41 protein-coding genes and 2 tRNA genes (2 of these 43 only partly in view) are annotated in these 57,671 nt (G+C 44.7%); 19 read left to right on the forward strand and 24 right to left on the reverse strand.

Features of this window, described 5'->3' with window-relative positions; all coding sequences use genetic code 11:
- From nlpI to rlmE, 15 genes are all read right to left on the reverse strand, one after another.
- Positions 1-533: the 5' portion of a lipoprotein NlpI gene (gene nlpI / locus ACMAZD_RS14085; RefSeq protein ID WP_435247686.1), read on the reverse strand. It extends 391 nt beyond the left edge of the window; 533 of the gene's 924 nt are visible here — the first part of the coding sequence; the start codon lies at positions 531-533; the stop codon falls past the left edge of the window.
- 125 nt (positions 534-658) lie between these two features.
- Entirely contained in the window at positions 659-2,779 is a 2,121-nt protein-coding gene (gene pnp / locus ACMAZD_RS14090) for a polyribonucleotide nucleotidyltransferase (RefSeq protein ID WP_435247687.1), read from the reverse strand.
- 378 nt (positions 2,780-3,157) lie between these two features.
- Complete coding sequence (rpsO, locus tag ACMAZD_RS14095) at positions 3,158-3,427, reverse strand: 30S ribosomal protein S15 (protein ID WP_004734493.1); 270 nt, start codon at positions 3,425-3,427, stop codon at positions 3,158-3,160.
- 381 nt (positions 3,428-3,808) lie between these two features.
- Positions 3,809-4,762 (reverse strand): tRNA pseudouridine(55) synthase TruB, encoded by a 954-nt coding sequence (truB, locus tag ACMAZD_RS14100; protein ID WP_017108759.1) that lies wholly within the window; start codon positions 4,760-4,762, stop codon positions 3,809-3,811.
- Entirely contained in the window at positions 4,762-5,175 is a 414-nt protein-coding gene (gene rbfA / locus ACMAZD_RS14105; protein ID WP_017106942.1) for a 30S ribosome-binding factor RbfA, read from the reverse strand. Before rbfA ends, truB begins: the two co-directional genes overlap by 1 nt.
- Before the next feature lie 134 nt (positions 5,176-5,309).
- Entirely contained in the window at positions 5,310-8,000 is a 2,691-nt protein-coding gene (infB, locus tag ACMAZD_RS14110) for a translation initiation factor IF-2 (protein ID WP_435247688.1), read from the reverse strand.
- A gap of 22 nt (positions 8,001-8,022) precedes the next feature.
- Complete coding sequence (nusA, locus tag ACMAZD_RS14115; protein WP_065103003.1) at positions 8,023-9,510, reverse strand: transcription termination factor NusA; 1,488 nt, start codon at positions 9,508-9,510, stop codon at positions 8,023-8,025.
- A 35-nt stretch (positions 9,511-9,545) separates the two neighbouring features.
- A complete protein-coding gene (gene rimP / locus ACMAZD_RS14120; RefSeq protein WP_004734501.1) occupies positions 9,546-10,001 on the reverse strand; it encodes a ribosome maturation factor RimP in 456 nt (151 codons plus the stop codon).
- A 235-nt stretch (positions 10,002-10,236) separates the two neighbouring features.
- A tRNA-Met gene (locus ACMAZD_RS14125) sits at positions 10,237-10,313 on the reverse strand.
- A 53-nt stretch (positions 10,314-10,366) separates the two neighbouring features.
- Positions 10,367-10,451 (reverse strand) — tRNA-Leu (locus tag ACMAZD_RS14130).
- Positions 10,452-10,467: 16 nt separating this feature from the next.
- Positions 10,468-10,800, reverse strand: a complete 333-nt coding sequence (gene secG / locus ACMAZD_RS14135; RefSeq protein ID WP_435247689.1) for a preprotein translocase subunit SecG — start codon at positions 10,798-10,800, stop codon at positions 10,468-10,470.
- Positions 10,801-11,078: 278 nt separating this feature from the next.
- Positions 11,079-12,419, reverse strand: a complete 1,341-nt coding sequence (glmM, locus tag ACMAZD_RS14140; RefSeq protein WP_435247690.1) for a phosphoglucosamine mutase — start codon at positions 12,417-12,419, stop codon at positions 11,079-11,081.
- A 22-nt stretch (positions 12,420-12,441) separates the two neighbouring features.
- On the reverse strand, positions 12,442-13,272 hold the full coding sequence (gene folP / locus ACMAZD_RS14145; protein WP_435247691.1) for a dihydropteroate synthase: 831 nt from the start codon (positions 13,270-13,272) through the stop codon (positions 12,442-12,444).
- A gap of 89 nt (positions 13,273-13,361) precedes the next feature.
- Positions 13,362-15,332 carry an ATP-dependent zinc metalloprotease FtsH gene (gene ftsH / locus ACMAZD_RS14150; protein WP_435247692.1) on the reverse strand — a complete coding sequence of 657 codons (1,971 nt, stop codon included), beginning with the start codon at positions 15,330-15,332 and terminating at the stop codon, positions 13,362-13,364.
- Between the two features lie 107 nt (positions 15,333-15,439).
- Positions 15,440-16,069: a 23S rRNA (uridine(2552)-2'-O)-methyltransferase RlmE gene (rlmE, locus tag ACMAZD_RS14155; RefSeq protein ID WP_017106934.1), complete on the reverse strand. Its 630-nt coding sequence runs from the start codon at positions 16,067-16,069 to the stop codon at positions 15,440-15,442.
- 114 nt (positions 16,070-16,183) lie between these two features.
- Between rlmE and yhbY the strand changes: the two genes are divergently transcribed.
- Positions 16,184-16,480: a ribosome assembly RNA-binding protein YhbY gene (gene yhbY, locus ACMAZD_RS14160; RefSeq protein ID WP_004738252.1), complete on the forward strand. Its 297-nt coding sequence runs from the start codon at positions 16,184-16,186 to the stop codon at positions 16,478-16,480.
- 125 nt (positions 16,481-16,605) lie between these two features.
- Here the strand turns inward: yhbY and greA are convergent, their stop codons facing one another.
- Positions 16,606-17,079, reverse strand: a complete 474-nt coding sequence (gene greA, locus ACMAZD_RS14165) for a transcription elongation factor GreA (RefSeq protein ID WP_017079993.1) — start codon at positions 17,077-17,079, stop codon at positions 16,606-16,608.
- A 515-nt stretch (positions 17,080-17,594) separates the two neighbouring features.
- Here greA and ACMAZD_RS14170 point away from each other — a divergent pair.
- A complete protein-coding gene (locus tag ACMAZD_RS14170) occupies positions 17,595-18,608 on the forward strand; it encodes a porin (RefSeq protein WP_435247693.1) in 1,014 nt (337 codons plus the stop codon).
- Positions 18,609-18,728: 120 nt separating this feature from the next.
- Entirely contained in the window at positions 18,729-20,162 is a 1,434-nt protein-coding gene (dacB, locus tag ACMAZD_RS14175; RefSeq protein WP_435247694.1) for a serine-type D-Ala-D-Ala carboxypeptidase, read from the forward strand.
- Between the two features lie 108 nt (positions 20,163-20,270).
- Here dacB and ACMAZD_RS14180 read toward each other — a convergent pair whose 3' ends face one another.
- Both ACMAZD_RS14180 and tyrS read right to left on the reverse strand, forming a co-directional pair.
- Positions 20,271-21,116: a magnesium transporter gene (locus ACMAZD_RS14180; protein ID WP_435247695.1), complete on the reverse strand. Its 846-nt coding sequence runs from the start codon at positions 21,114-21,116 to the stop codon at positions 20,271-20,273.
- A gap of 426 nt (positions 21,117-21,542) precedes the next feature.
- Positions 21,543-22,730 (reverse strand): tyrosine--tRNA ligase, encoded by a 1,188-nt coding sequence (gene tyrS / locus ACMAZD_RS14185; RefSeq protein WP_435247696.1) that lies wholly within the window; start codon positions 22,728-22,730, stop codon positions 21,543-21,545.
- A gap of 129 nt (positions 22,731-22,859) precedes the next feature.
- Here tyrS and ACMAZD_RS14190 point away from each other — a divergent pair, with 129 nt between their 5' ends.
- The gene (locus ACMAZD_RS14190) at positions 22,860-24,149 is read left to right on the forward strand and encodes a peptidoglycan DD-metalloendopeptidase family protein (protein WP_435247697.1); all 1,290 of its coding nucleotides are present in this window, start codon (positions 22,860-22,862) and stop codon (positions 24,147-24,149) included.
- Positions 24,150-24,282: 133 nt separating this feature from the next.
- A complete protein-coding gene (locus ACMAZD_RS14195; RefSeq protein ID WP_435247567.1) occupies positions 24,283-25,590 on the forward strand; it encodes an IS4 family transposase in 1,308 nt (435 codons plus the stop codon).
- Positions 25,591-25,643: 53 nt separating this feature from the next.
- On the opposite strand, the gene ACMAZD_RS14200 is transcribed toward ACMAZD_RS14195, so the two are convergent.
- The 3 genes from ACMAZD_RS14200 to erpA all read right to left on the reverse strand — a co-directional run bounded on the left by ACMAZD_RS14200 (position 25,644) and on the right by erpA (position 30,574).
- Positions 25,644-28,757, reverse strand: coding sequence for an efflux RND transporter permease subunit (locus ACMAZD_RS14200; protein WP_435247698.1), 3,114 nt, complete (start codon positions 28,755-28,757; stop codon positions 25,644-25,646).
- Between the two features lie 10 nt (positions 28,758-28,767).
- On the reverse strand, positions 28,768-29,892 hold the full coding sequence (locus ACMAZD_RS14205) for an efflux RND transporter periplasmic adaptor subunit (RefSeq protein WP_435247699.1): 1,125 nt from the start codon (positions 29,890-29,892) through the stop codon (positions 28,768-28,770).
- A 340-nt stretch (positions 29,893-30,232) separates the two neighbouring features.
- Complete coding sequence (gene erpA, locus ACMAZD_RS14210) at positions 30,233-30,574, reverse strand: iron-sulfur cluster insertion protein ErpA (RefSeq protein ID WP_004734539.1); 342 nt, start codon at positions 30,572-30,574, stop codon at positions 30,233-30,235.
- Between the two features lie 296 nt (positions 30,575-30,870).
- On the opposite strand from erpA, the gene hemL reads away from it, so the two are divergent.
- The 14 genes from hemL (at position 30,871) to ACMAZD_RS14280 (ending at position 53,680) form a co-directional block, all read left to right on the forward strand.
- On the forward strand, positions 30,871-32,166 hold the full coding sequence (hemL, locus tag ACMAZD_RS14215; protein WP_435247700.1) for a glutamate-1-semialdehyde 2,1-aminomutase: 1,296 nt from the start codon (positions 30,871-30,873) through the stop codon (positions 32,164-32,166).
- A gap of 343 nt (positions 32,167-32,509) precedes the next feature.
- Positions 32,510-33,595, forward strand: coding sequence for an AI-2E family transporter (locus ACMAZD_RS14220; RefSeq protein WP_435247701.1), 1,086 nt, complete (start codon positions 32,510-32,512; stop codon positions 33,593-33,595).
- 110 nt (positions 33,596-33,705) lie between these two features.
- A complete protein-coding gene (rsmC, locus tag ACMAZD_RS14225) occupies positions 33,706-34,728 on the forward strand; it encodes a 16S rRNA (guanine(1207)-N(2))-methyltransferase RsmC (protein WP_435247702.1) in 1,023 nt (340 codons plus the stop codon).
- Positions 34,729-34,944: 216 nt separating this feature from the next.
- On the forward strand, positions 34,945-38,334 hold the full coding sequence (locus tag ACMAZD_RS14230) for a response regulator (RefSeq protein ID WP_435247703.1): 3,390 nt from the start codon (positions 34,945-34,947) through the stop codon (positions 38,332-38,334).
- A gap of 706 nt (positions 38,335-39,040) precedes the next feature.
- Entirely contained in the window at positions 39,041-40,723 is a 1,683-nt protein-coding gene (locus ACMAZD_RS14235; protein WP_435247704.1) for an ABC transporter substrate-binding protein, read from the forward strand.
- A 169-nt stretch (positions 40,724-40,892) separates the two neighbouring features.
- Entirely contained in the window at positions 40,893-41,879 is a 987-nt protein-coding gene (locus tag ACMAZD_RS14240; protein ID WP_009847562.1) for an ABC transporter permease, read from the forward strand.
- Between the two features lie 2 nt (positions 41,880-41,881).
- Entirely contained in the window at positions 41,882-42,907 is a 1,026-nt protein-coding gene (locus ACMAZD_RS14245; protein WP_435247705.1) for an ABC transporter permease, read from the forward strand.
- 2 nt (positions 42,908-42,909) lie between these two features.
- The gene (locus ACMAZD_RS14250) at positions 42,910-43,893 is read left to right on the forward strand and encodes an ABC transporter ATP-binding protein (protein ID WP_435247706.1); all 984 of its coding nucleotides are present in this window, start codon (positions 42,910-42,912) and stop codon (positions 43,891-43,893) included.
- Positions 43,894-43,980: 87 nt separating this feature from the next.
- The gene (locus ACMAZD_RS14255) at positions 43,981-44,976 is read left to right on the forward strand and encodes an ABC transporter ATP-binding protein (protein WP_435247707.1); all 996 of its coding nucleotides are present in this window, start codon (positions 43,981-43,983) and stop codon (positions 44,974-44,976) included.
- A 97-nt stretch (positions 44,977-45,073) separates the two neighbouring features.
- A complete protein-coding gene (locus ACMAZD_RS14260) occupies positions 45,074-46,795 on the forward strand; it encodes a glycoside hydrolase family 9 protein (protein ID WP_435247708.1) in 1,722 nt (573 codons plus the stop codon).
- Positions 46,796-46,797: 2 nt separating this feature from the next.
- A complete protein-coding gene (locus ACMAZD_RS14265; protein WP_435247709.1) occupies positions 46,798-47,682 on the forward strand; it encodes a BadF/BadG/BcrA/BcrD ATPase family protein in 885 nt (294 codons plus the stop codon).
- A gap of 12 nt (positions 47,683-47,694) precedes the next feature.
- The gene (locus tag ACMAZD_RS14270) at positions 47,695-49,641 is read left to right on the forward strand and encodes a beta-N-acetylhexosaminidase (RefSeq protein ID WP_435247710.1); all 1,947 of its coding nucleotides are present in this window, start codon (positions 47,695-47,697) and stop codon (positions 49,639-49,641) included.
- Positions 49,642-49,787: 146 nt separating this feature from the next.
- Complete coding sequence (locus ACMAZD_RS14275) at positions 49,788-52,193, forward strand: GH36-type glycosyl hydrolase domain-containing protein (RefSeq protein ID WP_435247711.1); 2,406 nt, start codon at positions 49,788-49,790, stop codon at positions 52,191-52,193.
- 74 nt (positions 52,194-52,267) lie between these two features.
- Positions 52,268-53,680, forward strand: a complete 1,413-nt coding sequence (locus tag ACMAZD_RS14280) for a phosphoglucomutase/phosphomannomutase family protein (protein ID WP_435247712.1) — start codon at positions 52,268-52,270, stop codon at positions 53,678-53,680.
- Between the two features lie 136 nt (positions 53,681-53,816).
- On the opposite strand, the gene ACMAZD_RS14285 is transcribed toward ACMAZD_RS14280, so the two are convergent.
- The 3 genes from ACMAZD_RS14285 to ACMAZD_RS14295 all read right to left on the reverse strand — a co-directional run.
- Positions 53,817-54,845, reverse strand: a complete 1,029-nt coding sequence (locus ACMAZD_RS14285; protein WP_435247713.1) for an ABC transporter ATP-binding protein — start codon at positions 54,843-54,845, stop codon at positions 53,817-53,819.
- On the reverse strand, positions 54,845-56,470 hold the full coding sequence (locus ACMAZD_RS14290) for an ABC transporter permease (RefSeq protein WP_435247714.1): 1,626 nt from the start codon (positions 56,468-56,470) through the stop codon (positions 54,845-54,847). The genes ACMAZD_RS14285 and ACMAZD_RS14290 overlap by 1 nt, the downstream gene beginning before the upstream one ends.
- Positions 56,471-56,717: 247 nt before the next feature.
- Positions 56,718-57,671, reverse strand: partial view of a Fe(3+) ABC transporter substrate-binding protein gene (locus ACMAZD_RS14295; RefSeq protein WP_435247715.1) — the 3' portion only. It continues 60 nt past the right edge of the window; only the last 954 of its 1,014 coding nucleotides appear in the window; its start codon lies beyond the right edge, outside the window; the stop codon is at positions 56,718-56,720.

The following is a 57,671-nucleotide window of genomic DNA, read 5'->3' on the forward strand; positions in this document are numbered from 1 at the left end:
TGCTGAATGATGTAAAGCCACAGAGCACGGAACGGATCGCTAGGATCATCAGCGTAGTGCTTCATCATTTCTTCATTGGCTAAGTCATAGCGCTCACCATAGTAGAGTGCGATAGAGCGATTTCGTTCTGCATAAGAGTTTGCAGGATCAAGCTCTAATGTCGAATCAAAAGATTCATAAGCGGCATCAAACTCCCCTACTTGCGTAAAATAAACACCCAAAAGGTTGAAGATATCAGGTTGAGCGGGGTTCAATGAAAGAGACTGATTAAAATCAAGACGTGCTAAATCACGCAAGCCAACGCTGTCGTAGTAGTTACCACGCTCGAACAACATTTTAGCTCTAACTTCATCGTTCAAGTCTGGGCGCTGTAATAACTGACTAAGGCGCGCTATTTGCACTTCTTGCTGAACACTTGGTTGAAGCGGCACAGCCATTGGTGGATAAACCCAACGTGAGGTGTTATCTGATGTTGTCGCACAACCAGTTAGTACAAGCAGTAAACACATACTCGCGGTTTGAAACCATTTCACAAATAATTACTCCTGTTATGACCGCAATAAAAAAAGGGGAGCGATATGCTCCCCTTTATAACATGCTTTTTTACCAATGGGTTAGAAATCACTAAAAAGCGATAGTCCCATTAATAGGCTAAGAATTACTCAGCAGCTGGTGCTTCGCCTTCAGCTGGCGTTTCAACTGCTTCTTTCATGCTTAGACGTACACGGCCTTGACGGTCAATTTCAAGGACCTTAACTGGCACTTCTTGACCTTCAGTTAGGTAGTCAGACACTTTCTCAACGCGCTTGTCAGCGATTTGAGAGATGTGTACTAGACCGTCTTTACCTGGAAGGATAGTAACGAATGCACCGAAGTCAGCTAGACGAGCAACTTTACCTTGGTAAATGCGGCCAACCTCAACTTCGGCAGTGATCTCTTCGATACGACGGATAGCTTCTTTAGCAGCTGCGCCTTCAGTAGCAGCAATCTTAATTGTGCCATCGTCTTCGATTTCGATTGTAGTACCTGTTTCTTCACAAAGAGCACGGATAACTGCGCCGCCTTTACCGATAACATCTTTGATCTTATCAGAGCTGATTTTCATTGTGTGGATACGTGGAGCGAATTCAGAGATGTCTTCACGAGCACCAGAGATAGCTTCATCCATTACAGAAAGGATGTGCTTACGTGCACCTTGCGCTTGGTTAAGTGCAATTTGCATGATCTCTTTAGTGATGCCTTCGATCTTGATGTCCATTTGAAGTGCAGTGATACCAGCGTTAGTACCTGCTACTTTAAAGTCCATGTCACCTAGGTGATCTTCGTCGCCAAGGATGTCAGAAAGAACAACGAAATCGTCGCCTTCTTTAACAAGACCCATTGCGATACCCGCAACAGAAGCTTTGATTGGAACACCAGCATCCATAAGGGCTAGAGATGTACCACATACAGAAGCCATTGAAGAAGAACCGTTAGATTCTGTGATTTCCGATACAACACGAACTGTGTATGGGAATTCGTCAACAGAAGGCATTACTGCTTGGATACCACGTTTAGCAAGCTTACCGTGACCAATTTCACGACGCTTAGGAGAACCAACGAAACCAGTCTCACCTACACAGTATGGAGGGAAGTTGTAGTGTAGAAGGAAGTTGTCTTTCTTCTCACCCATTAGGCTGTCGATGATTTGTGCATCACGTTGTGTACCAAGCGTTGCAGTAACAAGTGCTTGAGTTTCACCACGAGTGAATAGAGAAGAACCGTGTGTACGTGGAAGAACACCAGTACGTACGTCTAGCGCACGAACCATGTCTTTTTCACGGCCATCGATACGTGGGTTGCCAGCAATGATGCGGCTACGTACTACGTTTTTCTCTAGAGAACCAAGCATGCCGCGGATTTCGCGCTCATCTAGGTTTTCGTCTTGAGCTAGAAGAGCAGCAACCGCTTCAGTTTTGATTGCGCCAACTTGCTCGTAACGAGCCATTTTCTCAGTGATCTGGTACGCGTCAGATAGACGAGTTTTAGCCAGTTCAGCAACACGAGCTTTAAGCTCAGTGTTAACGACTGGTGCTTCCCAGTTCCAAGATGGAGTTGCAACTTCAGCTGCAAATTCGTTGATCGCTTTGATTACAACTTGTTGTTGGTCGTGACCGTAAACAACAGCAGAAAGCATTTCTTCTTCAGATAGATTATCTGCTTCAGATTCAACCATTAGTACTGCGCCTTCTGTACCAGACACAACAAGGTCTAGTTTAGAGTTTTCAAGCTCAGTATTTGATGGGTTAAGAACAAGTTCGCCATCGATGTGACCAACACGAGCAGCACCGATAGGACCATTGAATGGAGCACCAGAGATAGCAAGCGCAGCAGACGTTGCGATCATAGTGATCATGTCTGGGTTTACGTCAGGGTTGATAGAAACAACCGTAGCGATAACTTGAACTTCGTTTTTAAACGCACTTGGGAAAAGTGGACGAATTGGACGGTCAATCAGACGAGCTGTTAGCGTTTCACCTTCAGAAGGACGACCTTCACGCTTGAAGAAACCACCAGGGATTTTACCCGCAGCGTATGTACGCTCTTGGTAGTTAACTGTTAGAGGGAAGAAATCTTGTCCTGCAACAGCTTCTTTCTTAGCAACAACAGAAACGAATACTGATGTATCGTCCATAGTCGCCATTACAGCAGCAGTAGCTTGACGTGCCATTACGCCCGTTTCTAGAGTAACGGTGTGGTTACCGTACTGGAACGATTTTACAACTGGTTTTTCAAACATTGTATATCCTTAGCTCTAAAGTCATGACTTTAGATTAGTGAAGAATGACTCAAGATATTACCAATCGCGACTAGTGAAAAGAGACTTGGGAATGATGCTTCTTTGTATGAGTTCATACACCGAATTAAGACCAAATCCGCCTTTGAATAGTCGCGACCTATTGGCCGACATCTGTGACTGTAATGTCTTGAGAGGTTGATTGCCCAGCGTTGAAAACGCATAGGCGGGCGTAGTATAAACTATTTTTATTAGGAGAGATATTTCCTATCAGAAAAAGCCAGATGATATTCTGTGCATCCGGCCAAACATTTTCTTACAGGCACAAAAAAAGGAGCATAAATGCTCCTTTTCTTCAAACTGTCTTTGCAGACATCGCTATTAGCGACGTAGGCCTAGACGCTTGATTAGGTCTTGGTAACGAGTAAGGTTTTTGCCTTTCAAGTAATCAAGAAGCTTACGACGGCTAGAAACCATACGTAATAGACCACGACGGCTGTGGTGATCGTGTTTGTGCGCTTTGAAGTGACCTTGTAGGTGGTTGATAGAAGCAGTAAGTAGTGCTACTTGTACTTCTGGTGAACCTGTGTCGCCTTCAGATTGTGCGTATTCTGCAACGATTGCTGCTTTAGTTTCTGCATTCAGAGACATAAATCTCTCCTGATAAGAGTAAGTTTATATTTGTAGCAGCCAATCTCTGATTCAGCCGCTACGCGAGCCAAGGATTATAGGGAAGTTTACGAGTTGGTGCAATAACAATCGAACTGATGAAAAACGAAAAAAGCGAACCATTAAAATTAGGGGTTCGCTTTCTATATTATTTACTCCGCTTTCACGACTCAGCGCTAATATCAGACTCGATTTAATACCAATCATAGTAAGTAAATGTTCATAAATAGCGTAGGAAAAAGGCTTGAGAACAAGGCAGAAATTTTCGATAAGTAGTTATTCTACAATCAAAATTTATAACGAAGTTATCGAGCGTTTTAACAAGCTAAGATGACCAGTTATTTACTACGATTGGTATAGGCGTTACGCTTGTGGCTCTTCATCTCTGAAAACAACCAAACGTTTCGGTGCAACTCGGCCATCTTCAGCAATTTGAGCAACGCCAACAAACAGCTTCTCTTCACCGCTTGTCATGCGAACGGTACCTTCAGCAGGAGCGCCTGCAACTTGAACGGGCATACCGTGCTGAACAAGATCAGTCAGTTCCGCATTCAAGTTAACTTCCGGTAAATCTTCTACAGCCGTGTCCATTGGCATTAGCAATGGATCAAGCAACTCTTTAGGTGCAATCTCTTGCGCTTGTGCTTGCTCTAGAATTTCGTTCAGCTGCTCCAAGGTAACCATGCGTTCATACGGGTACTTTGCAACACCAGTACGACGAAGCATTGTCACATGAGCACCACAACCTAGCATTTCACCAAGATCGTCGGTGATCGTACGGATGTAAGTCCCTTTAGAACAGTGCACTTCCATCTCAACTTCATCGCCTTCAAAGCGAAGTAGCTCAATAGAATACACCGTGATCTTGCGAGACTCACGAGGAACCTCGATACCTGCACGTGCGTATTCATACAAAGGCTTACCTTGATACTTCAATGCTGAGAACATTGATGGAATCTGGTCGGTTTCACCTTTAAAGCTTGCAATGCAGCGTTCAAGTTGCTCTTGAGTCACGTTGATATCACGCGTTTCAACCACTTCACCATCAGAGTCAGAGGTGTTGGTACGCTCACCAAGCTTCGCGATAACAACGTAGCGCTTGTCAGAATCTAATAGAAACTGAGAAAACTTCGTTGCTTCACCAAGACAAATTGGCAGCATGCCAGTCGCAAGAGGATCCAGAGCACCGGTATGCCCTGCTTTCTCTGCAAAGTAAATGCGTTTTACTTTTTGCAGTGCATCGTTAGATGAAATGCCTGTCGGCTTATCTAACAGAATTACCCCGTTTATAGGGCGACCTTTACGACGGCGAGCCATTACTCTTCGTCCTTAGACTGAGTGTCCTCAGTGCGGCCTGCTTCTTCTTGCTTACGCTTGTCGTCGTTCAATACTTCGCTTACTAGGTTAGACATACGCATGCCTTCAACCAAAGTGTTGTCATAAGTAAAGCGAACTTCAGGCGTTAGACGGTGACGAATACGCTTACCAAGGGCCATACGAACTGGCACTTCATGCTCTTTAAGAGCAGCAAGACATGATTCAGGTGTTTGCTCACCGATACATAGGAAAGTCACGAACACTTTTGCGTATGCAAGGTCACGAGACACTTCTACATCTGAAATAGTTACCATACCAATGCGTGAGTCACGGACTTCACGTTGTAGGATAAGTGCGAGCTCTTTTTGAAGCTGCTGAGACACACGCTGTGTGCGGCTAAATTCTTTTGACATTTTCTTTTCTCACTTAGAAAGATGGGGGGCTTGGTAATTACCAGCCCCCCATGGTGTATTCAACAACCGATTACTTATTACCTTTACTAGTAATGCTAGTAACCTTAGTCAATATGTCGAGTCGTACAGACTGATTAGTCTAGAGTACGTTGTACTTCAACAATTTCGAATACTTCGATCTGGTCACCAACGCGAACGTCGTTGTAGTTCTTAACGCCGATACCACACTCGTAACCATTTTTAACTTCTTGAACGTCATCTTTAAAGCGACGAAGTGACTCTAGTTCACCTTCGTAGATAACAACGTTTTCGCGAAGTACGCGGATTGGGTTGCTACGCTTAATAGTACCTTCAGTAACGATACAACCAGCGATTGCACCAAGTTTAGGCGACTTAAATACGTCACGAACTTGAGCAAGACCAATGATCTCTTGACGGAATTCAGGAGCAAGCATACCACCCATTGCCTGTTTAACTTCGTCGATCAGTTGGTAAATGATTGAGTAGTAACGTAGATCTAGGTTTTCATTCTGAACAGTACCGCGCGCAGTTGCGTCAGCACGTACGTTGAAACCAAGGATGATAGCGTTAGAAGCTGCTGCAAGCGTTGCATCAGTTTCCGTAATACCACCAACACCAGAACCTACGATGTTCACTTTAACTTCGTCAGTTGACAATTTCAGTAGAGAGTCAGCAATCGCTTCTACAGAACCTTGAACGTCAGCTTTAAGTACAACGTTAAGTTCAGCAACTTCACCAGCCGTCATGTTCGCGAACATGTTTTCTAGTTTCGCTTTTTGTTGGCGAGCTAGTTTAACATCACGGAATTTACCTTGACGATAGTTTGCAACTTCACGCGCTTTACGCTCATCACGTACAACAGTCGCTTCATCACCTGAAGCAGGAACGCCAGAAAGACCTAGAATCTCTACAGGGATAGATGGACCTGCAGTTTCGATGTCTTTACCGTTTTCATCACGCATTGCACGAACACGGCCGTACTCTTGACCACAAAGAACGATGTCGCCTTTGTTTAGAGTACCAGACTGTACTAGTACTGTTGCAACTGGACCGCGACCTTTATCAAGACGAGATTCAACAACAACACCAGATGCCATGCCTTCTTTAACCGCTGTAAGCTCAAGAACTTCAGACTGAAGAAGGATAGCTTCTAGAAGACCATCAATGTTTGTACCCTGCTTTGCAGAGATGTGAACGAAGATGTTCTCACCGCCCCATTCTTCAGGGATAACGTCGTATTGAGCTAGCTCATTCTTAACGTTGTCTGGGTTTGCACCCTCTTTGTCGATCTTGTTCACAGCAACAATCAGAGGAACGCCTGCCGCTTTCGCGTGCTGGATTGCTTCGATTGTTTGTGGCATTACGCCATCGTCTGCTGCAACAACAAGTACAACGATATCTGTCGCTTGAGCACCACGAGCACGCATAGCAGTAAACGCCGCGTGTCCAGGAGTATCAAGGAACGTGATCATGCCGTTGTCAGTATCTACGTGGTAAGCACCAATGTGCTGCGTGATACCGCCCGCTTCGCCAGAAGCAACGTGTGCTTTACGAATGTAATCAAGTGTAGAAGTTTTACCGTGGTCAACGTGACCCATGATAGTAACAACAGGAGCACGACCTTCTGCGATAGCATCGCTATCACGGTCAGCTAGCACTGCTTCTTCTAATTCGTTTTCTTTGCGAAGGATAACCTTGTGGCCCATTTCTTCAGCAACAAGTTGTGCTGTTTCTTGGTCGATCACTTGGTTGATAGTCGCCATAGCGCCCATCTTCATCATCACTTTGATTACTTCAGTTGCTTTTACTGACATTTTGCTAGCCAGTTCAGACACAACGATAGTTTCGCCGATAGCAACATCAGATTTCGCAACAGTTGCTGACTTATCGAAGCCTTGTTGCATTGAAGTTGGTTTAGCTAGCTTACCTTTACCGCCACGACCACGTTGGTTACGACCACCACGGTTGTTGCCAGGTTGAGCTGCTGGAGCAGGTTTCTTCTTGCGACGACGAGGAGCTTTCTCATCTTTTTTATCAGCCGCATCTTCTGCTTCACGAGCATAAGTAGAAGTAGTCACATGGTAATCCGCAGATTTCTCTTGCTCTTTCTTCTTCTTCTCTTCTTCAGACCAACGTTCTTGGTTTTCTTCTGCTAACTTACGAGCTTCTTCAACAAGCTTAGCTGCTTCAGCTTCTGCTTTACGAGTTGCTTCTTGCTCTTGACGAGCTTTTAGTTCATCCGCTTCTTTTTTCGCTTGTGCGTTAGCGTCTGCATTTTTTGAATTCATGTCTTTTTTAGCCTTATCAGCTTGTGCGCGTTGAGCCTTCTCTTCAGCTTCACGTTTTGCATCCGCTTCACGTGTTACTTTTGCTTCGGCTTCGCGCTGTGCTTTCTCTGCAGCATCACGTTTCGCTTGCTCTTCAGCATCGCGTTGTGCTTTCTCTTCCGCTTCACGATTAGCTGCATCCTCAGCCTCACGTTTCGCTTCATCTTCAATAGCGCTGCGCTTCACGTAAGTACGTTTTTTACGTACCTCTACTTGAACATCCTTACTCTTACCGCCTCCAGCGGCAACACTTAGCGTGCTGCGGGTCTTGCGTTGAAGAGTTAAACGAGTCGGTTCTGTTTCACCAGAAGTATCGCCGTGCTCCTTTTTAAGGTGCGTTAGCAATGTTTGCTTCTCTGAATCAGTCACTTGATCCGACCCTGCTTTCTTCATGCCTGCATCAGCAAGTTGTTCAATTAAGCGGTCAACTGGCGTACCAATCTCTTCACTCAGTGCTTTAACTGTTAATTGTGTCATACCGCTCTCTCTCCTTGCTGAATTATTCTTCGTCGCCGAACCAACAGATGTTACGCGCAGCCATAATCAGCTCACCCGCACGCTCTGCAGTTAGGTCTTCGATGCCTTCTAGTTCATCAACGCCTTGGTCAGCTAGGTCTTCCAATGTAGCAACGCCTTTTGCAGCTAGCTTGTAAGCCATTTCACGCTCAAGACCTTCAAGTGCAAGTAAGTCTTCAGCAGGCTCAACACCATCGAAAGTTTCTTCTTTCGCTAGCGCTAGAGTAGTCAGTGCGTCTTTTGCGCGGTTACGTAGTTCTTCGACGATACCTTCGTCTAAACCGTCCACTTCAAGAAGCTCGTTTACAGGAACGTACGCGACTTCTTCAAGCGTAGAGAAGCCTTCTTCAACAAGCATTTGAGCAAAGTCTTCTTCGATGTCTAGGTGCTTCATGAAGTTTTCAATTGAAGCCACGGCTTCTTCTTGGTGCTTCTTCTGAAGATCTTCAACAGTCATTACGTTCAGTTCCCAACCAGTCAGTTGAGATGCTAGACGCACGTTTTGACCGCTACGACCGATAGCTTGCGCTAGGTTGTCAGCTTCAACTGCGATGTCCATTGAATGTGTATCTTCATCAACAATGATAGAAGCTACATCAGCAGGAGCCATTGCGTTGATTACGAATTGTGCCGGGTTATCGTCCCAAAGCACGATATCGATACGCTCACCGCCAAGGTCGTTAGAAACAGCTTGTACACGCGCACCACGCATACCAACACACGCACCAACAGGGTCAATACGTTTGTCGTTTGTTTTAACAGCGATTTTAGCACGAGAACCAGCATCACGTGCAGCACCTTTAAGTTCAATTAGCTCTTCGCCAATCTCAGGCACTTCAACGCGGAATAGTTCAGCTAGCATTTCAGGCTTAGAGCGAGTAATGAACAACTGGAAGCCGCGAGCTTCTGGCTTAACTGCGTATAGAAGACCACGAACACGGTCACCAGGACGGAAGTTTTCACGAGGAAGCTGGTCATCACGAAGGATTACCGCTTCAGCGTTGCTACCTAGGTCTAGGATAATAGTGTCACGGTTTACTTTCTTAACAACACCAGTAACTAGCTCACCTTCGTTATCGATGAACTGCTCAACGATTTGAGCACGCTCAGCTTCACGTACTTTCTGTACGATAACTTGTTTAGCCGTTTGAGTCGTAATACGGTCAAACGTTACTGATTCGATGTCATCTTCAATGAAACCGCCAAGTTCGATCTCTGGATCATCGTACTTCGCAGCTTCAATAGAGATTTCTTTTGTTGGGAATTCAACTTCCTCAACAGCTTCCCAACGGCGGAAAGTTTCGAAATTACCCGTTTTACGGTCAATTTCAACACGAACTTCAATTTCTAGTTCGCTTTTCTTTTTTGTTGCCGTTGCAAGCGCGATTTCAAGCGCTTCAAAAATACGCTCACGAGGAACTGCTTTCTCATTAGAAACAGCTTCTACTACCGCCAAAATTTCTTTGTTCATTAATCTAGCCTCTTAAGCTCATCTCTCTAGGAGAACTAAAATTTAGGGATCAGGTTAGCTTTCGCAATATTGCTCAGGACGAATTCTTCTTCTTGTCCTTCAACCAATACTTTTACTGTCTCGCCTTCAATAGATTGGATATCACCTTTCCATTTACGACGGTTGCCGACAGCCATTTTCAAAACGATGCTTACCTCGTGACCAATAAATTGTTGGTAATGCTCTGCTTTGAACAGTGGTCTCTCTAAACCTGGTGAAGAAACTTCAAGGTTATAAGCCACTGAAATTGGATCTTCAACGTCCATTACGGCACTTACTTGGTGACTAACTTCAGAGCAATCGTCTACATTGATACCATTTGGTGAATCGATGTAAATACGTAGCGTTGAGTGCTCACCAGCACGAATAAATTCTAATCCAACTAACTCATAACCTGATGCTGCTACTGGAGCGTCAAGCATTTCAGTAAGTTGTCTTTCTAAACCAGTCATTTAACCACTCCAGAAACAAAAAAAGGGCTCAAAGCCCAATTTAAATTCCAAGCAAACATTATCTAAATTGCATTTACAAATGCTTAGATAACAAAAAACCCCGTATAAGCCGGGGTTTTTGTTGCTGGACCCTTATATGTTAAGTGCCATCAAATTTGATATTACACTTAACTCACAGTGAGGTTCACACTGTGCAAACTTGCTACCAATACATGCTATATAATAGCATTAAAATTGGTTGCGGGAGCCGGATTTGAACCGACGACCTTCGGGTTATGAGCCCGACGAGCTACCAAACTGCTCCATCCCGCGTCCGACTTGTGAGCATTATACGCCCAACCAGATGTTTTACAAGTTTGTAAACATGGTGCCGAGAGAGGGACTCGAACCCTCACACCCTAAGGCACTAGCACCTCATGCTAGCGTGTCTACCAATTTCACCATCTCGGCATCAAATCTTTGCAGATTATTGTGGAATCTCGTCGCCTTGCGACGGAACTTCACTCACTGCATCTTTAGCTTGCTGAATGACCTGACCTTCGGTCGGGTTAATCCATTGTGACTCAGTTTTATGTGTAGACATATTACCAAGCACTAAGCTAAGGATAAAAAATGTAGTTGCAAAAATTGCAGTCATTCGGGTAAGGAAATTCCCTGAGCCACCAGCACCAAACACAGTGTTTGAAGCGCCAGCACCGAATGAGGCTCCCATATCTGCGCCTTTACCTTGTTGAATCAACACTAGGCCAATTACACCAAGCGCTGCCAACAGGTAAATCACAAGTAGAACTGTAAACATTTTTCCACCTATGTTCCTAATTGTTGAGCCAGCGCCGTTCAAAAAACTATTTTTAAGAACAAGGCTAGCGACCTCCTAACTGAAGGCCGAGCAATACTAGCGAATGCGACGATGACTGACAAGGGGAATTTGCTAAAAAATAAGCCTTTAACAAGCGAGTGGTTAAAAAAAGGGCAAAAGCGACACAAAACTCGTTTGTGTCGCTTTTCACAAAGGCATAAGTTAAACAGACTTAATCACGGGCATCATGATGCACGCCATTGCGACAAACTATTTGATTAGCAATTCGCTTTTACAGCATCAGCAATCTTAAGTGCAGATTTCTGAACAAGATCAGCATCTTCACCTTCAACCATCACTCGTAATAGTGGCTCTGTGCCAGACTTACGTAGTAATACTCGGCCTTTTTCACCAAGCTCAGCTTCCACTTCAACAACAGCCGCTTTAACCGCTTCTGCTTCTAATGGGTTTGAGTCACCGCTGAAACGAACATTTTCTAAAACCTGAGGGTATAACGTCATACCTTGAGAAAGTTCATTCAGTGTCATTTCACTATCAACGACTGAGGCCAACACTTGCAGCGCAGCAACGATGGCATCACCCGTCGTTACTTTATCTAATAGAATCACATGCCCAGAGTTTTCTGCACCGATCTTCCAGCCTTTAGCAAGAAGCTGCTCCATTACATAACGGTCACCTACAGCAGCACGTACAAATGGAATACCTAATTGCTTAAGTCCATTTTCCATACCAAGGTTCGTCATCAATGTACCAACAACACCGCCTTTTAGTTCACCACGACGTAGCGCATCACGAGCAATGATGTAAGCGATTTGGTCGCCATCAACCTTGTTGCCTAGCTCATCAACCATAATAATACGGTCACCGTCGCCATCAAAGCCAAGACCTAATGCGGCTTTCTCTTCAACCACTTTAGTTTGTAGAGCACGCACATCCGTTGCACCGACTTCGTGGTTGATGTTAATGCCATTAGGCTCAACGCCCATTGCAACAACTTCAGCACCCAACTCTTTAAATACAGCAGGTGCGATGTGGTAAGTAGCACCGTGTGCGCAATCAACCACAATTTTCATTCCCGCTAATGTCATTTTGTGCGGGAATGTACTTTTACAAAATTCAATATAACGACCAGCTGCATCATTTAAGCGTACCGCTTTACCCAGTACTGAAGATTCCACGCACTCGATATCTTTGTCTAGTTCAGCTTCGATAGCCAACTCAATTTCATCCGATAATTTAGTTCCTTCAGAAGAGAAGAACTTAATACCGTTATCGTAATATGGGTTGTGCGATGCAGAGATAACAATCCCAGCTTCAGCACGGAAAGTTTGCGTTAGATAAGCAACAGCCGGTGTCGGCATTGGCCCCGTAAACGTAGCCTGAAGGCCCGCAGCAGCTAAGCCAGCTTCTAAAGCAGACTCAAGCATGTAACCAGAAATACGAGTATCTTTACCGATAATCACTTTCTTTGTTCCCTGCTTTGCTAAAACACGCCCCGCAGCCCAGCCAAGCTTCAAAACAAAATCAGGTGTAATTGGGTACTGACCCACTTTACCACGTACGCCATCGGTTCCGAAGTAACGTCTTTTATCAGACATATTGATTTTCCTTAATTATTATTTAGTGATTGTTGTTCATCACTTCAATTATCTTCATCGCTTCCAATGTATCTTCAACATCGTGAACGCGAATAATTTGAGCACCTTTCATCGCAGCAATGGTAGCGCAAGTAACACTTCCTACCATGCAATCTGCTGGTGCTTTATCTAGCAGCTTAAAGATCATCGATTTTCTCGAGATACCCGCTAAGATTGGCAAGCCAAGCGTATGAAATTTTTCAAGGTGAGCTAATAGGTGGTAATTATGTTCTATCGTTTTACCAAAGCCAAAGCCCGGATCGAGAACAAGTCGCGCTTTGGGTATCCCGGCAGCCTCACAAGCCTCAACCCTTTCTTTTAAAAAGTCTTCAACATCCGTGAAAACATCGTCATAGCTAGGGTTAGCTTGCATGGTTCTTGGCTGGCCTTTCATGTGCATCAAACAAACGGGAACTTGAGCTTGAGCGGCAGCTTCTAAAGCGCCCGGCTCTTGCAGAGCTCGCACATCATTGATCAAGTCAGCACCCGCTTCAACGGCTTGACGCATCACTTCCGCTTTGCTGGTATCAATAGAAATCCACACATCAAAATTAGCTCGAATAGCTTTAATTGCGGGGATAACCCTTGATAGTTCATCTTCCAATGCAACTTCAGGCGCCCCTGGGCGGGTAGATTCACCACCGACGTCAATGATACTGACACCTGCTTTGATCATGCGTTCAGCTTGCTGCAATGCTTTCTCTAATGAGTTGAATTGACCACCATCAGAAAATGAATCGGGAGTTACATTAAGGATACCCATCACATGCGGACGGTCTAAAAGGAGAGTTTTGCTGTTTGCTTGTAATATCATGGAAGGCAGGTCTTAAGAGGTTAAAACACTTTGTGCTAGAAACAGAAAAACCCTGAGCGTACTCAGGGTTTTAATTAATAGCTTAGCGATTAAGAATCTTTGTTTTGAGCATCATCTGATTCAGATTTAGCTTCTTCAACTTTTGACTCTTCAACTTTTGGTTCGGCTTTAGCTTCAGACTTTTCCTCAGCTTCAGACTTAGCTTCTTCCTTTGCAGGTTCAGCTTTTGCCTGATCACCCCAACCAGCTGGCTCACGAATGTCAGTCTTACGTTCCATGAGGTCATCAATCTGACCCGCATCGATCGTTTCGTACTTCATCAGCGCATCTTTCATTGAGTGCATCAAATCCATATTATCTTCTAGGATTTGCTTAGCTCGAGCGTAGTTGCGGTCAATAAGAATACGAATTTCTTCATCGATAAGTCGAGTTGTATCGTCAGAAACATGCTTAGCTTGGCTCATGCCGCGACCTAGGAAAACTTCGCCTTCTTCTTCAGCATAAAGAAGAGGACCCAGTTTCTCAGAGAAGCCCCATTGCGTAACCATCTTACGAGCAATATCTGTTGCACGTTCGATATCGTTAGACGCACCAGTCGAAACTTTCTCTTTACCGTAGATAAGTTCTTCAGCAAGACGGCCACCGTACAAGCTAGAAATCATTGACTCTAGATGTTGGCGAGACATGCTTACGCGATCTTGCTCTGGTAGATACATAGTCACACCAAGTGCACGACCACGTGGGATGATTGATACTTTGTACACTGGATCGTGTTCAGGTACCAAACGACCAACAATCGCGTGACCTGCTTCGTGGTAAGCCGTTGATTCTTTCACCTCTTCAGACATTACCATTGAACGGCGCTCTGCACCCATCATGATCTTATCTTTCGCAAGTTCAAACTCAACCATAGATACATTGCGTTTGTTTCCGCGAGCAGCAAATAGAGCAGCTTCGTTAACAAGGTTCGCAAGATCTGCACCAGAGAAACCTGGAGTACCACGAGCAATCAGAGATGGTTCAACATCGCCTGACAGTGGAACTTTACGCATGTGTACTTTAAGAATCTGTTCACGACCACGTACATCAGGCAGACCAACCACAACTTGGCGGTCAAAACGACCTGGACGAAGTAGTGCTGGATCAAGTACGTCTGGACGGTTAGTCGCAGCGATAACAATAATGCCTTCGTTACCCTCGAAACCATCCATCTCAACCAGCATTTGGTTCAGTGTTTGCTCACGTTCATCGTGACCACCACCAACACCAGCGCCACGTTGACGACCTACAGCATCGATTTCATCGATAAAGATGATACAAGGTGCTGCTTTTTTCGCTTGCTCGAACATGTCACGCACACGAGATGCACCAACACCAACGAACATTTCTACGAAGTCAGAACCAGAGATGGTAAAGAATGGTACTTTCGCTTCACCCGCAATTGCTTTTGCAAGCAATGTTTTACCAGTACCAGGAGGACCTACCAACAGGATACCTGTCGGGATCTTACCACCCAGTTTTTGGAAGCGGCTTGGGTCACGAAGGTAATCCACAAGCTCTTTCACGTCTTCTTTTGCTTCGTCACAACCAGCAACATCAGCAAACATCGTTTTGATTTGTTCTTCGCTCATCATTCGAGCTTTGCTCTTACCAAAAGACATTGCGCCTTTACCGCCGCCGCCGCCTTGCATTTGACGCATGAGGAAAATCCACACACCAATCAGTAAGATCATTGGGAACCATGAGATGAAGATAGTGCCAAGCAGGCTCTGCTCTTCAGGTGGTGTACCCTGAACTTTTACGTTTTGATTAATTAAGTCATCAAGTAGCTTTTGATCATAAACAGGCATGTAAGTTACATACTTAGAGCCACCACCACGACGTGTGAAAGTGATTTCGCTGTTATTGAACTGTGCGTCTTGAATCTGGCCTTGGCCAACTTCCTGTACAAACGTGGTGTAATCTACTGCTCTGCCGTTACTTTCCCCAGGGCCGAAGCTCTGGAATACCGACATCAACACTACCGCGATAACAAGCCACAGAATTAAATTTTTTGCCATGTCACTCAAGGTGTAAGCCTCTCGATAACTAATTGTAATTAAAGGTAGGGTACTACAGTTTGTAACCTGTAGCCATGTTGTTAACTCTCACTCTTGGAAGAGAATCGTTAACCTTTGTAACCAGTTGCTACTATAAACACTTCACGAGAGCGAGCTCGAGAAGAGTCGGGTTTTCTAACTTTGACTGTTTTAAACATCTCACGGACGTCCTTAACATATTGGTCAAACCCTTCGCCTTGGAATACTTTTACAACAAAACTACCATTGGTAGCTAGAACTTGTCGACACATATCCAAAGCTAATTCAACCAAATACATAGCTCTTGGTTGGTCTACTGAGTTATTTCCCGCAATGTTAGGTGCCATGTCAGACATAACCACATCAACCATATTAGGTTGAATACGGTCTAACAACGCTTCCAGTACTGCTTCTTCGCGGAAATCACCTTGTAAAAAGCTCACTCCAGCGATTGGGTCCATAGGTAACAAGTCACACGCAATGATTTGTCCACTGTCACCAATAATCTTAGCAGCATATTGAGACCAACCGCCAGGAGCTGCACCCAAATCCACAACAGTCATCGCAGGAGACAACAATTTATCTTTCGCTTGAATCTCTTCCATTTTGAAATAAGCACGTGAACGATAGCCTTTTTTTCTCGCCTCATTTGCGTACTTGTCGTCGAAGTGTTCCTTCAACCAACGGCCTGAACTGGCCGAGTGTTTCTGTTTGCTCATTGGATACCTAAATTGGAGGAAAGTACTAATTGCTGAATAAATTATAGTCTTCAGCATTAGATGGCGTTAAAATAGGTTTTTTCAACCCTAATACTAAAGAAAATTGGCCGCGTAATGAACCTAAGTACCAAACAAAAGCAGCATCTAAAGGGCCTAGCTCACAGTTTAAAACCTGTAGTGCTAATGGGCGCAAATGGACTTACTGAAGCTGTTCTAGCGGAAATCGAATTAGCTCTAGACCACCACGAACTGATCAAGATTAAAGTAGCATCAGAAGACCGTGAGACTAAGCAACTGATTATCGATGCAATTGTACGTGAAACTAAAGCTGAGAAAGTACAAACTATCGGTAAAGTTCTTGTGCTGTTCCGTCAGTCTGAAGCACGTAAAATCGAGATTCCACGCAAATAAGCTAGTTTGTCATCAAGCTAGCTCCGCAACAAGAAAGCCACTGTGCTTATCTTTTAGTGTAGCGTGAGAAACGAAAAAGGTCGCATTAGCGACCTTTTTACTTATTAGAACCAAAGTAAATTCAATTAGATGTATTCTACTTTGTCGATTTCGAAGTCTTTATCGCCGCCAGGTGTAGAGATAATAACCTCGTCACCTTCCATCTTACCAATCAAACCACGAGCGATCGGTGATTTCACCGAAATGCGGCCAGTTTTGATTTCAGCTTCATCTTCAGAAACGATTTGGTAACGGAACTCTTCATCAGTATCTACGTCAATCAAAGTAACTGTAGTACCAAAGATAACCTTACCTGTGTTATCCATTTGAGTTACGTCGATGATCTGAGCGAGTGATAGCTTGTATTCGATATCTCGAATTTGAGCTTCACAGATACCCTGCTCTTCACGAGCGGCATGATATTCAGCGTTCTCTTTCAAGTCACCTAGTTCACGTGCTTCACCAATAGCTGCTGAAATAATAGGACGTAGCTTAAGTAGGCGATCTAATTCGTCACGTAGCTTCTGAGCGCCACGTACTGTCATTGGAACCTTTTCCATTTTTTACCTCTATGCCAAAGCTTTCTTTGGCCAACATAAATCCACCCAACATACTTATTGGGTGATAGAAACAAAACGATTTGGCTTAGTGTAAACAAACTTGATGGCTAAATCACCTTTATTCCACTTTGTATTATAAAAGCTTTATCTAGGTCTAAATTACAGACATCACAAAAATGAATATTACCTCCCCCATCAATAAGTCAGCAAATAAATACCTAAAAAAAACAAAAACAAACTAAATAAACACAGATCACACTTTCATAAAAAGGAAATAAAAACAACAACTTAAATAACATAAAATACAATAAAACAGTGTTCAGTATTTTTATTGATATCATTTTACTAACTTACGGTGGAACTTTAGGGGTAAAAAGTACCCCATGAATTGCTCTGGCAAGTTTCACGCTTTTGTTCTAAGCATGATTATGAAGCTTGATTAATACGAGCAATACACAAAAAGGATTCAAATCCTTGATAAATACCTTTATGGACAGTAATTAGGAATTAATAACATGAACAAGACTATGATCGCGCTTGCTGTATCTGCTGCAGCTCTTGCTACTGGCGCTAACGCGGCAGAACTATACAACCAAGACGGTACGTCTCTAGACATGGGTGGCCGCGCTGAAGCTCGTCTATCTATGAAAGATGGAAAAGCGTCTGACGAATCACGTATCCGTCTTAACTTCCTAGGTAAAGTTGATATCCAAGACGGCCTATACGGTGTTGGTTTCTACGAAGGTGAGTTTACTACTGCAGATGCAGATGCAGACGAAGATACAGGTGATAACGGTTCAGACATTGACAACCGTTACACATACGCTGGTCTTGGCGGTACATTCGGTGAAGTGACTTACGGTAAAAACGACGGCGCACTGGGCGTAATCACAGACTTCACGGATATCATGGCATACCACGGTAACAGTGCTGCATATAAGGTTGCTTCAGCTGACCGTGCAGACAACATGTTATCTTACAAAGGTCAATTCCAAGATCTAGGCGTAAAAGCGAGCTACCGTTTTTCTGACCGCATCGAAGACAAGAACACAGGCACTATCTCTGAAACAGATCTCGATGGCTACTCTCTATCTGGTGTGTATGCTTTCGGTACATCTGGCTTCAAACTAGGTGCTGGCTATGCTGACCAAAACGAAGGCAAAAACGCATCTAAAGACGAGTACATGGTTGCGGGTTCATACGAGTTAAATGAGTTATACTTTGCTGCGACTGTTGTAATGGGTACAGACAAAGATGGTTCTAACAAGACTGACAAAACAGGTTACGAGTTAGCAGCTGCTTATACACTAGACCAAACTGTATTCAGCACAACCTACAATAAACTTGAAGCAGAAACATCAGGTGACAAGTCGGATGAGGCTGACAACCTAGCGGTTGATGCAACTTACTACTTCAAGCCTAACTTCCGTGGCTACGTATCATACAACTTCAACCTACTAGACAAGAAAGAAGTTGGTAAATTGGATGCTGAAGACGAGCTAGCTCTAGGTCTACGTTACGACTTCTAATTTTGACTATCTAATTGTTTAATTAGTTAATTAGTTAATTGAGAATCAAAACGCCCGCTATCTAGCGGGCGTTTTTTATATCTGTATACTGAAAAAATAAGCCATCCAAAAAAATCTTCTATGCGCCTTCTACCTACTTTACTTCTATGTAGTTTTTCCATTAGCGTTTTCTCACTTAACGCTTTCGCATACGCCCCTTTAGACAAACTGCCCGATGGCAGTAGCACAAGCCTAATCTTAGAATCATTAAGTGGCCGTCCAAATAAAATGAATACCAACAGTGATGGCTTTTATCCACCAGCCAGCACGTTAAAACTGGTGACGGCTTTAGCGGCTAAATTAGAGCTGGGCGACAACTTTTATTACACCACCAGCATTACTCGATCTGGTAGTGATTCAATCATTTCATTTAGCGGCGACCCAACGCTACAACGTGAACAGCTAGCAAACCTGTTAGTTCAGTACGCTACGTCTCAATCCAAAACCATCAAAGGCAACTTATACCTCGATAACTCGGCTTATACAGGCTATCAACGAGCGGTTGGTTGGCCTTGGGACATTCTAGGCGTTTGTTACAGCGCGCCTTCGAGTGCGATGACATTAGACAGCAATTGCGCACAAGCCTCTATTTATACGAAAGATAACGGTACAACACGCGTCTATATCCCTGCACATTATTCGATAGACGTGACAACCACCGCAGCCACCGTAACCCGCTCAGGGCAGAAGGCCACACAATGCGACTTAGAGCTCATTACTACTCCAGACAACGCTTACAAGCTCTCTGGTTGCTTAGTTGAGCGTAAAAAACCATTACCGCTCAAGTTTGCGATTCAAAATCCAGAGCTTTATACCTACCAAGTCGTGACCTCACTGCTTAAAGAGCTGAAAATTCAAGTTAATGGCGATGTGATTGTGGGTAAAAAATCGAAAGCAAACAAAACAACGTTAGTCGCGAGCCACTATTCTGAAAAGCTTCCTGAACTGCTCGATACCATGCTGAAGAAGTCTGACAATCTAATAGCAGACAACCTAACCAAAACACTGGGTGCAACGTTTTATGTCCAACCGGGCAGCTTCAATAATGGCACCGAAGCGATAAAGCAGATCTTACTGACTAAGGCCAACATTGACCTCAGCAAAGCGCAGCTCGTTGATGGTTCTGGTTTATCTAGAAACAACCGGATGAGATCGCAGACCATGGCTAAAGTGCTTCGTTATATCTGGGAAAACGACTCACAGCTCAACCTAATCGAGGCCATGCCGACATCTGGCACTGATGGCACGCTCAAATATCGTCAAAGCATGCGAAAGGCACCAATCCAAGGCAATATTATTGCGAAGAGTGGTTCTTTGTACGGTAGCTACAACATGGCGGGGTTTGGTTTAGACAAGTCAGGTAATCCAAATTCGATCTTCGTGCAGTTTGTGCGTGATTACTTCCCTGATAAGCCAGACCCAGATAAACCAGTCGAAGCACCTATTACCCAGTTTGAACGTGCTTTCTACACAGATGTCGTTGAATTCAGTCAAACACAGAGCAAATCTCAATAGCGATTGACTTGTAAAAGGCTGTTAATTAGATTAATAAAAATGGCGCTGAAAATCTTAAATCTTCAGCGCCATTTTTTTCTAAGGTGTTTTTAGCTATTTTTATAGGAGCTAAGCAATACCGAGGAATGAGTTAACGACTGTAAAATAAATCCACATCCCTGAAATATCCACTATCGAAGCCAGTACTGGGCTCACCAGCACCGCAGGATCTAACTTAAACAACCGAGCAACAATCGGCAGTCCAGCGCCTAGCACGGTTGATATTGTCACTTGAATAAACAGAGCGACAGCAATCGCGTAGGCAATCATATTAATATCGTAACCACCCGTTGATTGGGTGTCACTAAACAGTAAGATGCGGCCTATCATCACCAAGGCAATCGCAAGCGCCAAGCAGGTGGCAACTCTAAGTTCTTTCCATAAAACGTTCGCCCACTGGCGTTTCTTCAACTCTCCCGTGGCTAAGGCCCTAATGACCAAAGTCGCCGCTTGTGTGCCTGTATTACCACCCGCAGCAGCGATTACCGGCATATAAATCGCTAGAAGTACTAGCTGGCTAAGAATGTCTTCATACTGAGCAATGATAAGCCCGGAGACTATACCCAGCAGCGCTAAGGCAATAATCCAACCGATACGCTGCCTAACATGGCTAAGCACTCCAGTTGAAAGGTAACCCTGTTGCGGTTCAACCTCTGAATAGATCAGCCCTAGTTGGTGGGCTAGATGTCGCGAGCGCTTCTCAAAACCTTGCTCCTCTAACTCACTAAGTAGAACTTGAATCGTACTTAAAGAGCATTGCCCTAATACAAGTACTGCATCTTCAAGCGGCATACGGTTCAAAAGGTTAATTTGTTGCTCACGTCCGTACTGTTGAAAGGCATTCGATACAGCTTGAATGTCTTGCTCTGAGTACAGAGCTTCAATAGATAAAAAAGTGTTGTTCATTACCGTCATGTCGAATCTCCCGATTGGCAAAGGTAACGACCATCAAAACAAGTAGCCTGTGGCTAATACTTCAAGAGCATAAAGCTGTGCACACTAAGAGCGTATAATTCTATAACTCAAGCATATATAGCTACGCGCACCAAGAGCTTAAAGCACTGATGTGTCTACTTGTTAGAATCTAGTGTGTGGAAAAGAATGAGGGGGAAAACTAAGATACCCTACCTGAACGGTAGGACAATAAATCAATACCGAGACAGATTATTCTTCTCCATTCAAACTAGGAGGATGGTCGGTATTGTTCATAAAAATCTCCAGAATTACTGTCAATATGACAGCGCGCATAGTGTAGCAATACACGTTCAAAAACTTCGTCAACTTTGTGTCAATAAAAAAGGCATCCGTGGATGCCTTTTGTCCAATTATTGGTATGCGTTATTACTTAATAGTAATACGAGCAAACTTACGCTTACCGACTTGGTAAACTGCAGTACCGGCTTCAGGTACAAACTTGCTGTCTTCAATCTTCTCGCCTTCAAGCTTAGCAGCGCCTTGCTTGATCATACGCATCGCATCAGAAGTAGAGTTTACAAGACCCGCTTCTTTTAGAACGTTCGCAATTGGCAGGCCAGCTTCGAATTCGAATTCAGGCATGTCATCTGGTACTTGGTTCTTAGCAAAACGGTTAACGAACTCTTGCTCAGCCGCATCTGCATCGGCTTCACTGTGGAAACGAGCAATGATCTCTTTCGCCAGAAGTACTTTAACGTCACGAGGGTTTTTGCCCGCTTCAACGCCAGCTTTCAGTTCCGCAATTTCTTCAAGTGGACGGAAAGACAATAGCTCGTAGTAACTCCACATTAGATCGTCAGAGATAGACATGATCTTGCCAAACATCTCGCTTGGTGCTTCGCTAATACCGATGTAGTTGTGCGCAGACTTAGACATCTTCTTAACGCCGTCTAGACCAACAAGTAATGGCATCATCAGTACCGCTTGTGGTTTTTGACCTGCGGCTTTTTGCAGTTCACGCCCCATTAGAAGGTTAAACTTCTGATCAGTACCACCAAGCTCAACATCACTCTCTAGTGCAACAGAGTCGTGACCTTGTAGAAGTGGGTACATGAATTCATGGATTGCGATCGGTTGACCACCAGCGTAACGCTTTTTAAAGTCATCACGCTCAAGCATACGAGCAACAGTTTGGTTAGAAGCAAGACGAATCATGCCTTCTGCACCAAGCTCAGATAACCACTCAGAGTTGAAACGAATTTGCGTTTTCGCTGGGTCTAGAATCTTGAATACTTGTTCTTTGTAAGTTTCAGCATTCTTCAATACGTCTTCACGGCTTAGCGGTGGACGCGTTGAGTTCTTACCAGATGGGTCACCAACCATTGCAGTGAAATCACCGATAAGGAATGTCACTTCATGACCAAGCTCTTGGAAAGCACGAAGCTTGTTAAAGATAACCGTATGGCCTAAGTGGATATCTGGAGCAGTTGGATCAGCACCCAGCTTAATGCGTAAAGGACGACCTTCTTTTAATTTAGCAATCAGTTCGTCTTCTGGAATCAGTTCTTCTACGCCACGTTTGATCTCGGCTAGTGCAGCTTCAATACTCGCCATTCTTGTTCACTCCCACAGATTTGGCAAAAATATAATAATTAGACATCTTACTTGAATAGCGATGTATTTTGAAACCAGTTACACTATTCCGTCGTCGATTTTCATCATATTTACAGAACGAACCGGAACATGTTGTCTATTTTTGCACGCCTTCCTATTTTGCACCGGGCTTTTATCGCATTTTTTAGTGCCGTAATTTTCGTCGCGATCTTCTTACTCCCCGATGTCAACAGTTTGCGTGACGATACGGGCGCTTTAGTGGTGGGGAAACATTACCCACTGACTATCAATGCATCCACGCTTGTTAGCTCAAGTGACGCACCGCCGACGGCAGTGCTTAATTGGGAGAAATACACCGTTCGTTCTGGCGAAAGCACCTCTGTCTTATTTGAACGTATTGGCCTCTCATACCGCTTGCTGATCACGCTACTCAATACCAATAACGATATTAAGAAGCAGCTGTCTAATTTAAGACCTGGCGATGTATTGCAGTTTGGCTTCGATGAGAACAACGACCTTATTCAGTTAAAACGACAACTTAGTGCGTTTGAAAGCTTCAAGATCACTAAGTCTGGCGATTCTTTCTCATCAAGTTTCGACAAAAAAGAAGTGGCCTATCAATACAACTACGCCGAAGCCAATATTACCTCTAACTTCTGGAATGCAGGTGTCAGTGCCGGCCTAACTGCCAATCAAATCATGGAACTTGCGGGTATCTTTGGTTGGGATATCGACTTTGCATTGGATATTCGTAAGAACGACAGCTTTAAAATCTTATATCAAGAGAAAGTGGTTGAAGGCGAAGTGATCGGCCGTGGCAAAATCATGGCTGCTATTTTTACCAACCAAGGCGATTCATTTACTGCGGTATTGGACGATAAAAGCGGTAACTACTACGACGAAAACGGCCGAGCGATGAAGAAAGCCTTCCTGCGCTCTCCTATCGATTTTCGTCGTGTAACCTCGAACTTCAACCCTCGTCGTAAGCACCCAGTCACCGGCAAAGTGCGCCCGCACCGCGGTACCGACTATGCAGCCCCTGTTGGTACACCTATCTGGGCAGCAGGTGATGGTATCGTACAGAAATCTGGCTACAACCAGTTCAACGGTAACTACGTGTTCATCCGACACAGCAGTACTTACATCACTAAGTACCTGCATATGAAGAGGCGCATGGTAAAAACAGGCCAGCGAGTCAAGCAAGGCCAAACCATTGGTACTTTGGGTGGTACAGGTCGTGTTACTGGCCCGCACTTACATTACGAATTCTTGGTTAATGGCGTACATAAGAATGCGCGTACCGTGAAATTGCCGCAATCGAAGTCGTTAACCGGTAAAGCAAAAGCAACCTTCATCGCTAACTCTGAGATTCGACTTAATAACCTAGAGCGGTACGGTCAGTTGCTAGCAACCAATTAGGCTAGAACACTATAAGCCAACAAAAAGAGCGCCCATCAAGGCTAATGCCGATCAGTTAAAGCCAAAGTGATCGGTTGAACGATCCTCCAGAACTGTCAAAATCCAAGTGTATTTAATGCACTTGGATTTTTTTATGGATGTTTCCCAAGCTCTAAACATAATTAATGATTGGAAACCTAGCAACGTTGAAACTTTGTCTGACTTGCTTCCAATTGACCTCATCGATGAAGCTTATTCTCTTACTGATACTGTCACTATGAGAAAGAGGAAATTAACTCTAGAATCCATGGTTTGGTTACTTGTTGGAATGGCTATCTACAACAATAAATCCATGAAAAACTTAGTTAACCAGCTCGATATTGTCGACCGTACAGGTAAAGCTTTTGTCGCACCGAGCGCGTTGACTCAACGACGAAAGACGTTGGGTGAAGACGCAATTAAAGCGGTCTTTGAGCGAATGACAACCTCATGGTTAAAAAGTGCAAAGTTACCCCAGTGGAATGGATTAACGCTGCTTGGCGTCGATGGAGTTGTTTGGCGAACGCCCGATAATCCACAAAATGAAAATGCATTTTCTCGACAAAAAGGGACACAATATCCGCAAGTGAGAATGGTCTGCCAAATGGAACTAAGCAGTCACATAATCACGGCCAGTGCCTTTGATAATTACAATACAAACGAAATGGTATTAGCTGAAAAACTGATAGAAAAAACACCGAATCATAGTGTGACAATGTTCGATAAGGGTTTCTATTCTTTAGGTTTATTACATAAATGGCAAGACTCTGGCTCAGAGCGCCATTGGCTTATCCCCCTCAAGAAAAATACACAATATGATATTGTTCAATCTTTAGGGCGAAATGACAAACTGGTTCAACTACATAGTAATCCAAGAGCGAGAAAGCTATGGCCTGATTTACCAAAGTCGATAACCGCTCGACTTGTCACTCGTAAAATTAAAGGAAAAGACTACCAAGTATTAACTTCCATGACGGACTCTCTGCGTTACCCATCAAAAGATATTGTAGGCCTCTATGAGCATCGTTGGGAAATAGAGTTAGGTTACCGAGAACAAAAACAATACATGCTTGGAAACCGTCTTACGCTGCGAAGTCGTTTACCGGAGCTGGTAAAGCAGGAGTTATGGGGCATCTTGCTTACTTACAATTTAATCCGATATCAGATGGTCGAGCTTTGCTTCAATTTAAAGGGAAATTATCTTCCCTATCAACTGAGTTTTAACGGCACATTGGCTCATGTATCAGCGTTACTTGTAGGCTTACCTTACTCAACACCAGGCGCAATACCTCGGCAGTTAAAGGGGTTCCACAACATGGCTGAAAGCTTAATACTTGAAGGGCGAAGGGAAAGAACATTCCCTAGAAAAGTTAAACCTAGACCACAACGATATGCTAAGAACAAAAATGCCGTTCACTCTTAAGTGAACGGCATTAGCCCATCAAGGCGCTCTTTTTATTTCCATCGAACTAGTATTTACCGTTCATCGTCGTTGCTTTGGATCATATCGGGTTTCTTGTCTCGCCCTAGCATCAGCAAGCAAGGCGTCAGCACCAAGGTTAGTAACGTCGCAAATGCCAAACCTCCAGCAATCGCCGTAGCGAGTTGCGACCACCATTGGGTACTCGGGGCACCAAACTCTATTTTTTGGTTAATCAGATCGATGTTCATCTCTAACACCATCGGCATCAAACCTAAAATGGTGGTAACAGTAGTCAACATTACCGGCCTTAAACGCTGAACACCGGTTCTTAGAATTGCATCTCGCTTATCCAAGCCTCTTTTGATTAGCTGATTATAGGTATCGATCAGCACGATATTGTTGTTCACCACAATCCCAGCCAACGCAATCACCCCAATACCGGACATCACAATGCCAAACGGACGCTGGAAGATAAGCAAGCCCACAAACACACCAACCGTTGAGAACAGCACCGCACTAAGAATCAAAAACGCTTGATAGAAGCTATTGAACTGAGTAATCAGAATCAACGCCATGACTGCAAGAGCAACAATGAATGCACTTTGTAAGAAGGCTGAAGAGTTTTCTTGTTCTTCATTCTGACCACGGATACGAAACTCAACGCTACTCGGCAGCCCTAACTCACTCAGCGACTGTTCGATCTTTGGTAGCTCAAGGGCAAGGTTATAGCCCTCTTCCATATCCGCCATGATGTTCACCACACGCTTACCATCGAGACGCTTAATCGTGTCTTGCTTATGGTCAGGAACAATCTGCGCGAAGTTAGTAATCGGCACTAAGCCTGCTGGCGTTTTTACTCTCAACTGGTCAAAGCGCCCGATATCCCTCTTGTCATTTGGATAACGAACCAAGATATCGACCTCTTCTGATGAATCATCAGGCAGGTAATCACCAATCTTCAATCCATTAGTGACGAATTGAACGGTATTGCCCACCAAGGTTGCATCAGCAGCAAAGCGGGCGGCATCGTCGCGGCGAATATCCACTTTCCAATCGATGCCGCCTTTGCTTGCTGTATCGCTGATATTAGTCAGCGCTTGATTTCCATCCGCCCAGCTTCTGACGATCTTAGCCGCCTGATTGAGCTGTTCTAGCGTTTTAGCCGAGAGCTCAATCACTAAGTCATTTTCAACCGGAGGCCCTGCATCTGGAAACTTATACTCAATCTCAACACCAGCGTATTGATCGGTTTGCACTTTTAATTCATCAATGATCGCCTTAACACTGCGACGGTATTGCCAATCCACAGGGGTGATCGATATCAAACCAATTTGGTCGTCACCACCAGTACGAGTATAAACGGTATCGAACTCGTCATGATTTAGCATCATCTGTTCAATATCGCGCATGATGACATCTTTCTCTTGGATGGATAGATCACCATGAGAACGAACTTTGACGTTAAAGAATGGCGGATCAACTTCTGGGAAGAACTCTGCACCTAGACCTGCCTTTGAGTAAGTAAATCCAACCGCAACCGCGAGTAATATGGCACTGAAAAGAATCTTAAAGGGATGCTTAATCGCAATCGACAACGTGTGATAGTACGCTTTGGTGAAGCCTGTCGCTTGTGAAAAATCACCATTATGCAGTGCCACCATTCGCGCTTGGCTTTTGGGCGATACATATTGAGGTTTACCAATCAACCCACCGAGTACAGGCACAAACAACAACGCCATAATCAATGAAGCAGTTAAGGTTGCAATCAACGTTAATGGCAGGAACTTCATGAATTCGCCCGTTACATCCGGCCAAAACAGTAACGGAGCAAATGCAGCCAAGGTTGTAGCCGTTGATGCCGTTATTGGCCACGCCATCCGTTTCGCTGCATCTCGGTAAGCGGCTTTACGCTCTTCACCTTCTTGCATCCGCCTGTCGGCAAACTCGGTAACCACAATTGCGCCATCGACCAACATACCAACCGCCATGATCAACGAGAATAGCACCACGATGTTGACGGTTAGACCAAACACAGACAACACCAACAATCCCGTGAGGAATGATCCAGGAATTGAAATTCCGACCAATAGCGCGGTTCGAACACCAAGAATGGCGATGATCACGATCACCACTAAAATGATGGCGGATAAGATATTGTTTTGAAGATCGTTGAGCATGATCTTCACATCTTTAGATTCATCCCAGGTGTATTTGACCAATAGGTTATTTGGCCATTCAGCTTGCTGCTGAGCACCAACCATTACCGCTTTGACTAGCTCAACGGTTTCAATGATGTTTTCACCCGCACGTTTCTTGATATCCAAGACAACCGCGGATTTACCATCTAAACGGGCAAAGCTTTCAGGATCTCGAAACGCTCGACGAACCGTGGCGACATCGCCAAAGGTTACTACCTGTTTACCATCAACTTTGATTGGCAATTCAAGTACGTCTTTTAAGGAGTTAAACACAGAAGGGACTTTGACAGAAAAACGCCCGTAACCTGTATCAACAAAGCCTGCGGCCACTACTCGGTTATTCAAAGCAATCAGATTATAGATGTCCGCTTGATTTAGGCTGTAACTCTCCATCAATAATGGATCAATGATGATTTCCACGATGTCATCGCGATCGCCTGCAATGTCGACTTCAAGGATCTGACGATAGCTTTCGAGTTTATCTCCGAGCTCTCGAGCGATTTGTACTATGGTGCGCTCAGGTACGGTACCAAACAGAACCACTGACAACACAGGCTGCTCAGAAGCGAGGGTAACTTCATTTACAGTCGGCTCATCGCTATCTTCTGGCAATTTGGGCTTAGCCAGATCAACAGCGTCACGAACATCAGCCATCGCTTTAGTAAGATCGACGCCAACATTAAACTCTAACACCACAGAGGCGTGCCCTTCTGCTGCGGTTGCTGTCATCTCTTTTACGCCTTCGATTGACCTAAGCTCTTGTTCAATGGGTCGAACCAATAAACGTTCTGCATCCGTTGGCGAGATCCCTTGGTGCCCGACCGAAACATAGATAATTGGGATGGTAATGTCTGGACTCGATTCCTTGGGTATCGTGATATAGGTGACGACACCGGCGACAAGGATTAACGCTAAAAGGGAGAGCATTGTTCGAGCGCGAGACAAGGCTGCATCAATAATAGAATACATCGGTTATCTCCTACTCTGCGGTTACGTTAGAGAGTTGAGCGCCTTGCTCAATAGCAATCACAGAGTCACCATCACGTACAAACCCTTGGCCGACTGTGATGATGTCGACGCGTTGCCCAAGTCCTGTGAGCCAAACTCCATCTTGCTCTGCCTTGACTAGCTGAATACCTACAAATTTCACGGTTGGTGAGTCATCGACTGAAACTAAAGTTTTGACCCCAAGGTTACCTGCCTCATCCAGTGCCAGCATGGCAGGTGTAATCTTGATTGCATCTCTTGTTTCTAGGTTGAGTGTTACTTCTGCACTGACACCTGCAGGTAATAGGCCTTTGGAGTTATCGATTTCAATCTCTATTGGGAAGGTATTGGTAGCAGCAGAAGAGATACGAGAAACATAGCGTAAGCGGCCTTCCGCTTCTTCTCGCCCTAACAAGCGAACCAAAGCAGATTGATTGACTAGCAAATGCTGGATATGACGCTCACTGACATCGGCCTCAATAACCAAAGGATCGAGGTCAATCACGCCAGCAACAGGATCGCCAACACCAACGAAATCACCGAGCTCCACCATCAAATCTTGAACCACACCCGAAAAAGGCGAAATAATCACAGTATTCTTTAAAGCCAATTCCGCATTGCGCTTCATGGCCTTTGCTTCCGTTAGTGAAGCCTCTGCGGTGGTATAAGCTATCTCGCCTTGCAACCCTCTTTTCTTCAAAGACTGCGCCGCTTTGAATTCCTTCTGTTTCAAACGATATAAAGCCGAAGCTCGCTCTAGCTGAATCTCTAAGTCACCTTTATCTATCTGAGCAATGGCTTGCCCTACTTTAACGGTATCGCCTTTCACAACGTTCAACCTAACAATCTTGCCCGCAACTTCCGCTCCCAATCGAGCATGTCTATCGGGTGCTGTGCGACCATAAAGCTCTATGGTTTTAAAGGTGGGGGATGAAGTGAATGTTTGAAAGGAAACCTTAGCCAACGGAATTTCTGTCGCTTTTTTTTCTGGCGACTCTTCCGCTTGCCCCACTCCTAAACCAAGCCAAATCGACAACAGCACAACTAGAACCAGAGAAACCAACCAAGGCTGCTTCAGTTTCTGAAAAAATGGAGAGTTAGAAAATAGAGTGGACATGACAAATCCTTTTCTGGCGCATTAGCTGCATTAATTGGCTCAAAAGCATCCCATGCTACTTACTGATATAAATAAGTAATATTAACAGGTCAGATAAAATAAAGTTGAGGACGCTATCGACAGTTTAAAAAATACGTCGAACTTTAAAATTGAAGTGAATGCTTTGAAAAATAATCGATTAAATATCGGGGCAAGCACTTATTTCGAGGTAAAAGCCTCGCAGTCGACCGCGAGGCTTAACTTACTGCGGCTATTTGAGGAGTCTGTAAACACAAAAACGCCGAACCTAGGTTCAGCGTTTGCAGTGTTTCTAATGTAGCTTCAGCTTTTTCAGTTCAAGCTAGACGCTGAATGATGCGCCACAACCACATGTTGTTGTCGCGTTCGGGTTGTTCACAAAGAAACGTGCGCCTTCTAGGCCTTCAGTGTAATCAACCATGCCGCCCATTAAGTACTGTAGGCTCATTGGGTCAACAACCAGCGTAACACCGCTGTTTACAATAGTAGTGTCGCCATCATTTACTTTTTCATCAAATGTGAAGCCATATTGGAAACCACTACAACCGCCACCTGTAATGTATACACGCAGTTTTAGTTCTGGGTTTTCTTCTTCAGCAATTAGCGTTTGTACGCGTGTAGCTGCTGCATCAGAAAAAGACAATGGGATATTTACTTCGCTCACGACAACCTCTCTTACCTATGTCAAAAACAACATGATACAAATCTAATTCGAGACCATAGTTGTTGAGTATTTTTTTATATTATGGTGATTATCTAATACCTGACTGAAACGTTCAAGTATTCACCACAGGATCGCTCCTTTTACTGTCGTAAACTCGCCCATATCTGACAATTAAAACGTGTAACCACACAAAACAACCAGATTCGGGGGATTATATCGGCGAAAGCATTCCTAGTTGGATTCTGGATAGGTACAATGCGTGCCAATTGGTCCGACAGTCAAAAGAGGATATATCAATGACCAAATCAGCAGAACTGTATCAAAAGGCACAGCAAACTATTCCAGGTGGCGTTAACTCTCCAGTGCGCGCTTTTAACGGTGTAGGTGGCTCTCCAATCTTCGTTGATAGAGCTGACGGCCCACTTCTTTTTGATGCTGATGGGAAAGCATATATCGATTACGTTGGTTCTTGGGGCCCAATGATCCTTGGTCACAACCACGCAGCTATCCGTGAAGCTGTCATTGATGCAGCGCAACGCGGCCTTAGCTTCGGAGCTCCAACCGAAACTGAAATCAAAATGGCTGAACTTGTCTCTGAGATGGTTCCATCAATGGAGCAGCTGCGTATGGTGAGCTCAGGTACAGAAGCAACAATGAGTGCGATTCGTCTTGCTCGTGGCTTTACTGGTCGTGACAAAATTCTTAAGTTTGAAGGCTGTTACCACGGTCACGCAGACAGCCTACTAGTAAAAGCAGGTTCTGGCGCACTGACTTTAGGTCAACCAAGCTCTCCTGGCGTACCAGCTGATTTTGCTAAGCTAACACTAACGGCAACATTCAATAACCTAGATTCTGTACGTGAAATTTTCGCGGCAAATAAAGGTGAAATCGCATGTATCATCGTTGAGCCAGTAGCGGGTAACATGAACTGCATCCCTCCAGTCGAAGGCTTCCACGAAGGTCTGCGTGAAATCTGTGACCAAGAAGGTGCGTTGCTAATCTTTGATGAAGTAATGACAGGTTTCCGCGTTGCTGAAGGTTGTGCTCAGGCTTACTACAACATCAAGCCAGACCTAACGTGTCTTGGTAAAGTGATTGGCGGCGGCATGCCTGTGGGTGCTTTCGGTGGTCGTAAAGACGTGATGCAATACATCGCACCAACTGGCCCTGTTTACCAAGCGGGTACGCTTTCAGGTAACCCTGTTGCTATGGCAGCTGGCTACGCTTGTTTGAACCTTCTAAAAGAAGAAGGCAACGAGAAGCGTCTAGCTTCAAAAACTAAGCAGTTGGCTAATGGCTTCAAGCAACTTGCAGACAAGCACGGTATTCCAATGCTAGTTCACCAAGTTGGCGGTATGTTTGGTTTCTTCTTCACAGACCAAGAAACAGTAACCTGCTACGAAGATGTCACTAAGTGTGATGTCGAACGCTTCAAGCGCTTCTTCCATCTAATGTTAGAGCACGGTGTTTACCTTGCACCTTCAGCATTCGAAGCAAGCTTTACTTCTCTTGCTCATGGTTCAAAAGAACTGGATGCAACACTAGAAGCTGCTGATCGCTCTCTTGCGATCATTGCTGCTGAAAGCAAATAGTCGAAAGCACTTTATAAGTCGCTAACCGATTGAATTTAGGGCTGCATTAGATGCAGCCCTTTTTAATACATCACGCTCGCTAACCACAAATATGACAACTTATTTACCCTTCTATTAAGGCTAAAACTGAACCAAAAACACCTAACGTTCCCAGAAAAGAAAAACCAACAACATCAAGGTGCCAATGAACATTCTGAACCAAGGGATCTCTTTTTTTGTTTGCTGTTCTTCATCTTGGCATTTCTTATCTTTATTACAGCATCCCATTATCAAAACTCCTCATTGCTAACTCTCTGTTTTGCAGCCATTATAAACTCATAACGCAAATATAGAGACCATTAACGTGTCAGAAAAACTCAAAATCAATACCAGCCACTGGGTGATCATCATTGCCCTACTTGCGGCAGCTTATGCTTGTTACTTGCTTATAGAGCCGTACGTCAACTCAATCGTGATGGCCTTTATCATTTCACTATTGATGTTCCCGATCCATGAGTGGCTTGAAAAAAAACTCCCGAATAAAGAAAACATCGTCTCTCTGTTGTCTTGTGTGGTTCTGACTTTCATTATTGTTATCCCTTTATTGGCAGTATTCGCAGCAATTGTTCAGCAAGGTTCTCTGTTCTCTCAGAATACCTACCAATGGGTGACCCAGGGTGGTATTCAGACTTTATTTGCACACCCATTCGTGGTCAAAGCACTGTCATTTGTGAATAACTACTTGCCTTTCGACAACATTGAGCCTCAAGCCATCGCACAGAAAGTCGGTGAATTTGCGACCAGCTTTGGCTCAAAACTGGTTGGTATCAGTGCAAAAATCCTTGGTGATGCGACCAATTTCTTGATGGATTTCTTCTTGATGCTGTTTGTTCTGTTCTTCCTATTAAGAGATCACGACAAAATCATCAGTGTGGTTCGTCATATTCTGCCACTATCTCGTAGTCAAGAAGACAAGCTTCTAACAGAGATTGAGCAAGTATCGAAATCAGCTGTAATGGGTTCATTCTTAACCGCAATAGCACAAGGTTTTGCGGGCGGTTTAGGTATGTGGATTGCCGGTTTCCCAGGCCTATTCTGGGGCACCATGATGGGCTTTGCCTCTTTCATCCCAGTTGTGGGTACCGCATTAATCTGGATCCCAGCAGCAACTTACTTGTTCCTAACGGGTGATACCACATGGGCGATTTTCCTAACGGTTTACTGTGTAGCGATTGTTGGTTCTATTGATAACTTGTTGCGTCCACTGCTGATGCAAGGCAGTGCAGGCATGAATACCTTGATGATCTTCTTCTCACTGTTAGGTGGTATTCAATTATTTGGCCTAATTGGTCTAATCTACGGCCCACTGATTTTTGCGATTACCATTGTCCTGTTCAACATCTACGATGAAGAGTTTAAGGACTTTTTAAACCAACAAGACAAGAGTTAATCAACTGTTCGACAACTTGGTTGCCGAACGAGTATTAAACACTTCAAGCTTTGGGCGGATTATGCGAAAATCCGCCCTCATTTTTTGCTAACGATTCAACAGAGTGTCCTATGTCAGCTTATATTGCCCCAAGCCAGATTGCTCAGCGTCAACTCGCCTACTTTGAAGGCAAACATGTTTTAGTTGCAGGTGAGGCAGAAGACTTGTTCCCTGTTGAATTAGCGAAGTATTGTGAATCTGTCTCTGTGTTTACTTCTAATTACAGCTACTACCGTAAACTGGGGGGTTGCAACACCATCCAACGTTTTTACGGTGCTGAATTCACCGAAGAAACCAAAGCTGACTTGGTGATGTTGTATTGGCCAAAAGCAAAAGCAGAAGCGGAATTTCTGTTGGCGATGTTATTTGCCAAGCTAGGTAAAGATACCGAGATTGTCGTAGTTGGCGAGAATCGTTCTGGTGTTAAAAGTATCGAGAAGATGTTCGCTCCTTACGGCAAAGTCGTGAAATACGATTCGGCGCGCCGTTGCTCTTTTTACTGGGGTCAGTGCTTCGAACAACCGCAAGCGTTCAACCTTCAAAACTGGTTTAAAACCTACACTGTTAACATTGATGAGCAATCACTGACTGTAAAAAGCCTTCCAGGTGTGTTTAGTCACGGCCAATTTGATGTAGGTAGCCAACTGCTACTTGATACTCTGCCAAAGCTAAAAGGCAAAGTACTGGATTTTGGTTGTGGTGCCGGCGTATTAGGTGCGGTTATGGCATCTCGTCACCCTGATATCGAGCTAGAAATGTGTGATATCAGCGCGTTCGCAGTCGCATCAAGCCAAGCCACCCTCGAAGCCAATGGTCTAACGGGCAAAGTTTTCGCTTCTGATGTTTATTCTGATACGTCTAAAGACTATCAGTTCATCATCAGTAACCCGCCTTTCCACTCAGGATTAGACACAAGCTACAGCGCAACGGAAACTCTGCTAGCGCAGGCACCAAAGCACCTAAAGCGCTCTGGTGAGATGATTATTGTTGCAAACAGCTTTTTAAAATACATACCTATTATTGAACAAGCGTTTGGAAAATGCGCGACTCTAAATAAGACCACTAAATTCGCGATATACCACGCAAACAAGTAGCCTATCCAACACAGCGCAGGGTCACAATCTGCGCTGTCTGTTCATATTTCTATCAAAACTCTATAAAAATGAGCTTTTGCACACGCTTTAAATACCACTTACTTGTCAAAGTAAAAAAACTCGTTAATTTCGTTAAATTGGAACCCATTAATTCTATTCTCTGTACTTGTTTTCGCCCCTTTTAGCAGTGCATCAAAGGAAAGTAGTACCCAATTTATGTTTAGATTCTATCGAAAGCAGAAGTTTAAGCGCCTTCAAAATACCTTAATGTTGGCGTTTCTCGTCCTCAGTATTACCCCAGTGACACTTATCGCGATCTTTTTCCTCCAATCGCACAGTCAGGATCTTCAGGAACAAAGTACTTCGCACCTTGTCTCGGTCCGTGATACTAAACAGCAACAAATCGTCGATTACCTACAGGCTCAAGAGTCGCAAGTCATGGGCTTCGTTCGCTCAGAGCTAGCCAATGCCAGTGGTGGACGTTTCTACGGTTTAATCAATGCCTTTCAACGACTCGGCTTAGATATTGATGAAGCGCGCAGCAATGCTCAACAGCGCTACATTCAAGGTTCAGGCGATCAAATCAAAACATCTATACTTCCTGAGTCGAGCAGTTTCATCGGAAGCGAACGCTATCGCTTGCTGCATAAGCGATACCATAACTCATATCAAGAACTGCTTAAGCGTTCAGACTTTGATGACATTCTATTAGTCGACATTAACGGTAACGTGGCTTACTCCGTATTTAAGCGTGATAACTACGGGACCAACTTACTGACCGGCAAATACAAAGATTCAAACCTTGGGGTCACCTTCCAAAGATTAGCCAAGGACGTGACAGATAAGCGTAGATCCAACGAAGATTACACCCCTGTCATCGTGTCTGACTTTAAAGACGAAAACGGCAAGCAAACCGCATGGCTAGGTGCGCCTATTGTTCAACAAGGATATTTACACAGCTATGCGATGTTTAGACTGCCAATTAACGGCATTACCAAGCTGATTGCGGATCTAAACAAGAGCTCAAACATTCAAACACTTCTTGTTGGTAGTGACCACTTACCTCGTAGCCTTGCTCACTCTCAAGAGTCAATTAACCTGAGCTTAGATGTTGTCGACAAAGCTCTGGCAGGTGAAACCGCAGTAGGCACGTTTGACAACACTCTCGATCAAGCGATCATAGCCGCTTACACCCCGATTGAGCTTAAATACGCTACCTGGGCATTGGTTGTCGAACTGCCAGAAAAAGAGGCGTTTGCTCGTATTCATCAATTAGAAAAGATCTTCGTGATTGTGATGCTAACAGCGATCATTCTCGTGGTTGTTGCATCGCACTACTTATCGAACTTCATCACCTCGCCATTGCTAAAGCTCACTTGGGCTGCAGAGAAGGTCTCCGCCGGCGATCTTGATGAAACGATGATCAATACCGAGCGGAAAGACGAAATAGGTCGCCTAGCTGTCAGCTTTGAAAGGATGCAGCGCTCTATTCGTGAAAAAATGCTGCTGATTAAAAGTCAAAATGACGAGTTAGAGGACAACCTCAAAACGATTCAAAAACAAAACGAAGAATTGCAGCTTGCCAATAAACTGAAAGATGAATTCTTGGCAACGACTTCCCATGAGCTCAGAACACCACTTCATGGCATGGTTGGTATCGCAGAGGCGCTGATATCTGGTGCCAACGGGCCTATTCCTGCCAACCAGAAGTACCAGTTGGATATCATTATCAATAGTGGTCAGAGATTGGCAACCTTAGTTGATGACCTACTCGATTACCACAAGATGCGCTATGGCAGCTTAGATATTAAGAAGTCAGCCGTCGATTTGTCTGCTGCCACCAGCTTAGTGCTTGAGTTATCTCATCATCTGTTAGGTAACAAGCCAATCCGCATTATCAATCAAGTTCCAAGTGATTTAGGGTTAGTCTCGTCTGATCCTCAACGACTGGAACAAGTGATGTATAACTTGGTCGGCAATGCTATTAAGTACACATCCGAAGGTAAGATTGTTATCTCAGCAAGCGTTATCGACGACAACATTCGTGTGCAAGTTGTCGATACCGGCCAAGGCATCCCAGCAGAATACCTAGAACATATCTTTGAACCACTGATTCAAGCAGGGCAAGACTCAAGTAACTATCGCCAAGGTGCAGGGCTTGGGTTATCCATTAGCCGTCAGCTGATCGAGCTAATGGGTGGCTCGCTGTACGTAAGTAGCCAGCCAATGCTTGGGACGACCTTCAGCTTCACATTACCTTTAGCTACCCAACAAGAATTGGATAGTTACAATGAATCAGGGAGCTACTCACACTTCCAAGCGCCTGATTTGATTGATAACACTCAGCAAGAGAATAGCGCTATCAGCGAAGACCCGAATGACCCGTTGTTAGTGATTGCTGACGATGAGCCCGTCAACTTACGCGTGTTAGACAGCTTCTTAAAATTGGAAGGCTATCGAGTTCGAACGGCATGTGACGGTCCAGAAACGATTGAACTGATTGAGAAAGAGAAGCCAGAACTGCTTCTACTCGACATCATGATGCCGGGCATGAGTGGCTATCAGGTGTGTGAAGCGCTGCGTAAGCAATATGACCACGCACAATTACCAATCATCATGCTCACTGCACTTAATCAAGCGGAAGACCGTGTTCGTGGCTTTGAAGCGGGTGCCAACGATTACTTATCCAAGCCGTTTAATAAACAGGAACTGGCTGCTCGAATCACAGCGCACTTATCCGCAAGTAAGGCGGAACAGAGGCGCCTTGAGAATGACCAGCTGCAACTGGAGCTCACACATAGAGCCATGGTTGAAGCTAACCTGCTCGAAACTCAAGGACGCTTGCTAGAACAGTTGGAGTCAGCTCCAGAAGCCATTATTTGTATTCGAGAAGACCAACGCATTCGCTTTGCCAATGAAGCAGCGGCCAAGCTTTTTAGACGCGGACAAGAACAACTGAAGCGCTCAATGGCTGACGAAATCATTGCACCTAAATACCTCAAGGTGGAACAAGCTCACTACTGTGGTGACATCGATATCTACATTGATGACACGCGTCAGCGCATACCAAGTGACATTCTTAAACTACCTGAAGGCTCAGGACTCGATACCATGTATATCTTCAATGTCGGTGGTGGTGTTAACTCAAACCGTATCAATAACCTTGAAACGGCGGTTGAGGCGCTTTCAAGTTATGCTTTTGAAGGCGACAAAGACAAACTGCAACAACTGAAAGAGCTCGGTGGTGAATTCACTCGCCTTGCTGATAAGGCAACCGGTGAAGGTAAAAACAAACAAGAGCTAATGCGCGAAGTGTTGGTGGAAGCGATGACCAATGCCATCATATATTGGGAGTCAGTCACTGGTGAAACCAAGTTTGCTTTCGCAGAGAAGAGTGGCTTGTGGCGTGTTTATTTAGACCGAAGTACGCTTCAAACTCGCACCTTAGATAAATATCTACGCTTTGAAACCTTACCGAAAACACCTCGCTGGCGCACGGTGTTGAGCTCTATCGAGTTCATTCTAGAGCACTGTAAAGAACAAACGCCAGAAAGAACTCACATCGAGATGCTCAGAGACAAGCTACAGAAATTACTGACCAGCTAATCCTGAACTAACATCACGATACTTTAATAATAGAGCCCACCTCGTGTGGGCTTTTTTGTACGTAACATTTCGATTCAAAGAGAAATAACACGGCTCGAATGCACTTTTTTCACGTCTTTAAACAAGAGAAATATCACGTTACTTGAGCTTCAACGCACCTTAAAAATTCGCGCTTACTCGCCCTATTCTCCGCCTTTTCTAACCGTTAACTGACTCTTTGTTGCAGTTTGAGAAGCGAGTCACAACAGAACGGCAGATTTAATTTTCTAGGGAAATTTAACGTAAAATCAGCAAGTGACCAAGATCTACAATTACATCAATGCAGAGCAAGAGTATATTACTAAATGCTAGGTAAGTAAGTGGGCACTTACACACCATCACAACCACAAATTCAATTGCGAGTCACATCACCATAACAATTGCGCGCAAAAAACCACCAAAGCACCCTACTTTGACGTTAATGACGTGTGGCTATGTGTTTTTAACGTTTTTGACGGGAAACGAGTTTGATTAATTCATCGATAAGGTGTTTTCTTACTCCTGCCAAAGGCCTACAGGCCACTCTTACCACTTCTCAGAGACAGCGATGAATCTGGAGCAACGAAGAAGAGGTAGGCCTTTAACCAGAGTGTGTATCTACTCACCAATTAGCGATAGATAACATTCAATCCATTAGTGAAATGAAAGCAAATAGTAAGGAACAGCTATGCTTGCCAATATAAAAAAAACAGCCCTAGCAACAGCAATTATTGCAACGGCTACAACAGGTTTTGCATCAGTAGCAACAGCTGCAGAACGCAGCGAACTGACTATTCACCCTAAGGAGTTCACTACCTTTGTACGTAACTTTAACCCGTATTTAGGCGCAACTCATTTACATACAACTTGGGATTTCCTCTACGAACCATTAGTTGTATTTAACGAAATGCACGGTAACACTCCAGTGTTCCGTCTCGCTGAAAACTTCAAAATGTCAGATGATCTGATGAGCGTTGTTTTCGACATTCGTAAGGGGGTTAAATGGTCTGATGGAGAAACTTTCTCTGCTGATGATGTTGTTTTTTCTTTCAACCTTGTAAAAGAGAGACCAGAACTTGACCAATCTGGTATCAACTCTTGGGTAACTTCCGTAGAAAAGCTTAACGACTATCAAGTTAAATTCAACCTAACAGAAGCCAACTCGAATGCACCTTACGAGATTGCTAAAGTACCTGTAGTACCAAAGCACATCTGGAAAGACGTCAAAGATCCATCAACGTTTACCAATGAAAACCCGGTAGGTTCTGGTCCATTTACAGAAGTCGATACATTTACTTCGCAACTATATATCCAGTGTGCAAACCCAAATTACTGGGATGCAGACAACCTAGATGTTGACTGTCTGCGAGTTCCACAAATTGCGAATAACGACCAATTCCTAGGTAAAATCGTAAACGGTGAAATGGACTGGACGTCTTCTTTCGTTCCAGATATCGACCGTACATACGCGGCAGCTAGCCCGAAACACCACTACTGGTACCCGCCAGCAGGTACACAAGCTTTCGTTGTAAACTTCAAGCATCCAGATGCTGCAAAGCATGAAGCATTAAGTAACGTTGAATTCCGTCGTGCCTTCTCCATGGCGCTTGACCGTCAAACTATCATCGACATCGCATTCTACGGTGGCGGTACAGTAAATGATTTTGCTTCTGGTCTTGGTTACGCGTTTGAAGCTTGGTCTGATGAAAAAACTCATGACAAGTACAAAGGCTTCAACACATACAACGCTGAAGGCGCGAAGAAGCTTCTTGCAGACGCTGGCTTCAAAGATGTAAACAAAGATGGTTTTGTTGATACTCCATCAGGTAAGTCTTTCGAACTAATGATCCAATCGCCAAATGGCTGGACCGACTTCAACAACACAGTTCAACTAGCGGTAGAACAGCTAAACGAAATCGGTATTAAAGCGAAAGCTCGTACGCCTGACTTCTCTGTGTATAACCAAGCGATGCTTGAAGGCACATACGACGTAGCTTACACAAACTACTTCCACGGTGCGGATCCATACACGTACTGGAACAGTGCTTACAATTCATCACTTCAATCTGGTGATGGTATGCCTCGTTTCGCGATGCACTTCTACCAAAACGACAAGCTAGATGGTCTTCTAAACAGCTTCTACAAAACAGCTGATAAGAACGAACAGCTAGATATCGCACACGGTATTCAGCAAATCATCGCTGCAGACCAAGTAACGATCCCTGTGATGTCTGGTGCTTACATGTACCAATACAACACAACTCGCTTCACTGGTTGGTGGAACGAAGAAAATCCAAAAGGCCGTCCAAACATTTGGGCTGGTATTCCAGAGCGTCTACTTCATGTACTGGACCTAAAACCAGTTAAATAAGTAATCGTTCAATCTTTGCGGCGTAACTTCTTACGCCGCTTATAAAAATCCCCACACTCTCAATTGAAAGTATGGCGCTCGTCGTCAGGGGATTTTTCGTTCCAAATTTCGCTAGGAGCGACCTGAATCCAGAAACAGGGAAACAATCTGGGTGAGTAAGGTGTGAGTTATGGGTTATTTTTTAAGACGTTTGTCATTTTATTTTGTCGCGCTATTAGTTGCAGCGACGTTAAACTTTATTATTCCAAGAGCAATGCCTGGTGACCCAGTTACCATGATGTTTGCGAACGCTTCTGTACAAGTTACTCCTGAGCGTATTGCTGCAATGAAAGAACTATTAGGCTTCGTTGATGGCGGCTTACTGGTTCAATACGGCGCATACATGAAGAACATTCTAAGCTGGGAGCTTGGTACATCAATCCAGTTCTACCCACTATCAGTAAATACGCTGTTAGGTGGCGCATTCGGTTGGTCGCTTTTCTTAGCTGGCACCGCAGTTATTCTTTCTTTCTCAATTGGTTCAATCCTAGGTATTTTTGCAGCGTGGAAACGTGGCAGCAAATACGATGCCTTTGTGACTCCAGGGATGCTGATTTTACAAGCCGTTCCTCAGGTTGTTATTGCCATGATTGCGCTGTTTACCTTCGCAATCGGCTTGAAATGGTTCCCAACAGGTTACGCCTATACCGCGGGTACGATTCCAGATTGGACAAGCTGGGCATTCATTAAAGATGTCGCTTACCACGCCTTCTTACCTTTGCTATGTGCATCTATTGTTCAAATTGGTGGCTTCCTAGTCAACATGCGTAACAACATGATCAACCTGCTAGCTGAAGATTACATCACTATGGCGAAAGGCAAAGGCCTTAGCGAAAACCGAGTGGTATTCAATTACGCAGCTCGTAACGCGATGCTACCAAGTGTGACAGCACTTTCTATGTCGCTAGGTATGGCAATCGGTGGTCAGTTAATTATCGAAATCATCTTTAACTACCCAGGCCTTGGCAGCGTACTTTTCAACGCAATTAACGCTCGTGATTACCAAGTACTGCAAGGTCAACTGCTTATCATGACGCTGTTCATGCTGTTCTTTAACCTAGTTGCAGACATGCTTTACGTTGTTCTTGACCCTCGTCTTCGTAAGGGTGGTAAATAATCATGAAAGATATTCTAAAACTCATTTGGCGTAACCCGATGGCCTTAACAGGCGTCATCATCCTAAGTATTTTTATTCTTGGTGCGATTGCGGCTCCATTGATAACTAAACACGTACCAGACAAACGTACAGGTAACCCGCACGAATACCCTGGCTTCGTGGTTAAGTCTGCACAAACAAGCCCTGATGGCTGGGTTGCTCAAAACCTAGCAGACGATCGTCGTACATTGATAATGTCTAAAAAGGCGGACCACGTACTGGGGACAACGCGTATGGGTCGTGACGTTTGGTCACAAGTGGTATACGGCGCACGCGTATCTCTTGCTGTAGGTTTTGGTGCGGGTCTTACCGTATGTTTACTCGCGACAGTGATCGGTGTTTCGGCAGGTTACTTTGGCGGACGTGTCGATGATGTTCTGACAGCCGCAATGAACATCATGCTAGTTATTCCTCAATACCCATTACTGTTTGTAGTTGCAGCCTTTATCGGCGAGGCAGGGCCAGTCACCATAACCTTGGTTATCGGCTTTATGTCCTGGGCTTGGGGCGCGCGTGTTGTTCGTTCCCAGACCTTAGCACTACGTGAAAAAGAGTTTGTAAAAGCCGCTGAAGTTCTGGGTGAATCTTCATTCCGTATCATCTTCGTAGAGATTCTTCCAAACCTTATCTCTATCGTTGGCGCGAGCTTCATCGGCTCGGTGATGTACGCAATCATGATGGAAGCAACGATTTCGTTCCTAGGTCTTGGTGACCCGAACACAATCAGCTGGGGCATCATGCTTTACAACGTTCAAACCTCTTCATCAATGCTGATTGGCGCTTGGTGGGAACTATTGGCTCCTTGTATCGCATTGACACTCCTTGTAACTGGTCTTGCTCTACTTAACTTCGCTGTCGATGAAATTGCCAACCCGCAACTGCGTTCTCACAAAGGCATGAAGCGTTGGAAGAAATTAGCAGCACAAGACAAAGAAGAACGTGAACCTGAACTACCACCACAAAATGCACTTTGGAGCGGAGATAAATAATCATGTCTGAACCACTAATTTCTATCCGCAATTTATGCGTGGATTACATCACAGAGTCTGGCGATGTACGTGCGTGTAACAACGTAAGTTTCGACATTGCTCCAGGTGAAGTATTCGGCCTAGCTGGTGAATCTGGCTGTGGTAAATCAACTGTTGCTTTCTCTCTTATGCGTCTGCATAAGCCGCCCGCTTACATCAGTGGTGGCGAGGTTATCTTCAATGGTGAGAACATCCTTGAATACAGTGATGACCGTATGCAAGCGTTCCGTTGGAGCGAGATGTCGATGGTATTCCAAAGTGCAATGAACGCATTGAATCCAGTATTACCAATGGAAGAGCAGTTCTGTGACGTGATTATGCACCACACCAACATGACTCGTGAGCAAGCAAAAAAGCGCGCCGAAGGTCTACTTGAGATCGTCGATATTCACCCAAGCCGATTGAGTGACTACCCCCACCAATTCTCTGGTGGTATGCGTCAACGTTTGGTTATTGCTATCGCTCTCGCGCTGAATCCAAAGCTGATCATTATGGATGAGCCAACAACAGCACTTGATGTGGTTGTGCAACGCGAAATCCTACAAAAAATCTATGCATTGAAAGAAGAGTTTGGCTTCTCGATTCTGTTCATCACCCATGACTTGTCATTGATGGTCGAGTTCTCTGACCGTATCGGCATCATGTACTCAGGTGAGCTTATCGAGATTGCGGACTCTCAAGATATTCTAGAAAACCCTTTCCACCCTTACACCAAAGGGCTGGGAAGTTCTTTCCCTCCACTGACAGGGCCAAAGACAAAACTAGCGGGTATTCCGGGCAATCCTTTGAACCTGTTAGAGATTCCTGAAGGGTGTCGTTTCCAAGCTCGTTGTGACCGTGTACATGAAGCCTGCACCAAGGTACCAACCAAGCTGCGTTCTATCGACCCGGGACATTTGTCTAACTGCCACCTGTACGGTGACCCAATAGTACAAAGGAAGCTATAGCTTGCACGCTGATTCAGCGTGAATAACGAATAAGGCGGCTCGACCGCCGAAATACAAGCAAAGCGAATAAGGATTCTGGAGACAATTATGAGCAAAGATTTCGGTCAGTTATTGGTAGAAGGTAAGAACGTCGTGAAAGACTTCCCAATAAGCAGTACCACCATTCAAACCCCGATGATGCGTGCGATTAACGACGTATCATTCAAAATGTACAAAAGCCGCGGCCTAGCGGTGGTTGGTGAGTCTGGCTCAGGCAAATCAACAACGGCAAAAATGATCGCAAAAATGTATACGCCATCAGGCGGTACGATCGAGTACAAAGGTCGTGACATCCAAGAGATCTTAAGCAGAAAAGATCTTATGCATTACCGTGAAGGCGTGCAGATGGTATGGCAAGACCCGTTTGGTTCCCTGAATCCAACACATAACATCTTCCACCACATTGCTCGCCCATTGTTGATCCACAAAAAAGTATCTCCTGGCAACAAGAAAGAGTTACAGGAACGTGTATACGATCTTCTAGAGCAGGTTGGCTTAATCCCACCAAAAGCAACGGCAGAAAAGTACCCTCACCAACTCTCAGGTGGTCAACGTCAACGTGTCAACCTAGCCCGTAACATCGCGGTAGGGGCAGAAGTTGTATTAGCCGATGAACCAACATCAATGCTTGATGTATCGATTCGTGCTGGTGTTTTAAACCTGATGGAAGAGATGAAGTTTGAGAAGCAAATGTCTCTGCTTTACATCACTCACGACATCGCAACGGCTCGGTATATTGCTGAAGATCTTTCAGTGATGTACGTAGGACACATGGTGGAATGGGGCGATACCGATGACGTGATTGCTAACCCGCAACACCCTTACACCCAACTGCTGGTTTCTGCGGTTCCAGACCCTAAGAAATCTATCCACGACCAATTAGCAGGTAATAAAGGGGAAATCCCTCTTTGGACACCAGCATCAGCAGGTTGCCCTTTTGCAGGCCGATGTACTCACGCAATGGACAAGTGTAAAGAGCAATTACCGGGTGTTACTCAACTCGCAGAGAACCATTTTGTGCGTTGTTACCTACACGAAAGCTAAGCAATAAATGCCCGTTAGGGTCTGCGGACCCTAACTATTTATCCTAAAAAATTTCAGGTACCTAGCCATAAGAAACTAGGACTTTTGGAGAACATTGATGCTGTTATTGACCAACCATATTGGCTACGAATCCACGGCTCCAAAGCAGGCTATCTTACAAACTAAGAAAGCTCGCTTATCAAGTACGACTGCATTATTAGTGTGTGCCGACAACCATATTACCGTGGGCAACTTCGATGTTGTAAAGCAAGGCCGCGTAGCAAACTGGCATCAAGGACAATTCTTCACTATCGATTTCAGTTCATTCACTGAACCTGGTCGCTACTACCTGCGCTTTGACAATCTGCGTTCAAAAGTTTTCGATATTGGTAGCAACCTACTAATGAACCACACGTTTTCTGATGTGCTTCATTACTTTAAGTCTCAACGTTGCGGCGGAACTTTCGACAAAAAAGATCAACAGGCACAAATTCTAGGTACTGACATGTACGTCGATGTCCATGGCGGTTGGTACGACGCATCCGGTGATGTAAGCAAGTACTTTAGTCACCTGTCTTATGGTAATTACCTCAATCCTCAACAGATTCCTATGGTTGTTTGGAACATGCTTAAAAGCGTGCGCTTAACCAGTAATAACCCAGACTTCCCGAAATTCTCCATGATTCGCCTGACTGAAGAAGCCCTATTCGGTGCAGATTTCTTAGTGCGCATGCAAGACGCGGCTGGATACTTCTATATGACGGTATTCGACAAGTGGAGCAAAGACATCAATCAGCGCGACATCTGCGCTTATGTTACTCAGGAAGGCCATAAGTCAACGGACTTGCAAGCGGGCTACCGACAAGGTGCCGGTGTTGCTATTGCAGCATTAGCCGCAGCTTCTGAACTTAAAACCTCTGGCAGTTACTCTAGTCAAACCTATCTTGATACAGCTGCAAAAGGTTACTGGCATCTAAAAGAGTACAACCTCCAATACCTAAATGACGGTGAAGAGAACATCATCGATGAGTATTGTGCCCTACTCGCTGCCAACGAGTTGTACCGAGTTACACAAGATTCTCAATATCTATCAGAAGCAAGGATTTGGGCGAGTCGCTTGATCGCTCGTCAGCAATCCGATGACTCATTTGCCTACTTCTGGTCGGCAAACTCTGATGGCTCTCGCCCTTACTTCCATGCAGCAGAAGCAGGCCTTCCTGTGATTGCGCTATGCGAGTACATCGACAATGAAACCAATGCAGAACTGAAAGAACAAGCGCGCACGGTTGTTCAAAAAGCCTGTCACTTCGAAATCAATATTACAGACAAAGTCATCAACCCATTTGGCTACCCGAGACAATACGTTAAGTCTGTCGATGGTGATAAACGCGATGCCTTCTTTGTCGCTCAAAAGAACGAAACAGGCTACTGGTGGCAAGGCGAAAACGCACGTCTTGGTTCAATTGCGACCATGGCGTACTTGGTTCAACCACACATTCAAGATGCCGATCTTAAAAAGCGCTTAATCCAGCTTTCACAAAACAGCCTTGATTGGATTTTAGGATTGAACCCTTACCACATGTGCATGCTTGATGGTCACGGTCATAACAACCCAGACTACCTACCACAGCTTGGTTTCTTTAATGCGAAAGGCGGTATCTGCAACGGCATCACGGCTGGCTTTGACGATGAACAAGACATCGCATTCAATCCACCAGATCAAAAAGACGACATGCTACAAAACTGGCGTTGGGGCGAACAATGGATTCCTCATGGCGCGTGGTACTTACTGGCAACAGCAGCACAATTCAACCATTTAGCACAGTGTAAGGAGCAATAATCATGACTCTTTACTACGTAGGTATTGATGGTGGTGGCACTTCTTGCAGAGCTCGAATTAGAGATGACCAAGGCAAACTGATTGGTGAAGCTAAGAGCGGCAGTGCCAACATCCTATTGGGCGTTGATGTTGCGATGAATTCGATTACAGATGCCATCACCAAAGCCGCCCAACAAAGCCAACTCAACGCTGACGACTTGTCTAATATGCATGTTGGATTAGCACTGGCTGGCGCAGAGCAAAAATCAGCGTGGCTCGATTTCATGGCACAAACACACCCTTTCGCAAGTATGACGCTCAACACTGACGCTTATGGTGCTTGTATTGGCGCTCACGATGGCCAAAACGGTGCAATCATGATCGCTGGCACAGGTTCATGCGGCATCTACTTAAACAACGGTGAGCAACATGTTGTTGGTGGTCGTGAATTCCCAATTTCAGACCAAGGCGGCGGTGCAGTGATGGGCCTTCGTTTAATTCAGCAAGTTCTACTCGCTGAAGATGGTATTCGTAACAAAACTCTGCTAACTCAACACGTTATGAATCATTTCAATAATGATGTTGATGCGATCGTGGCGTGGTCGAAAGGCGCGAGTCCAAAAGATTATGGTCAATTTTCTCCAGTCATTTTTCAACTGGCTAATGAAGGCGATGAACTGGCTATCGAGATGCTTAAGCAAGCTGCAGCCGATATCGAAATGTTTGTGTTAGCGCTGCATCGAAAAGGTGCTGACAAGGTGTGCTTAATGGGAAGTATCGCAGAACGCATTCTCAACTGGCTATCACCACCAGTACAGCAGTGGATCGTTAAACCTCAATTTGACGCAATAGAAGGCGCATTGATGTTTGCCGGAAAATCACAACACAACTTGTATCAACAGGCTTAGCAGGGAAGTTATATGAATTATCGCATCGACTTAGCTGTTCTTTCTGAACAAAAAAATAACTGCCGATTCGGCCTTACGGTACATAACTTAAGTGACCTCGACGTAGAAGATTGGTCACTGCATTTTGCCTTTGACCGATTCATCCTTCCTGAGAGCTTATCGCAAGGTGAACTGACTCAAGTAGGAAGCTTTTGCTCGTTCAAACCAAGTTCACCGGTGTTAAAGGCGAACAACCATTACTACCTTGAATTCAGTATTCAAAGCGGCCCATTTTACTTCTATTCTGATGGCCTTAATGATGCCTTTATACAATCATATCACCAAGGAGAAACATCGGTACTGCCTGTTGCTATATCGCCGATTGTTTTAGCTTCACCATATCGTGAACGCAATCAAATACCTGAAGTGAGCGCAGCTGAAGTGGCATTGATTCCTCAGCCGAACCAGATCGAAATTAAGCAAGGTGGCTTCGCGTTAAATAGTGAATGCAAGATTGAGGTTCAATCTCACCTTGCAGATAAAGCTCTCTCTTGGCTACAACAGGAATTGCTCTCTATCTTTGAAATCTCTCTTTCGAATGAGCTTTCAACTGAATTTTCAAAAGACGAAAGCGGCGACATTCTATTTCGCAGCAATCCGACTTTGGACGAAGCTGAGTACAAGCTCACCGTCACGACACAGCAGATAATGCTCGAATCAGTTAGCCAGTCTGGCTTCACACACGCTGTGGCAAGCTTGATTCAGTTAGTACAACAACTGGATTCCGAGAACTTCCTTGTTCCATGTTGCAAAATCGCCGATCAGCCTCGTTTCAAATACCGAGGCATGATGTTGGACTGCGCTCGTCACTTCCACTCGGTAGAGCAAGTTAAGCGTTTAATCAATCAACTGGCGTACTACAAGCTCAACGTATTTCATTGGCACCTAACTGACGATGAAGGTTGGAGAATTGAGATTAAGAGCCTACCTCAGCTGACTGAAATCGGCGCTTGGCGCGGCCCTAATCATATATTAGAGCCGCAATACACACACCTTGCTGAGAACTATGGTGGCTTCTACACGCAACAACAAATTCGTGAAGTGATTGAGTATGCTGAGCAGCGCAGTATCACGGTTATTCCTGAAATCGATATCCCGGGTCACTGTCGCGCTGCAATAAAGTCATTGCCTGACATGTTGGTAGATCAAGCAGACACCACACAATACAAGAGTATTCAGCACTACAACGACAACGTGCTAAATCCTGGTTTACCAAGTACTTACCAATTCCTAGATGCCGTTATTGAAGAAGTGGCTGAGCTGTTCCCTAGCGAATTGATCCACATGGGCGCAGATGAAGTACCGCCAGGGGTGTGGACCAACAGCCCTGCCGCTCAAGCACTGATGAGAGAGCATCAATATCAAGACAGCGAAGATTTACAAGGCCACCTATTCCGTTATGCCGAGAACAAACTCAAGCAACTAGGCAAGCGCATGGTGGGCTGGGAAGAAGCACAACACGGCAACAAGGTCAGTAAAGAGACCATCATCTACTCATGGCTCAGTGAGGAAGCGGCTGTGAATTGCGCTCGCCAAGGCTTTGATGTTGTGCTGCAACCGGCACAGTTTACCTATCTCGACATGACCCAAGATTATGCACCGGAAGAACCGGGCGTAGATTGGGCTGCTGTCATCCCATTAGAACAAGCTTATACCTACGAAGCACTTGCTGAGATATCCGACACCGACCCAATTCGTAAGCGGATCCGCGGCATTCAATGTGCTCTATGGTGTGAGATCGTCACCAATCAAAAGCGCATGGATTACATGGTATTTCCAAGAATTAGCGCTTTAGCTGAAGGATGTTGGACACATAAAAACAACCGGAACTGGCTAGATTACCTATCTCGCCTTAAAGGGCACTTGCCATTACTCGACAGACTCAATGTTGACTATCGCAACCCTTGGAAAGCGCAATAAAACACAACCAAAGCGACACTCACATCGAGCGGTTGCTGACTCAAATTAAGGTACTCACTCAAATTAAGGTGCTCAGTCAGATAAGACTCAGCATCACTATTTAAAAATTAGCTGCATAGATGCAGTTTGTTAAAAAGGAAATGACAATGAAATACGGCTATTTCGATAACGACAATCGCGAATACGTCATCACTCGCCCTGATGTACCAGCACCTTGGACTAACTACCTAGGTACTGAAAAGTTTTGTACCGTGATTTCGCATAATGCGGGCGGTTACTCGTTCTACAATTCTCCGGAATACAACCGTGTTACTAAGTTCCGTCCAAACGGCACATTCGACCGTCCAGGGCACTATGTTTACCTGCGTGATGATGAAACCGGTGATTACTGGTCTATCTCTTGGCAGCCAGTGGCAAAAAGCCTAGATGAAGCGAACTACGAAGTTCGTCATGGTCTGTCATACTCAAAGTTCAAATGTGAATACAGCGGTATTACGGCAACTAAAACGCTATTCGTTCCTAAAGGTGAAGATGCGGAAATTTGGGATGTCGTGCTGAAGAACAACACTGACAAGCCAAGGACCATCAGCACTTTCTCATTTGTTGAGTTCTCTTTCAGTCATATTCAATCAGATAACCAGAACCATCAGATGTCTCTGTACTCTGCGGGCACGTCTTACCAAGAAGGTGTGCTTGAATACGACTTGTACTACAACACTAACGACTTTGAAGGCTTCTACTACCTAGCTTCAACTTTCTCGCCAGACAGCTACGATGGCCAACGTGACAACTTCCTAGGCATGTACCGTGATGAAGCAAACCCAATTGCGGTTGAAAATGGCAAGTGTTCTAACAGCGCGCAAACCTGTTACAACCATTGTGGTTCTCTGCACAAGCAATTTACGATTCAACCGGGTGAAGAAGTTCGCTTTGCATATGTATTAGGTATAGGTAAAGGCAACGGTGAACGCCTACGCGAGAAGTACCAAGATGCAGCCAACGTAGATGCCGCTTTCCAAGGCATCAAAGATCACTGGGACGAGCGTTGCAACAAATTCCAAGTTAAGTCGCCAAACGAAGGCTTAGACACCATGATCAACACGTGGACGCTATACCAAGCGGAAACCTGTGTGGTTTGGTCGCGCTTTGCATCGTTCATTGAAGTCGGTGGCCGTACTGGCCTTGGTTACCGTGATACGGCGCAAGACGCGATCTCAGTACCTCATGCCAACCCACAAATGACCAAAAAACGCATTATCGATCTGCTTCGTGGCCAAGTGAAAGCGGGCTACGGTCTACACTTGTTCGATCCTGACTGGTTCGATCCAGAGAAAGCAGACGTTGAGCCTTCAAAATCGCCAACGGTTGTTCCAACGCCTTCAGACGACGACAAAATCCACGGCATTGACGATACCTGTTCTGATGATCACCTGTGGATCGTACCAACCATCATCAAGTACGTGATGGAAACAGGTGAACACGATTTCTTTGACGAAGTGATTCCATACGCAGATGGTGGCGAAGCAACGGTTTACGAGCACATGAAAGCGGCGCTGAATTTCTCTGCAGAATACGTAGGGCAAACCGGTATCTGTAAAGGTCTTCGTGCTGACTGGAATGACTGTTTGAACCTAGGTGGCGGTGAATCTTCAATGGTTTCATTCCTACACTTCTGGGCGCTACAAGAATTCTTAGACCTAGCTAAGTTCCGTAATAACGATGCTGACGTTACTAAATACACTGAAATGGCAGCGAACGTTCGCGAAGCGTGTGAAACGCACCTTTGGGATGACGAGGGTGGCTGGTACATCCGTGGTCTGACTAAAAATGGCGACAAGATCGGTACTGCTCAACAAACTGAAGGTCGAGTTCACCTTGAATCAAACACGCTAGCGGTTCTATCTGGCGCGGTATCTCAAGAGCGTGGCGAGAAAGCGATGGACGCAGTTAATGAGAACTTATTCTCTGAGTATGGCTTACACCTAAACTCTCCATCGTTTGCTACACCAAATGACGATATCGGTTTTGTGACTCGCGTTTACCAAGGCGTTAAAGAGAACGGCGCTATCTTCTCTCACCCGAACCCATGGGCTTGGGTCGCCGAAGCGAAGCTAGGCCGTGGTGACCGTGCGATGAAATTCTACGACGCACTAAACCCATACAACCAAAACGACATGATTGAGACACGCTACGCAGAACCATACTCGTACGTGCAGTTCATCATGGGTAAAGACCACCAAGACCACGGCCGTGCAAACCACCCTTGGTTAACAGGTACCTCGGGTTGGGCTTACTTTGCGGTAACTAACTTCATTCTTGGTGTTCGTACAGGCTTTGAAGGTTTAACCGTCGATCCTTGTATCCCAACGGATTGGCCAGAATTCGAGGTAAATCGTCAATGGCGCGGTGCAACTTACAACATCACCGTTCAAAACCCGAATGCAGTAAGCAAGGGCGTTGCCTCTATCACGATTAACGGTGAGCAGATTGAAGGCGCAATCCCAGTACAAGCCGATGGCAGCGTAAACGAAGTTATCGTTGTACTCGGCTAATCACTTAATTTGATGAACATCTCCTATCTCAAGTCTCTACTGGCTTGAGGTAGTGAGACTAAAAGGATTTTCTAATGATTAAATTTGGTACTGGCGGCTGGCGCGCGTTTATTGGTGAAGAGTTCACTAGAGAAAACGTCCGCTTAGTGGCACAAGCACTCTCTAACATCATCAATAATGAAGATGCAGCGAAAAACGGCTTCGTTATCGGCTATGACCGCCGCTTCCTTTCAGATAAAGCCGCGTGCTGGTTTGCTGAAGTATTGGCAGCCAACAACATCAAAGTGAGTTTTATCGACAAATTCGTTCCGACTCCTATCGTAATGTTCCAAGCGAAAGAAATGGGATGTGTTTACTCTGCGTGCATTACCGCTTCTCATAACCCAGCGGACTATAACGGCATAAAGATCTTCATTGAAGGTGGTCGTGATGCTGATGAGGTCATCACAGAAAAGATTGAACAACAGATTGCGACCCTAAACAGTGAAGATGTCCTCAGAGTCGATTTTGAACAAGCATTTAATGACAAAGAAATTGAAATCATCAATCCAATGAACGCCTTTGTTGACTCGATCATCAACGCGATTGATATCGAATCGATTAAACAAGCCAACCTAAGAGTCCTGATCGACCCAATGTTCGGCGTGGCAAAAAACGCACTGCAAACCGTGTTAATCAGCGCTCGCTGTGATGTTGATGTAATCAACGATGGTAAAAACCCAGACTTCGGCGGACTGATGCCTTCTCCAAGTGCAGCAACGCTGTATCGCTTGAAGCACTTAGTTGCGGCTGAAGGTTACGACATTGGTATTGGTACCGATGGCGATGCCGACCGTTTGGGTATCATCGATGAGAAAGGTCACTTCATTCACCCTAACGAAGTGCTGCTGCTGCTTTACTACTACCTACTGGAATACAAAGGCTGGAAAGGTTCTGTCGTTCGTAATATCGCAACCACACACCTACTTGATAAAGTCGCTGCGGATCATGGTGAAAAGAGCTTTGAGGTTCCTGTAGGCTTTAAGCATATCAGTTCTCAAATGGAAGCCGATGACTCACTGATTGGTGGCGAAAGTTCGGGTGGTTTAACCATTCGTGGCCACATCAAAGGTAAAGATGGTGTGTTCGCATCGAGCTTATTGGTTGAGATGATCAGTGTGACCGGTAAAAAACTCTCTGAGCTGCTTGATGAAATCTACTCTAAGTATGGTTATGCGTATACAGCGGAGGGGGATTGCAAATTCAAACCTTCAGAGAAAGAAGCGCTCTACACAAAGATCTACGTAGAGAAACAACTGCCTGAATTCGAATACGAAATTGAAAAAGTCAGCTATGAAGATGGCGCTAAGGTGTACTTCAAGAATGGTGGCTGGGTCATTGCTCGCTTCTCAGGAACAGAGCCGTTACTAAGAATCTTCGCAGAAATGGAAGATAAAGACACTGCAGAACATGTTCTTCAAAAAGTAAAAGACTTCCTATCTCTGTAGGCTTATAGAGTGCAGCAGTTTTGTATAGGACTTAACAAATCACTGCCTTGTTAACGCCTATCCGTGAAGAACTCTTGCCCAGTACTTAATTAAAGTGCCGGGCTTTTTTACAGCTATAATTTCTCGCCAAGCTCGGTTAAAACGCCAATACACCTTTGGTCTCGACTTTCACCGTTACTGGCATGCCGAACTCAAGCGCCTCAGAAGACGTTGCTAGCAGTTTCTGACCATTCGCTTCAATCACATAACGACAGTGATCACCCATAAACTGCTGTTCCAATACAGACAAATTACTGTCGACATCGTGGCTCGCCACAATATGCTGAGGCCTTAACAACAGCGCACATTCAGCACCGATTTCGATCTGAGTTTGAGCTTTCGCTTCAATCAAACCTAAGCTTGTCTCAAATTCATGCTCAGAAATACGTTGTGCACCTAAATAACTGCCGCCACCCAAGAAGTCTGCAACAAACTTACTTGATGGGTGGAAGTACAATTCTGACGCCGAGCCGTATTGTTCGATAACACCATGATTCATTACAGCCATCTTGTCGGCAAATGCAAACGCCTCTTCACGACTGTGAGTAACAAAAATAGCCGTCACACCCTGCTTCTTAAAGATTTTACGAATCTGAGAAATCAGCTCATGACGTACTTGAGTATCAATATTAGAAAACGGTTCATCCAATAGCAGTAGGTCTGGCTTATATGCCAAAGAGCGCGCAATCGCAACGCGTTGCTGTTGTCCACCAGATAGCTGATGAGGATAGCGATCGCCAAATTGGTCAAGATGAACAAGCTCAAGCATCTCTTTAACTTTCGCAGCCTTATCTTGCTCAGACATATCACGCAAACCAAATGCCACGTTCTGATTCACAGTAAGGTGTGGAAACAGAGCATAATCTTGGAAGATCATACCAATGTTACGCTGCTCTGGTGGTAACCAATTCGCTGCGTCATCAATGACTTGGCAATTCAAGCTCATGACACCACTACTCAATGGAAGCAGGCCGGCAATCGCTTTAAGCAGTGTCGTCTTACCACAACCACTGGCACCAAGCAGACAAACAATTTCACCATGCTCAACTTCTAAAGAAAGAGATTCCAAAATAGTTTGGGACTCGTACTTACAAGTCAGATCTTTAATTGATAATGCACAACTCATTAGTGTTTCTGCTCCAAGGAACGGTTTACGATAATCAGCGGAATTAAACCCACCAAGACTAACAACACAGCAGGCATGGCTGCTAATTCAAGGTGCTCATCTGACGCATAGTTATAAACATAAGTCGCGAGCGTTTCGAAATTAAAAGGACGCAGCAACAATGCCGCATTCAACTCTTTCATTGATTCGATAAACACCAGTAAGCCTGCAATCAGTGCACCACGCTTAATCAGAGGAAGATGCACACGGCGTAACATCTGGTTGGTATTACAACCCATTGTTTTAGAGGCCATATCCAATGAAGGTGATACTTTGCTTAAGCTACTTTCGATACTACCAATAGCAACCGCAGAAAAACGCAATACCATTGCAAAAATAAGCGCAAACATCGAACCAGAGAAGATCAATCCAGGGCGTCCCCAATCCATCATTTTCGCGATGTCGTTGACTAGATGATCCATAAACAATACTGGCACCATAACACCAATCGCCAATACCGTTCCCGGCACCGCATACCCCATAGAGGATAAGCGCATAAAGGCGAGGTTGTGTTTCGCAGGATTAACGCGCTGGTTAAAGTTAACGATAAGTGCAATCGCTACGCCGATTAAGGCGGCAAGTATCGACACATTCAAACTGTTGAGTGCATACTCTCGAAATTCAGCGGTCCAGCTTTGTGCAAAGTACTTATAGGTATAAATCAGTAACTGCCCTAAAGGGAATATGAATGCTGCGCAAACTAAACCCCAACACCAAAACAGCGCTAACCACTTTTTCCAACCCTCTAAGTTGTAGCGGAAGTCTTCTCGGCTGCTGAACTGGTTTTGAAACAGTTTTTGCTTACGACGACTGTAACGTTCCGAACTTAAAAGTAGTATCACGATAATCAGCATAATAGCTGAAATCTTAGCTGCAGCAGTCAAGCTAGAGTAACCAAGCCAAGTGTCATATACCGCAGTGGTTAGTGTGTTAACCGCAAAGTAGCTCACTGTACCAAAGTCACCGATGGTTTCCATAGCAACGAGTGATAGGCCAACCGCCATCGAAGGGCGAACTAAAGGCAAAGAGATACGTCGGAAACTCTCCCATGGAGAACATTTCAGGAGTCGCGCGGATTGCAATAGAGAAACGTTCTGCTCCATGAACGCAGCACGACACAGCAGATAAACGTAAGGGTACAGCACTAGAGAGAGGACGATGATAGCGCCAGTTAAGGTTCTAATATCCGGGAACCAATATTCTCCCGGTCCCCACCCAGTTAGGTCTCGAAGCAAAATTTGTACTGGGCCAGCGAAATCGAACCAATCAGTGAAAATGTATCCAACGATATAACCTGGCATAGCCAGTGGCAGAACCAAAGCCCACTGCAACACCTTCTCACAAGGGATACGACACATCGCCATAATCCAAGCGGAAGGGATACCAAATAGCAGCGATAAGAACATGGTTCCTATCGCTAAAACCACCGTATTGTAGGCATAGGTGGGCATTACTGTGGACATCAGATGAGAAAATAGCTCATCGGTTTCTCCAACAGCAGTCGTGAATATCGCTAAGATGGGTAAAACAAGTAGCACGGCGATTATGCCGCTACTGGTGTTCCATAAATAATTCTTTTCTTTCATCGCCTAACTACAACGAGGCTTAATGAAATACATATGCATTTGCAAATACATCTCATATCCTTTTAATGGTGGGGTTATTTATACCCATATACTCTAATGACTTCAAGGAGCTGAGCTAACAACTCTCTAGTTCCATCAAGAGCTTTGTTTCAAAAAGTGACTTAACTAAAAACAAAACAACCTCAAGCACCCAAAACGGCAACTTGAGGTTGTTAAATCTAATATTGGCCGAAGCTTATATTAATAATTACAGGTCGAATTTAACTTCGTCTAGAAGCTTAATTGCAGCTTCGTGGTGATCTGCGATTTCGTCTAGAGAAATTGTATCTGCTTTGAATTCACCCCAAGAAGCAACTAGTTCAGAAGGTTTAACGTCAGCTTTAACTGGGTATTCGTAGTTTACTTCTGCGTACATGCCTTGTGCTGTGTTACCAGATAGGAATTCCATTAGCTTAACTGCGTTCTCTTTGTTTGGAGAGTACTTAGCCATTGCCATACCAGAGATGTTTACGTGAGTACCAGTCGTCTCTTGGTTAGGGAAGTTGATGTAAACAGCATCAGCCCAAGCTTTTTGCTCTTTATCATTAATCATCTTACCTAGGTAGTAGCTGTTCCCAAGAGAAACGTCACATAGACCTTCTTTGATAGCTTTAACTTGTGCACGGTCGTTACCTTGAGGCTTACGAGCTAGGTTTGCTTTAACGCCTTCTAGCCACTCTTTAGTTTCTGCTTCGCCTTTGTGAGCAATCATAGAAGATACGAGAGAAACGTTGTATGGGTGCTTACCGCTACGAGTACAGATTTTGCCTTTGAATTCAGGCTTAGCTAGGTCTGCGTATGTGAAGTCTTCACCTAGACGACCAACACGGTCACGTGAAGAGTAAACGCTACGAGTACGAGTAGTTAGAGCAAACCATTCGTTGTCTGTATCTTGGTATTGAGCAGGGATGTTCTTTTCTAGAACGTCGCTGTTTACCGCTTGAACTAAACCTTTTTCAGTTAGCTCAGATAGACGGCTGATATCAACAGTTAATACCACGTCTGCTGGGCTGTATTCGCCCTCTTGAGCTAGCTTCTCTGCTAAACCTTTTTTAGCAAACTTAACATTCACCTCGATACCTGTCTCTTTAGTGAACTCATCGAACATTGGCTCAACAAGGAAAGGTTGACGGTAAGAGTATACGTTTACTTCTTCTGCAGC

This window comes from Vibrio sp. nBUS_14, assembly GCF_051201655.1.
In the GTDB taxonomy this organism is placed as follows: Bacteria; Pseudomonadota; Gammaproteobacteria; order Enterobacterales; family Vibrionaceae; genus Vibrio.

Excerpts from the sequence above, each read along its gene's own strand:
- pnp (WP_435247687.1), bottom strand. The coding sequence starts at position 2,779 with ATGTTTGAAAAACCAGTTGTAAAATCGTTCCAGTACGGTAACCACACC.
- rpsO (WP_004734493.1), bottom strand. The coding sequence starts at position 3,427 with ATGTCTCTGAATGCAGAAACTAAAGCAGCAATCGTTGCAGAATACGCA.
- truB (WP_017108759.1), bottom strand. The coding sequence starts at position 4,762 with ATGGCTCGCCGTCGTAAAGGTCGCCCTATAAACGGGGTAATTCTGTTA.
- rbfA (WP_017106942.1), bottom strand. The coding sequence starts at position 5,175 with ATGTCAAAAGAATTTAGCCGCACACAGCGTGTGTCTCAGCAGCTTCAA.
- infB (WP_435247688.1), bottom strand. The coding sequence starts at position 8,000 with ATGACACAATTAACAGTTAAAGCACTGAGTGAAGAGATTGGTACGCCA.
- nusA (WP_065103003.1), bottom strand. The coding sequence starts at position 9,510 with ATGAACAAAGAAATTTTGGCGGTAGTAGAAGCTGTTTCTAATGAGAAA.
- rimP (WP_004734501.1), bottom strand. The coding sequence starts at position 10,001 with ATGACTGGTTTAGAAAGACAACTTACTGAAATGCTTGACGCTCCAGTA.
- secG (WP_435247689.1), bottom strand. The coding sequence starts at position 10,800 with ATGTTTACAGTTCTACTTGTGATTTACCTGTTGGCAGCGCTTGGTGTA.
- glmM (WP_435247690.1), bottom strand. The coding sequence starts at position 12,419 with ATGTCTGATAAAAGACGTTACTTCGGAACCGATGGCGTACGTGGTAAA.
- folP (WP_435247691.1), bottom strand. The coding sequence starts at position 13,272 with ATGATATTACAAGCAAACAGCAAAACTCTCCTTTTAGACCGTCCGCAT.
- ftsH (WP_435247692.1), bottom strand. The coding sequence starts at position 15,332 with ATGGCAAAAAATTTAATTCTGTGGCTTGTTATCGCGGTAGTGTTGATG.
- rlmE (WP_017106934.1), bottom strand. The coding sequence starts at position 16,069 with ATGAGCAAACAGAAACACTCGGCCAGTTCAGGCCGTTGGTTGAAGGAA.
- yhbY (WP_004738252.1), top strand. The coding sequence starts at position 16,184 with ATGAACCTAAGTACCAAACAAAAGCAGCATCTAAAGGGCCTAGCTCAC.
- greA (WP_017079993.1), bottom strand. The coding sequence starts at position 17,079 with ATGGAAAAGGTTCCAATGACAGTACGTGGCGCTCAGAAGCTACGTGAC.
- ACMAZD_RS14170 (WP_435247693.1), top strand. The coding sequence starts at position 17,595 with ATGAACAAGACTATGATCGCGCTTGCTGTATCTGCTGCAGCTCTTGCT.
- dacB (WP_435247694.1), top strand. The coding sequence starts at position 18,729 with ATGCGCCTTCTACCTACTTTACTTCTATGTAGTTTTTCCATTAGCGTT.
- ACMAZD_RS14180 (WP_435247695.1), bottom strand. The coding sequence starts at position 21,116 with ATGACGGTAATGAACAACACTTTTTTATCTATTGAAGCTCTGTACTCA.
- tyrS (WP_435247696.1), bottom strand. The coding sequence starts at position 22,730 with ATGGCGAGTATTGAAGCTGCACTAGCCGAGATCAAACGTGGCGTAGAA.
- ACMAZD_RS14190 (WP_435247697.1), top strand. The coding sequence starts at position 22,860 with ATGTTGTCTATTTTTGCACGCCTTCCTATTTTGCACCGGGCTTTTATC.
- ACMAZD_RS14195 (WP_435247567.1), top strand. The coding sequence starts at position 24,283 with ATGGATGTTTCCCAAGCTCTAAACATAATTAATGATTGGAAACCTAGC.
- ACMAZD_RS14200 (WP_435247698.1), bottom strand. The coding sequence starts at position 28,757 with ATGTATTCTATTATTGATGCAGCCTTGTCTCGCGCTCGAACAATGCTC.
- ACMAZD_RS14205 (WP_435247699.1), bottom strand. The coding sequence starts at position 29,892 with ATGTCCACTCTATTTTCTAACTCTCCATTTTTTCAGAAACTGAAGCAG.
- hemL (WP_435247700.1), top strand. The coding sequence starts at position 30,871 with ATGACCAAATCAGCAGAACTGTATCAAAAGGCACAGCAAACTATTCCA.
- rsmC (WP_435247702.1), top strand. The coding sequence starts at position 33,706 with ATGTCAGCTTATATTGCCCCAAGCCAGATTGCTCAGCGTCAACTCGCC.
- ACMAZD_RS14230 (WP_435247703.1), top strand. The coding sequence starts at position 34,945 with ATGTTTAGATTCTATCGAAAGCAGAAGTTTAAGCGCCTTCAAAATACC.
- ACMAZD_RS14235 (WP_435247704.1), top strand. The coding sequence starts at position 39,041 with ATGCTTGCCAATATAAAAAAAACAGCCCTAGCAACAGCAATTATTGCA.
- ACMAZD_RS14240 (WP_009847562.1), top strand. The coding sequence starts at position 40,893 with ATGGGTTATTTTTTAAGACGTTTGTCATTTTATTTTGTCGCGCTATTA.
- ACMAZD_RS14245 (WP_435247705.1), top strand. The coding sequence starts at position 41,882 with ATGAAAGATATTCTAAAACTCATTTGGCGTAACCCGATGGCCTTAACA.
- ACMAZD_RS14250 (WP_435247706.1), top strand. The coding sequence starts at position 42,910 with ATGTCTGAACCACTAATTTCTATCCGCAATTTATGCGTGGATTACATC.
- ACMAZD_RS14255 (WP_435247707.1), top strand. The coding sequence starts at position 43,981 with ATGAGCAAAGATTTCGGTCAGTTATTGGTAGAAGGTAAGAACGTCGTG.
- ACMAZD_RS14260 (WP_435247708.1), top strand. The coding sequence starts at position 45,074 with ATGCTGTTATTGACCAACCATATTGGCTACGAATCCACGGCTCCAAAG.
- ACMAZD_RS14265 (WP_435247709.1), top strand. The coding sequence starts at position 46,798 with ATGACTCTTTACTACGTAGGTATTGATGGTGGTGGCACTTCTTGCAGA.
- ACMAZD_RS14270 (WP_435247710.1), top strand. The coding sequence starts at position 47,695 with ATGAATTATCGCATCGACTTAGCTGTTCTTTCTGAACAAAAAAATAAC.
- ACMAZD_RS14275 (WP_435247711.1), top strand. The coding sequence starts at position 49,788 with ATGAAATACGGCTATTTCGATAACGACAATCGCGAATACGTCATCACT.
- ACMAZD_RS14280 (WP_435247712.1), top strand. The coding sequence starts at position 52,268 with ATGATTAAATTTGGTACTGGCGGCTGGCGCGCGTTTATTGGTGAAGAG.
- ACMAZD_RS14285 (WP_435247713.1), bottom strand. The coding sequence starts at position 54,845 with ATGAGTTGTGCATTATCAATTAAAGATCTGACTTGTAAGTACGAGTCC.
- ACMAZD_RS14290 (WP_435247714.1), bottom strand. The coding sequence starts at position 56,470 with ATGAAAGAAAAGAATTATTTATGGAACACCAGTAGCGGCATAATCGCC.